The sequence below is a fragment of the uncultured Campylobacter sp. genome (assembly GCF_938017705.1).
Taxonomy (GTDB): domain Bacteria; phylum Campylobacterota; class Campylobacteria; order Campylobacterales; family Campylobacteraceae; genus Campylobacter_B.
This window is the reverse complement of record NZ_CALIIS010000128.1, coordinates 1-57,671: the sequence shown is the minus strand read 5'-3', so window position 1 is coordinate 57,671 and position 57,671 is coordinate 1. Positions and strand designations below refer to the sequence as shown.

The 57,671-nt window shown below is 49.0% G+C and carries 57 protein-coding genes (1 of these 57 running past the window's edge); 36 read left to right on the top strand and 21 right to left on the bottom strand.

Annotation, left to right across the window (positions count from 1 at the left end):
- From Q0605_RS06550 to Q0605_RS06495, 12 genes are all read right to left on the bottom strand, one after another.
- Positions 1-260, bottom strand: partial view of a HAMP domain-containing sensor histidine kinase gene (locus Q0605_RS06550; RefSeq protein WP_298705287.1) — the start only. The gene continues 838 nt to the left of window position 1, outside the view; the window shows 260 of its 1,098 coding nt (coding positions 1-260); it begins with the start codon at positions 258-260; its stop codon lies beyond the left edge, outside the window.
- A gap of 18 nt (positions 261-278) precedes the next feature.
- Entirely contained in the window at positions 279-941 is a 663-nt protein-coding gene (locus Q0605_RS06545) for a response regulator transcription factor (RefSeq protein WP_298705282.1), read from the bottom strand.
- Positions 942-1,347: 406 nt separating this feature from the next.
- Positions 1,348-1,842: a DUF1104 domain-containing protein gene (locus Q0605_RS06540; RefSeq protein ID WP_298705280.1), complete on the bottom strand. Its 495-nt coding sequence runs from the start codon at positions 1,840-1,842 to the stop codon at positions 1,348-1,350.
- A gap of 399 nt (positions 1,843-2,241) precedes the next feature.
- Entirely contained in the window at positions 2,242-2,787 is a 546-nt protein-coding gene (locus Q0605_RS06535; RefSeq protein WP_298705278.1) for a superoxide dismutase family protein, read from the bottom strand.
- Between the two features lie 65 nt (positions 2,788-2,852).
- The gene (locus Q0605_RS06530; RefSeq protein WP_298705276.1) at positions 2,853-3,521 is read right to left on the bottom strand and encodes an ABC transporter permease subunit; all 669 of its coding nucleotides are present in this window, start codon (positions 3,519-3,521) and stop codon (positions 2,853-2,855) included.
- A 159-nt stretch (positions 3,522-3,680) separates the two neighbouring features.
- Positions 3,681-4,025 (bottom strand): substrate-binding domain-containing protein, encoded by a 345-nt coding sequence (locus Q0605_RS06525; protein ID WP_298705274.1) that lies wholly within the window; start codon positions 4,023-4,025, stop codon positions 3,681-3,683.
- A 32-nt stretch (positions 4,026-4,057) separates the two neighbouring features.
- Positions 4,058-4,240 carry a hypothetical protein gene (locus Q0605_RS06520; protein WP_298705271.1) on the bottom strand — a complete coding sequence of 61 codons (183 nt, stop codon included), beginning with the start codon at positions 4,238-4,240 and terminating at the stop codon, positions 4,058-4,060.
- Positions 4,241-4,356: 116 nt separating this feature from the next.
- Positions 4,357-5,208, bottom strand: coding sequence for a ModD protein (modD, locus tag Q0605_RS06515; RefSeq protein ID WP_298705270.1), 852 nt, complete (start codon positions 5,206-5,208; stop codon positions 4,357-4,359).
- A gap of 2 nt (positions 5,209-5,210) precedes the next feature.
- The gene (locus tag Q0605_RS06510; protein WP_298705269.1) at positions 5,211-5,708 is read right to left on the bottom strand and encodes a nitroreductase family protein; all 498 of its coding nucleotides are present in this window, start codon (positions 5,706-5,708) and stop codon (positions 5,211-5,213) included.
- A gap of 672 nt (positions 5,709-6,380) precedes the next feature.
- A complete protein-coding gene (locus Q0605_RS06505) occupies positions 6,381-7,049 on the bottom strand; it encodes a tRNA threonylcarbamoyladenosine dehydratase (RefSeq protein WP_298705267.1) in 669 nt (222 codons plus the stop codon).
- Positions 7,042-7,821: a 5'/3'-nucleotidase SurE gene (gene surE, locus Q0605_RS06500; protein WP_298705265.1), complete on the bottom strand. Its 780-nt coding sequence runs from the start codon at positions 7,819-7,821 to the stop codon at positions 7,042-7,044. Before surE ends, Q0605_RS06505 begins: the two co-directional genes overlap by 8 nt.
- 410 nt (positions 7,822-8,231) lie before the next feature.
- Complete coding sequence (locus Q0605_RS06495; protein WP_298705263.1) at positions 8,232-8,732, bottom strand: hypothetical protein; 501 nt, start codon at positions 8,730-8,732, stop codon at positions 8,232-8,234.
- A gap of 68 nt (positions 8,733-8,800) precedes the next feature.
- Between Q0605_RS06495 and Q0605_RS06490 the strand changes: the two genes are divergently transcribed.
- From Q0605_RS06490 to Q0605_RS06390, 21 genes are all read left to right on the top strand, one after another.
- Positions 8,801-9,988, top strand: a complete 1,188-nt coding sequence (locus Q0605_RS06490; protein ID WP_298705261.1) for a DUF354 domain-containing protein — start codon at positions 8,801-8,803, stop codon at positions 9,986-9,988.
- Positions 9,989-10,036: 48 nt separating this feature from the next.
- The gene (gene greA / locus Q0605_RS06485) at positions 10,037-10,528 is read left to right on the top strand and encodes a transcription elongation factor GreA (RefSeq protein ID WP_177388511.1); all 492 of its coding nucleotides are present in this window, start codon (positions 10,037-10,039) and stop codon (positions 10,526-10,528) included.
- A 1-nt stretch (position 10,529) separates the two neighbouring features.
- Complete coding sequence (gene argC, locus Q0605_RS06480; protein WP_298705259.1) at positions 10,530-11,537, top strand: N-acetyl-gamma-glutamyl-phosphate reductase; 1,008 nt, start codon at positions 10,530-10,532, stop codon at positions 11,535-11,537.
- Between the two features lie 42 nt (positions 11,538-11,579).
- Entirely contained in the window at positions 11,580-12,314 is a 735-nt protein-coding gene (locus Q0605_RS06475) for a UDP-2,3-diacylglucosamine diphosphatase (RefSeq protein WP_298705257.1), read from the top strand.
- 31 nt (positions 12,315-12,345) lie between these two features.
- Positions 12,346-12,969: a phosphoserine phosphatase SerB gene (gene serB, locus Q0605_RS06470; RefSeq protein ID WP_298705255.1), complete on the top strand. Its 624-nt coding sequence runs from the start codon at positions 12,346-12,348 to the stop codon at positions 12,967-12,969.
- Positions 12,962-13,969 (top strand): transaldolase, encoded by a 1,008-nt coding sequence (locus Q0605_RS06465; RefSeq protein WP_298705253.1) that lies wholly within the window; start codon positions 12,962-12,964, stop codon positions 13,967-13,969. The genes serB and Q0605_RS06465 overlap by 8 nt, the downstream gene beginning before the upstream one ends.
- On the top strand, positions 13,969-15,186 hold the full coding sequence (locus tag Q0605_RS06460) for a PilT/PilU family type 4a pilus ATPase (RefSeq protein ID WP_298705252.1): 1,218 nt from the start codon (positions 13,969-13,971) through the stop codon (positions 15,184-15,186). The genes Q0605_RS06465 and Q0605_RS06460 overlap by 1 nt, the downstream gene beginning before the upstream one ends.
- A gap of 247 nt (positions 15,187-15,433) precedes the next feature.
- Positions 15,434-15,970, top strand: coding sequence for a 50S ribosomal protein L25/general stress protein Ctc (locus Q0605_RS06455; protein WP_177388523.1), 537 nt, complete (start codon positions 15,434-15,436; stop codon positions 15,968-15,970).
- Between the two features lie 8 nt (positions 15,971-15,978).
- Positions 15,979-16,536: an aminoacyl-tRNA hydrolase gene (gene pth, locus Q0605_RS06450; RefSeq protein ID WP_298043023.1), complete on the top strand. Its 558-nt coding sequence runs from the start codon at positions 15,979-15,981 to the stop codon at positions 16,534-16,536.
- Positions 16,533-17,579: an LptF/LptG family permease gene (locus Q0605_RS06445; protein ID WP_298705250.1), complete on the top strand. Its 1,047-nt coding sequence runs from the start codon at positions 16,533-16,535 to the stop codon at positions 17,577-17,579. Before pth ends, Q0605_RS06445 begins: the two co-directional genes overlap by 4 nt.
- A 45-nt stretch (positions 17,580-17,624) precedes the next feature.
- On the top strand, positions 17,625-18,938 hold the full coding sequence (gene lysA, locus Q0605_RS06440; RefSeq protein WP_298705248.1) for a diaminopimelate decarboxylase: 1,314 nt from the start codon (positions 17,625-17,627) through the stop codon (positions 18,936-18,938).
- Entirely contained in the window at positions 18,935-19,372 is a 438-nt protein-coding gene (locus Q0605_RS06435) for a hypothetical protein (RefSeq protein ID WP_298705246.1), read from the top strand. Before lysA ends, Q0605_RS06435 begins: the two co-directional genes overlap by 4 nt.
- Positions 19,356-20,432: a prephenate dehydratase gene (gene pheA / locus Q0605_RS06430; protein ID WP_298705244.1), complete on the top strand. Its 1,077-nt coding sequence runs from the start codon at positions 19,356-19,358 to the stop codon at positions 20,430-20,432. Before Q0605_RS06435 ends, pheA begins: the two co-directional genes overlap by 17 nt.
- The gene (gene hisC / locus Q0605_RS06425) at positions 20,432-21,541 is read left to right on the top strand and encodes a histidinol-phosphate transaminase (RefSeq protein ID WP_298705242.1); all 1,110 of its coding nucleotides are present in this window, start codon (positions 20,432-20,434) and stop codon (positions 21,539-21,541) included. The genes pheA and hisC overlap by 1 nt, the downstream gene beginning before the upstream one ends.
- Entirely contained in the window at positions 21,531-23,363 is a 1,833-nt protein-coding gene (gene dxs, locus Q0605_RS06420; protein ID WP_298705240.1) for a 1-deoxy-D-xylulose-5-phosphate synthase, read from the top strand. The genes hisC and dxs overlap by 11 nt, the downstream gene beginning before the upstream one ends.
- A gap of 65 nt (positions 23,364-23,428) precedes the next feature.
- Positions 23,429-23,839, top strand: coding sequence for a Fur family transcriptional regulator (locus tag Q0605_RS06415; protein ID WP_298705238.1), 411 nt, complete (start codon positions 23,429-23,431; stop codon positions 23,837-23,839).
- Between the two features lie 48 nt (positions 23,840-23,887).
- Positions 23,888-25,306, top strand: coding sequence for a CHAD domain-containing protein (locus tag Q0605_RS06410; protein WP_298705237.1), 1,419 nt, complete (start codon positions 23,888-23,890; stop codon positions 25,304-25,306).
- A gap of 9 nt (positions 25,307-25,315) precedes the next feature.
- Complete coding sequence (gene ubiE, locus Q0605_RS06405; RefSeq protein ID WP_298705234.1) at positions 25,316-26,044, top strand: bifunctional demethylmenaquinone methyltransferase/2-methoxy-6-polyprenyl-1,4-benzoquinol methylase UbiE; 729 nt, start codon at positions 25,316-25,318, stop codon at positions 26,042-26,044.
- Positions 26,037-26,375, top strand: a complete 339-nt coding sequence (locus Q0605_RS06400) for an exodeoxyribonuclease VII large subunit (RefSeq protein WP_298705232.1) — start codon at positions 26,037-26,039, stop codon at positions 26,373-26,375. The genes ubiE and Q0605_RS06400 overlap by 8 nt, the downstream gene beginning before the upstream one ends.
- The gene (locus Q0605_RS06395; RefSeq protein WP_363317212.1) at positions 26,305-26,691 is read left to right on the top strand and encodes an exodeoxyribonuclease VII large subunit; all 387 of its coding nucleotides are present in this window, start codon (positions 26,305-26,307) and stop codon (positions 26,689-26,691) included. The genes Q0605_RS06400 and Q0605_RS06395 overlap by 71 nt, the downstream gene beginning before the upstream one ends.
- A gap of 362 nt (positions 26,692-27,053) precedes the next feature.
- Positions 27,054-27,761: a DUF6882 domain-containing protein gene (locus Q0605_RS06390; RefSeq protein WP_298705230.1), complete on the top strand. Its 708-nt coding sequence runs from the start codon at positions 27,054-27,056 to the stop codon at positions 27,759-27,761.
- Positions 27,762-27,975: 214 nt separating this feature from the next.
- Here Q0605_RS06390 and Q0605_RS06385 read toward each other — a convergent pair whose 3' ends face one another.
- The 3 genes from Q0605_RS06385 to Q0605_RS06375 form a co-directional block, all read right to left on the bottom strand.
- Positions 27,976-28,719, bottom strand: a complete 744-nt coding sequence (locus Q0605_RS06385) for a hypothetical protein (protein WP_298705228.1) — start codon at positions 28,717-28,719, stop codon at positions 27,976-27,978.
- 850 nt (positions 28,720-29,569) lie between these two features.
- Entirely contained in the window at positions 29,570-30,499 is a 930-nt protein-coding gene (locus tag Q0605_RS06380) for a ribose-phosphate pyrophosphokinase (protein WP_005873085.1), read from the bottom strand.
- A gap of 794 nt (positions 30,500-31,293) precedes the next feature.
- Positions 31,294-33,375 (bottom strand): DNA polymerase III subunit gamma/tau, encoded by a 2,082-nt coding sequence (locus Q0605_RS06375; protein ID WP_298705225.1) that lies wholly within the window; start codon positions 33,373-33,375, stop codon positions 31,294-31,296.
- 92 nt (positions 33,376-33,467) lie between these two features.
- Between Q0605_RS06375 and Q0605_RS06370 the strand changes: the two genes are divergently transcribed.
- The 9 genes from Q0605_RS06370 to Q0605_RS06330 all read left to right on the top strand — a co-directional run bounded on the left by Q0605_RS06370 (position 33,468) and on the right by Q0605_RS06330 (position 42,842).
- Positions 33,468-34,016, top strand: a complete 549-nt coding sequence (locus tag Q0605_RS06370) for a YajG family lipoprotein (RefSeq protein WP_297949356.1) — start codon at positions 33,468-33,470, stop codon at positions 34,014-34,016.
- Positions 34,017-34,634 (top strand): ComF family protein, encoded by a 618-nt coding sequence (locus Q0605_RS06365; protein ID WP_298705223.1) that lies wholly within the window; start codon positions 34,017-34,019, stop codon positions 34,632-34,634.
- Between the two features lie 38 nt (positions 34,635-34,672).
- The gene (gyrA, locus tag Q0605_RS06360; protein ID WP_298705221.1) at positions 34,673-37,396 is read left to right on the top strand and encodes a DNA gyrase subunit A; all 2,724 of its coding nucleotides are present in this window, start codon (positions 34,673-34,675) and stop codon (positions 37,394-37,396) included.
- Positions 37,389-38,420 (top strand): aspartate-semialdehyde dehydrogenase, encoded by a 1,032-nt coding sequence (locus Q0605_RS06355; protein WP_298027558.1) that lies wholly within the window; start codon positions 37,389-37,391, stop codon positions 38,418-38,420. Before gyrA ends, Q0605_RS06355 begins: the two co-directional genes overlap by 8 nt.
- Positions 38,421-38,725: 305 nt before the next feature.
- Positions 38,726-39,217, top strand: a complete 492-nt coding sequence (locus Q0605_RS06350) for a YqhA family protein (RefSeq protein ID WP_298705218.1) — start codon at positions 38,726-38,728, stop codon at positions 39,215-39,217.
- A gap of 2 nt (positions 39,218-39,219) precedes the next feature.
- The gene (gene hemE, locus Q0605_RS06345; protein ID WP_298705216.1) at positions 39,220-40,266 is read left to right on the top strand and encodes a uroporphyrinogen decarboxylase; all 1,047 of its coding nucleotides are present in this window, start codon (positions 39,220-39,222) and stop codon (positions 40,264-40,266) included.
- 537 nt (positions 40,267-40,803) lie between these two features.
- The gene (locus tag Q0605_RS06340; protein WP_298705214.1) at positions 40,804-41,700 is read left to right on the top strand and encodes a radical SAM protein; all 897 of its coding nucleotides are present in this window, start codon (positions 40,804-40,806) and stop codon (positions 41,698-41,700) included.
- 386 nt (positions 41,701-42,086) lie between these two features.
- Positions 42,087-42,401 (top strand): hypothetical protein, encoded by a 315-nt coding sequence (locus tag Q0605_RS06335; RefSeq protein WP_298705212.1) that lies wholly within the window; start codon positions 42,087-42,089, stop codon positions 42,399-42,401.
- Between the two features lie 243 nt (positions 42,402-42,644).
- Positions 42,645-42,842 (top strand): hypothetical protein, encoded by a 198-nt coding sequence (locus Q0605_RS06330; protein WP_298705210.1) that lies wholly within the window; start codon positions 42,645-42,647, stop codon positions 42,840-42,842.
- Positions 42,843-42,907: 65 nt separating this feature from the next.
- Here Q0605_RS06330 and Q0605_RS06325 read toward each other — a convergent pair whose 3' ends face one another.
- The 6 genes from Q0605_RS06325 to Q0605_RS06300 are packed head-to-tail and all read right to left on the bottom strand — an operon-like array spanning position 42,908 to position 47,639.
- Positions 42,908-43,705, bottom strand: coding sequence for a TPM domain-containing protein (locus tag Q0605_RS06325; RefSeq protein ID WP_298705208.1), 798 nt, complete (start codon positions 43,703-43,705; stop codon positions 42,908-42,910).
- Positions 43,702-44,295 (bottom strand): hypothetical protein, encoded by a 594-nt coding sequence (locus Q0605_RS06320; protein WP_298705206.1) that lies wholly within the window; start codon positions 44,293-44,295, stop codon positions 43,702-43,704. Before Q0605_RS06320 ends, Q0605_RS06325 begins: the two co-directional genes overlap by 4 nt.
- 15 nt (positions 44,296-44,310) lie before the next feature.
- Positions 44,311-45,024, bottom strand: a complete 714-nt coding sequence (locus tag Q0605_RS06315; protein WP_298705204.1) for a LemA family protein — start codon at positions 45,022-45,024, stop codon at positions 44,311-44,313.
- Positions 45,021-46,034 (bottom strand): alanine racemase, encoded by a 1,014-nt coding sequence (locus Q0605_RS06310; RefSeq protein WP_298705202.1) that lies wholly within the window; start codon positions 46,032-46,034, stop codon positions 45,021-45,023. The genes Q0605_RS06315 and Q0605_RS06310 overlap by 4 nt, the downstream gene beginning before the upstream one ends.
- A complete protein-coding gene (gene cmeU, locus Q0605_RS06305) occupies positions 46,027-46,272 on the bottom strand; it encodes a CmeU family protein (RefSeq protein ID WP_297880638.1) in 246 nt (81 codons plus the stop codon). The genes Q0605_RS06310 and cmeU overlap by 8 nt, the downstream gene beginning before the upstream one ends.
- Positions 46,269-47,639: a phosphomannomutase/phosphoglucomutase gene (locus Q0605_RS06300; RefSeq protein ID WP_298705200.1), complete on the bottom strand. Its 1,371-nt coding sequence runs from the start codon at positions 47,637-47,639 to the stop codon at positions 46,269-46,271. Before Q0605_RS06300 ends, cmeU begins: the two co-directional genes overlap by 4 nt.
- Positions 47,640-47,737: 98 nt before the next feature.
- Here Q0605_RS06300 and Q0605_RS06295 point away from each other — a divergent pair, with 98 nt between their 5' ends.
- From Q0605_RS06295 to Q0605_RS06270, 6 genes are all read left to right on the top strand, one after another.
- Positions 47,738-48,229 carry a CreA family protein gene (locus tag Q0605_RS06295; protein ID WP_298705198.1) on the top strand — a complete coding sequence of 164 codons (492 nt, stop codon included), beginning with the start codon at positions 47,738-47,740 and terminating at the stop codon, positions 48,227-48,229.
- A gap of 309 nt (positions 48,230-48,538) precedes the next feature.
- A complete protein-coding gene (ccsA, locus tag Q0605_RS06290) occupies positions 48,539-51,961 on the top strand; it encodes a cytochrome c biogenesis protein CcsA (RefSeq protein WP_298705196.1) in 3,423 nt (1,140 codons plus the stop codon).
- 746 nt (positions 51,962-52,707) lie between these two features.
- Positions 52,708-53,214, top strand: coding sequence for a ubiquinol-cytochrome c reductase iron-sulfur subunit (gene petA, locus Q0605_RS06285; protein ID WP_298024154.1), 507 nt, complete (start codon positions 52,708-52,710; stop codon positions 53,212-53,214).
- A 9-nt stretch (positions 53,215-53,223) separates the two neighbouring features.
- Positions 53,224-54,483 carry a cytochrome bc complex cytochrome b subunit gene (locus Q0605_RS06280; RefSeq protein ID WP_298705194.1) on the top strand — a complete coding sequence of 420 codons (1,260 nt, stop codon included), beginning with the start codon at positions 53,224-53,226 and terminating at the stop codon, positions 54,481-54,483.
- Between the two features lie 2 nt (positions 54,484-54,485).
- Positions 54,486-55,589: a c-type cytochrome gene (locus tag Q0605_RS06275; RefSeq protein ID WP_298705192.1), complete on the top strand. Its 1,104-nt coding sequence runs from the start codon at positions 54,486-54,488 to the stop codon at positions 55,587-55,589.
- A 219-nt stretch (positions 55,590-55,808) separates the two neighbouring features.
- On the top strand, positions 55,809-57,671 hold a 1,863-nt coding region (locus tag Q0605_RS06270), incomplete at its 3' end, for an FTR1 family protein (protein WP_298705190.1).

The following is a 57,671-nucleotide window of genomic DNA, read 5'->3' as shown; positions in this document are numbered from 1 at the left end:
CTCGGCTCAAAATCCCGCGCGATCTCATCGCTGCTATTCAGATCCGCCGCGTATGCCTGCATAGCGTCGAAATCGCCCTCATTTAGGCGCCCGCCGCGCGCAAGCTTAGCCTCTAGGCCATGTTTAAAATCCCTGATCGCAAAGGCATCGCGATCCGCGATAAAAAACTTCTCCCGCTCGTAAAATACGCTGCTTACCAGCGCCAAAAACAAGACGCTAGTAAGCGTGTAAAGCAAAAAAATCGGTAGAATTTGACGCATTTTGGACACGGCGCGCTCCTAAAGATATTTGTAGCCGAGCTTGGAAGCGTTTATGATGCGATCTTTGCCTAAAATTTTTCGCAGCCCGGCGATATAAACGCGCAGGCTAAGCTCGCTCGGACTCTCGTCGTAGTCCCACAGCGCGGCGAAAATTTCATCTTTACTAAGGAATTTATCGCGGTTTTTTAGAAGCAGAGCAAGAAGCCGCGCCTGCTTTTGCGGCATCGGCACGAGCCTATCTGCATGATATAGCGCGCGCTGAGTCATATCGAAGCTAAAACCTCCGCCGATATTTTCGCGCAGGGCGGCGTTATGGACGAAGGTGCGCTTTAGCAGATTATCCGCGCGCAGAGCGAGCTCTTTTAGCTCGAAAGGCTTTTTGAGGTAGTCGTCGCAACCGCTTCCAAAGCCGCTTTCGACGTCTTGCAGAGTATTTAACGACGTCGTGAAAATGCACGGTGCACCGCACCCCGCCTCGCGCAACTCGCGAAGTAGCGCAAAGCCGCTGCCGCCGATGATTTTGACGTCGAAGATCCACAGATCGAAGCTCTTTTCGTACGCTAAAGAGAGCGCCTCGTCGTAGCTTTTACTGCCGCTTACCTCGTGCCCCGCGCTGCGCATGTAGGTGCACATCATGTCTAGCAGCATCCCCTCGTCCTCGACGATCAAAACCCTTGCCATAGCCCGCCTCCTTGCGTAGAATTTTTGAAATTATACCCTGCGAAATTCCACGTAAAATTTAATTACGAAATTTCACGGCAAAATTTTATCATGGCGAAACAGCGCGTCTTGGCTCAAAAGTATGCTTACTAAATTTAGGCTTGTAAGATTGCTCGCCTAGTATTATTCGCGCGGCGCAGCACAAGAAACTAAAATTTTACGATATAAAATTTTCGCGCCGCGGAATTTTAAAATTTACAGGCAAAACACTGGGCTTTAAAATTCCGCCGCTACGAAATTCTAAAATTTTAAAATTCTCGCGCCGTGTTTCGATAAAACAAAATTCCGCGCAAATGCTGCGCGGAACTACGTAGCTTGCTCGTAAGCGGCACTACTGCGCCATAGGGCACGGAGCGGCGCCCGCATTCTAATTGCACGGCATATCGCCCCTTGGCGGCATTGCCGGACCCGCGCCGTCGCCCATTCCTTTATGCGGCATATGACCGCGCTCGCCTGGAGCCGCCTGCGATCTGTGCGGGCCAAACCCGTGAGCAGGCCTTTTAAATTTGCCGAAATTGCCGCGATCTTTAAGCTCGATATCCAGCCTATCTGCTTGCTCAACGCTTAGCTTGCCAGCCTGAGCGTTATAGTTTTGTCTAAACTCGTCTAGGAATTTCTCGCGATCCTCGACGCTCATAGCGTCCAGCTTCTTTTTAAACTCCGTTTTAAATCCGCGCTTGAGATCCCTTGCCTGCGCTCTTAGCTCGCCCGCGCGCTTATCGATCTCAAACGCCGCTTCGCTTAAGCTCTTGGCGTCCGCGCCTGCGACTGCGGCATTGATCTGCTCGGGGGTGCTTGAGCTAAAATCTGCGGCGAACAGCACGCCAGCAACTAAAACGCTTGCTAAAACAATCTTTTTCATTCTCTCTCCTTTGTGAAAGTTGACGTGATTGTAGAAAAAAGTCGTGAAGAAAAAGTTAAGTAAAGCCGCGCCGCCAAAATAGCTAGGCGTCGTAAATTTAAAGCTTTGATTTAAATTTAGAAAATTTTACGCCGCTGCGGCAAAAACAAAGCGGAAGCGCAATGCGCGCAAACAAGGCTAAATTTTAAAATTTTAAGCGGAAAGCAAGAGGTGCGCAGCGCGTAAATTTAGCATAAATTTTGCGCTGCATAGGTTGTATAAAAGCCCGCCATGCGTAAATTTAACGACAAAGCGGGCGTGTCTCGGCGCTGCGGACGGCGAAATTTCGTCGCGTAAATTTAACCGCAGGATGGACATGCTTAGAGATTGCGGATGATTAAATTTCATCCGCAACGAAGCCTATTTTATAACGCCGCAGACCATTCTAGCGCCACCGCCGCCGAGCGGCTTTGGATGGTCGCTGTGGTTATCGCCGCCTACGTGAACCATTAGCGAGTGGCCCTTTAGCTCATCTAGGCTCTTGATCTTCGGAGCTAGCACCGGATAGACCGCATTGCCCTCGGCATCGACAAAAAGCGCAGGCAGATCGCCCTTGTGACCACTATCGTCCCAAGCAAACGAGTGCTTTTTGGTGTCGCTCGGATCCCAGTGGCCGCCCGCTTTCATGCCTAGACCCTTCTCGGTCGCGCCGCAGTCGGCGTTTTGATGCACGTGAAAGCCGTGTACGCCGCTAGCAAGACCCTTTAAATTCGGGAAAAACGCCACGCCGTAGTTCGTCTCGACCGCTACGACCTCGCCGACGGATACGTTGCCCTTCTCGCCTAGCTGCTCCATAGCGATGACGAGGTGCTTGCCCGTCTTAGGGTCGAAATTTTGCATATCGCCGTGCTCGTGAGCGATCAAGGCGCTTGCGACTAAAATTGATGAAATTAGAAATTTCTTCATGAAAAATCCTTTAAAATGAAATGCGTTTGCAATTCTATCAAAAAAATACTTAAAAATAATTTTTTTCAATTAGACAAATTTCGCTTTTTGTCCAAAAGACTTATCGCAAAGAATAAAATCAAGCTGAAAATCACGAGTAAAACACTTAAAATCAGCGCCCGCTCGTTCTCTCCGTCATACACGGCATTGTAGATCGCAAGGCCTAACGTGTCGGTTTTGCCCACGATGTTTCCGCCCAGCATCAGCGTGATACCCACTTCGCCAAGCCCGCGCGAGAGCGCTAAAATAAGCGCGGAGCCGAGCGTTTTAAGCGAGCTTGGAAGGATTACGAAGAGGAAAATTTGAGCTCTGTTTTTGCCCAAAATTTGCGCGGCTTCGATTAGGCTTTTAGGAAAGAGCTCAAAGCTCGCACACACGGGCTTTACGAACAGCGGCAGCCCCACCAAAAATGCGGCGATTACCAATGAAGAAAAGTTAAAAACGATGTCTAAATTTAACGCAGAACCGATAAATCCGCTCTTTCCGAAGATGTAAAGAAGCAGAAATCCCGTCGCGATCGGCGGGAAGATGAGCGGAAAAATCACTAAAATTTCGACAATCCTTTTAAATTTAGCTTTGCTGAAAGCTAAAAAATACGCAATTGCCAGCCCTATTGAAATCAGCAGCAAAAAGCTGCAAAATAGGGCTTTGACGCTTAAAAGCAAAGGATGCGCGATCCAAACGATATCGCTCATTTAAGACCGAATTTTGAAAAAATCTCTTTTGAGCGATCCGATTTAAACTCCTCCATCACCTTTTCGCAAAACGCCTGTTCGCCGCACGCGCTAAGCCTTGCGATGTCGATATATGCGGGGCTGTAGAGGCTCTCGTCGATGTAGATGATCGAGCCGAACTCATCTTTTTTTGGTGACCGCTTCGGTGCTGTTGATAAAGCCCGCCTGCACCTCGCCGTTGATGACGTAAGCGACCACCTGCGGCACGCCCGCGACGGCTAAAATTTTATCTTTTACCGCATCCATCTTGGCGTTTTGCAAAAACTCGTTCGTCCTGATACCGTAAATCGCCTTTTTAGGATCTGGCATCGCGATCTTATCAAACTTTGCGATCTCCGAGACGTCGTTTATTTTAATATTTTTCGGCGTTACTAAAACGAGCGTGCCGCGCCCGATACGTTCAAATTTGGCGATATTTAGATCGCTTTTTTTCAAAAACGCCTCGTCGCCCACGATCGCAGCCATCTTGCCCTCTTTGGCTTGGATGGTGATTTGGCCTAAATTTGCAAACGTGCCCCCGAGGTTGAAAATGATCCCGCCACGTCCATGCCCTCTTTTTTCAAATTTTCGATCACGGCCGAGACGGGCTTTTTGTATCCGCCGCCGGCCGCGATTATCAGCTGATCCGCGCAGAACGAAACGCTTGCCGCAAGCGCTAAAATAAAAGCAATTTTTTTCATGAAAATCCTTTTTTTAAATTTTAAGAATTTTACAAAATATAATCTTATTTATTAATAGATCCCGCTCTTTTGCGGATCCAAGGCGCGCAGCCTACATTATAATTAAAATTTAATATTTAGATAAATTCTATCTTTCCGCCTAGATCGCACACGCCCTGATTCCAAACCGCCGAGCTTACGAGCACGTCCGCACCGGTAGCTGCAAACTCGGCGCAGTTAGCTTTATTTATGCCGCCCGCAGCGCAAATTTTAATCTGCGGCGCCATCTCATCTCGCTTCAAAACGCAAGCTCTAAGCTCGCTAGGGCTCATCTTATCGCACATTATCGCATCAGGTGCGTATTTTAAGAGCTCGCTAAATTCGCGCTCGCTCGCCACTTCGATCATGATCTTTCGCTCGGGCGCGCGCTCTTTAAATTTAGCAATCTGCGCGCAAAACTCGCCAAAGCTCGCAAACGCGCGGATGTGGTTTGAAAAAAACAGGACGCTGTCGTGCAGCCCCAGGCGGTGCATCGTTCCGCCGCCCGCTATCAGCGCATTTACGCAAAGCTCCTTCGCAAAAGGAAAGCTCTTGCGTGTCGCACCCAGCATGCAGCGCGGATTAGCCTCTCGCATCAGCGCAACCATCTCGTGCGCGTAGGTTGAAATTTTGCAGGAGTACTCAAACACGATCTGAACGATCTTCCAGGCTTTATGCAGGCTCTCGAAGCTCCCCTGCGCGCTAAAAATTTCATCCCCCGCGCAAAATGCGCTTCCCTCGCGCGCTAGATGCTGCGTCTCGCAACCAAAGCGCGCCGCTACCTCGCGCGCAATCTGCCCGCCGCTAAAGATCAGATCCTGTCTCGTTACGATCGAAAGCCGCGCGGGCGCATTTAAATCCGTGCAGCCGCGTAAAAGCTCGGTCGTAAGGTCCAAAAACGCGCCGTCGCTAGCGATTAGATCGTCGATTTTACTCTGTGAAATAAACATATCTAGCCTACGAAGTGAATTTTAGCGGGCTCAAAGCGCGAATGTGCCTTTGTGACGCGAGATGGAAAGCCCAAAGGCATAATGCAAAATGCCTCTAAATGCCCAGGCAGATCCAAAATTTCTCTTACGCGCTCCATCGCGTAAATATCGGGCGCTACGCCCAGCCACGTGGTGCCAAGCCCCAAATGGTGCGCCACCAGCCAAAGATTTTCTGCCGCACAAGCGCAGTCGTAGCGAGCGTAGGGCTGGAATTTTAAGCCGCTTTTGCGCGTGCAGACCACGATCGCAAGCGGCGCATCCTTCGTGCAGCCGCCGTAGGTTCCGACACTGCTAAGTAGCGTAAGCGCGGTGCGATCGCGCACTACGTAAAATTCCCATGAGCGCTGGTTGCCCGCGCTAGGGGCTTGCATCGCGGCTTTTAGCACAAGCTCGATCTGATCGTCGCTCGGCATTTTTTCGGTAAAATTCCGCACGCTCGTGCGTGTAAAAATTTCATTCATCGCTGCTCCTTTAAATTAAATTTCTAAATTCCGCTTTTTGCGAGCGGTAAAAAATGGAATTTAGAAGTAAGCTTGCCGCTGCGTTTGCTTGAGCCCTGCTTACACTTTACGCTTAGTCGCTACGCGGCGACCGATGCGCGCTAATTTGGTTTTGCTTGCCTGAGCGCGCCTTTTCTTGCATCAAAAAGCGCAAAGTCGCGATAAAATTTCAAATCGCGCTGCTATGAAAATTCGCCGCAAAGAACATCCGCTCAAACTTAGCTTGCTTAAATTTCGCTCACAAGCAAGCTTGCGATCCGCGTATTTAAATTTTAATCCTAGGCTGCTATCTGCGCTTGTTAAAACTGCGCGCCGTATATACATTGACCTACGTGCGTAGCTTGCGCGGTCCTTAAATTTCATCTCGCGCCGAGTCTGCGCCGATCTTTGCGGATAAAATTTTATCCTTCGCAGCAATGAAATTTCACCTTCGCGCCGAGCAAATTTTATCTTCGTCGCTCGGTAAAATTCCACTTTCGCCGCTTTGTATTTTAACCGCACGCGTCCGCAAAGCACTTGCCGCGCCGTACCGCATGCAAAGCGCGCTCAGATCAAAAGCTCAAAATATCTAAAATTTAACCGCCAAGCACGACTAGGCGGAGCCATGCGCCGAAGCGCTATGAAATTTAAGCGTTAAGCCTGCTCGCCTATCAGCCTGCGCACGACGTAGCTTGCGATGAAAAGCCCGAAACTAGCGGTCACGCCCATGAAGCTACCCATCGATTTGACGCGTGGCGGCTCGCTCGAGCAGACGACGTCAAAATCGCCCGCAAAGCCGCGCTTTCGCAGCTCATATCTGATCTTGCGCGCGAGCGGATCGCCTTGCGTCTGCCAGATTGAGCGGATTTCAATTTTAGCGGAATCAAGCCTCTTTGCGCCGCCCATCGAGCTTATGAAGCCCGCGCCAGACTCGCTACAGCGCAGCGCAAGCGCGATCTTAGCGCTCACATCGTCGATCGCGTCAATTACGAAATCAAATTTTGCTAGATCAAATTCCGATAAAAATTCCTCATCGATCCTAGCGGCGATCGGCGTCACGCCTTTAAATTTGTGCGCGAAAACCTCGCATTTTAGCTCGCCTACGTGCTCGCTTCCAAGCTGGCGATTTTGGTTGGTTATCTCAAAGCGATCGCAATCGATCACGCTTAGATTTACTGCGCCGCTGCGGTACAGCGCCTCTATCGCCACTCCTCCCACGCCGCCGCAGCCGCAGATTAAAATTTTAGCGTTTTGCAGCCTTGCAAAATCCTCGCCGAAAAGCAGGCGCGAGCGCGAAAAGCGGTCTACTACAACTTCACTCATCGTTTCTCATCCACCTTTCTAGCGCGCTCATCTGCTCGTGCGCGGTTAAATTTAGCTTGATCGGACTTAACGTCGCCCGCCCCCCAAAAAGCACCGAAATGTCGCTATTTTCGTTTTTGCTTGCATCAAAACTGAGCGTAGATTTGCCTAGCCAATAATACTCCATCCCGCGCGGATTGCGGTTTAGCTGCGCGTCGGTGTCGTAGAGCTTCTCGCCGCAGGGCGCAACCGAAAGCCCCTTAAAATCTTGCTTTGAGACGGCAGGAACGTTTAAATTTAAAAACTGCTTCGGCGGCAGCGGAAAGCCGTTTTTGAAAATTTTTCTCACTAGATCAACCGTGAGTTCGCACGCGAGGTCAAATCCGTACCGCTGCAGCGAGTCTGCGACGTAAAACTGGCTCACCGCAAGCGCGGGAATGCCTTGCAAGACCCCCTCCATCGCGCCTCCGCACGTGCCCGAATAGGTCACGTCCTCCGCGACGTTGGCGCCGTGATTTATGCCGCTTATCACAAGATCGGGCTTGCGATTATACAGCGCGCGGAGTGCCAAATACACGCAATCTGCGGGCGTAGCGTCGTCGAGTTTGAAAAATCCGTCGTTGAGCTTTACAAATCTAAGCGGGCGCGTGAGCGTGAGCGAGTGCGAGCATGCCGATTTCTCCGAGCTCGGCGCTACGATAGTGACGTTTGCGACCCCTCTTAGCGCGCTTGCGAGCTCCAAAAGTCCGCGCGCTTCGAATCCATCGTCGTTAGTGATTAAAATTTCTTTCATATTCTCTCTTTAGCTAAAATTTCACAACAGACCTATCGGGGCGGAATTTCGTCTGTAAAATTTTAGCGCTTAATTCTTTACTATGCAAAAATTGCTACTTAGCTTGCGTGGCGTAGAATTCCGTCGCGCCAAATTTTTCAATAAAATTCCATGCGAACTTAAATCGCAAAATTCATAGAAAAATTCCGCCTTTTTGCTACGAAATTTTATCTTTTTTTGCTACAAATTTTATAGCCTGCTATGCAATTTCATCGCCTAAATTTCGTTTTCGAAATTCCTTAAATTAAATTTTGCGACCGCACTCCGCAACTCGCCGCAAAATTTGTCTTTTAAATTATCGCAGATTTTGCACCACGAAATTTCGCTTTCGCGCCGATGTAAATCCGCGGCATAAAATTATGCGAGATATTCTACAACCCTGCTTTGCGGCATATCTCCTCGCTTACCTGCGAATCAAGTAGGTGCGAGTTCGGATAATCGTAGAAAAATCGGTGCACTTCACGCACTCCGCTTCGCAATAAAGCTCGCGTACTAGGTGCATTGCAGTCATTTTCGGTAATATCCTTAGTTAGCAATTTGAGATATTTTTGCCGATCGGAGCTTTTCAGGCTCGCCCAGCCGGGGCTTAGCGAGTAGGCATAGATCAGATCGCTTCCTTGTGCGCTAATTTCTTCGAGGAAGGCAAACTGCGCGACCTTAACGTGGGGCTTGGTGCCGCCTACGTCTGCTGCGATCTCGCTAGCTGCGGCTTTAGCGACGAGTGCGGGCGAGCCTAGCTTACTAAGCGCCTCAAAACGCGCCGTTACTGCGGGATCCTCGGTGACTTGACGCTTTTGATATTTAGCCGCGCCGCAACCGCCCAGCAACATCGCGAACGCGCCGCATAGCGCTAAAATTTTAAAATTTCTCATCTTAAATCCTTTGTCGGCTTAATTTTAGCACATTTTGCTATAATTAACAAAAATTTAAAAGGCTAAATTTGAAATATTTAATCTCTTGCCTAGAACCCTCGGCGAACCTGCATTTTAAAGAGGTTCTAGCGCATCTTAAAAAGCTCGATCCCGCTTGCGAGATTTGCGGAATTTTTGACGAAAAGCTGGGCTCGCCGATATACAAAAGCAGCGAGTTTTCGGCGATGGGTTTTATAGAAATTTTGCCGCTAATTTTAAAAGCCAAGCGTGCGATAGCGCAGATGACGCGGCTTGCGGCGGAGTGCGATCGCGTGCTTTTAATCGACTCGCCCGCGTTTAATCTGCCGCTAGCTCGCGCGATCAAAGAAAGCGGCGCGCGCGCGGAAATTTCATATTATATCCTGCCGCAGGTTTGGGCGTGGAAGCCGCACAGAGTGGAGAAGCTGAAGGCGTTTTGCGACAATCTGCTCTCCATCTGGCCTTTTGAGGCAAAATTTTTCGGCGCGGATTGCAAGGGAGATAAAGGCGCCGTGTCGCAAGAAGCGGAGAGCAAAGACGCTGCGCTACAAGAAGCAAAAGATAAAGACGCTGCGCAGAAAGAGAATGCTGCGCACCCGAGCGAGCAAAGCGCCAAAACCGCAAAGTATTCTTTCGTGGGGCATCCGCTGCTTGATGAGATAAAATTCCAAAAAACAAGTTACGAAAAACAGGGCAAGATCGCCTTTATGCCGGGCTCGCGCAGGGCTGAAATTTCAAGACTGATGCCGATTTTTAGAGCACTTGCGCCTAAATTTGAAAATAGCGAGCGAACCTTAATAATCCCGCCGCATCTGATGGATCAAAGAGATGAAATTTACGGGCCTCTGGACGGCTTTAGCATCGCAAACGATACTCCTGCTACGCTTAAGGATTGCGATTTCGCCTTCATCTGCTCGGGTACGGCGACGCTTGAGGCGGCGCTCATCGGCACTCCGTTCGTGCTGTGCTACAAGGCTCGCGCGTTTGACGTTTGGCTCGCGCGAAAACTCGTAAAGCTAAAGCACGTGGGGCTTGCGAATATTATTTTTGATTTTTTGGGCGAGGAGCCTCTGCACGAGGAGCTTTTGCAAGGCGAAGTAAGCGCGCAAAACCTACTTGCCGCATACGAGCGCTGCGACTCCGCTAAATTTAAACTTGCGAGCGAAAAGCTGCGAGATTATCTGAAATTCGGCTCCAGCGAAAACGTGGCAAAAATTTTAACGCAGCCTGCGAGCTAAAATTTTAAGGCTAAAGCTTATATAATTTGATAAAAAGAAAGGAAGATTATGACGACCGAACCAATGACGCTTTACGGATATGAAAAGATCACCTCCGAGCTCAAAGAGCTCCAGAGCGTGAAGCTGCCTCACATCGTGCAGCAGATCGACATCGCGCGCGGACACGGCGATCTGAAAGAAAACGCCGAGTACCACGCAGCGCGCGAAGAGCAGGCGTTTTTGCTCTCGCGCATCGCCGAGCTTAGCGATATCGTCTCTCGAAGTAAAATCATCGATCCCTCCACCTACGAGCACGACCGCGTAAAATTCGGCTCCACCGTTACCTTTATGGACGTGGAGACCGAGCGGGAGGAGGTCTACACGATCGTAGGGCTTAGCGAGGCGGACATCTCGCGCAAGCTCATCAATATCAATACGCCGCTCGCGCGCCAGCTTTTAGGCAAGGCAGAGGGCGATGAGGTGGTGCTTCAGCTCCCATCCGGCACCCGCGATGTGGAAATTTTAAGCGTAGAATACAAGCCGATTAAATTTGAGAATTAGCGTGAAAAAAGTAGGCATCATCGGCGTTAGTGGCTATACGGGGCTTGAGCTGATTAAGGCTCTACTTTCCCACCCGGGCTTTGAAATTTCGTATTTGGGTGCTTCGACGCAGGGCGAGATAAGCGAAATTTTCCCACAGCTTCGCGGAGTTTTGCAGATGCGCGTAGAAGCCGCAGATGCTCGCGTTGCGGCGCAAAGATGCGATCTTATTTTTTTGGCGTTGCCGCATGGAAAAGCGATGGAATTTGCCCGCGAAATTTTAAAATTTAAAAGCGTCAAGGTAGTCGATCTATCGGCTGATTACCGCCTAAGTCGCGAGCTTTACGAGAAAAATTACACCACGCATTTAGACCCCCGTAATTTAGCCCACGCCGTTTACGGACTGCCCGAGCTAAATCGCGAAAAGATCCGCACGGCGCGACTTACCGCAAATCCAGGCTGCTACCCCACCTGCTCTATTTTGGCGCTCGCGCCGTTTATGCGGCTACTCGATCCAGATACCGGCGTATTTATCGACGCAAAAAGCGGAGTAAGCGGCGCGGGCAAGGCTCTTAAGACAAGCAGCCATTTCGTAAGCGTAAACGAAAACGCGGGCGCCTACTCGCCGATCTCGCATCGCCACGCAGACGAGATCAAAGAGCAGCTGCAAATTTTAAAAGGCAGCGAATTTAGCACGATTTTCGTGCCGAATTTGCTGCCGATTACGCGCGGAATGCTGGTTAGCGCGTTCGGCGTGCTGCAAAAGAGCGTGGACGCAGAGGCGGTGCTGCGGGAGTTTTACGAAAACGAGCCTTTCGTGCGCGTCCGAAGCGAACCCGTGAGTATAAAAAACGTCGTAGGGACGCACTTTTGCGATATTTTTGTAAAAACTGCGGGCGATAAAATTTGGATTAACTCGGCGATCGATAATCTTTTGCGCGGAGCTTCGTCACAGGCGATCGCAAACGCAAATTTAATGTGCGGATTCGCCGAAGATACGGCGCTGCCGCGCATCGCGCACGGAATTTAAGCGATGAGCTTTTTGCAAAAGCCGCCACGCGCCGGAGTTTAAATGCAAAATGATCAAATTCAGGCGATAAAACCCGGCGCGATCTTTATTGGCGATGCGCACGCGGGCGCTAGCAGAGCGCAATTTTTGAAATTCTTGCGCGCGCTGAAGGCTGAGCCTACGCCGCCGCCTCAAATTTTTATGATGGGCGACATGTTTGATTTTTTGGCAAACACGACCTACGTGCAGCGCTTCTACAAAGAGGAGATCGCGCTAATAAACGAGCTATCGCAAAAATGCGAAATTTTTTACTTCGAGGGCAACCATGATTTTAATCTGCGCGAAATTTTCCCCCGCGCAAAAGTTTATCCAAACGCCGCGCAGCCTGCTAAATTTATCTGCGAGAGCGGTGAGACGGTACAGATCGCGCACGGCGATCTATTTTTGCCGCGCCTGACGCAGTTTGCGCTGCTTTCGCTACGAAACAGAGCTTTTCTGAAATTTATGGACTTGCTCGATCGCGCTTTAAAATTTAAAATTTCAAAGATGATCTTAAAATCGCAAGAGGGGAAAAACCTATACAAAAAAATGCCAAATTTTAAGGATATAATCGCGCCGAAGATCGATTTTTACGCGGCAAATTTAATCATCGAGGGGCATTATCATCAAGATGAAATTTTATATTTCGGCGAGAAAAAATATATAAATTTATGCTCGTTTGGGGCCGGGAGCAAAATTTACGAGGTCGCAAAAAGCGAAAAATTTATGCTAATTCCAAAAAACTTAAACTTAAATTAGCTATAATTCCTAAATTTTTGCGAGGATATTTATGATAAAGCTTTGTGTTTTTGACTTTGATTCTACGCTGATGGACGGCGAGACGATAGGTTTTTTCGCCGCTAAAATGGGCACGCAGCGACAAGTTAGCGAAATTACGAAGCGCGCGATGGCGGGCGAGCTTGATTTTTTCGAGAGTCTTAGTGAGCGCGTGGCGCTGATAAAGGGGATGAAGCTTAGCGATGCTAAAGCTATCGCAGAAAGCCTGCCTTTTGTTTGCGGCGCTAGCGAGATCATCGCGTATCTGAAAAATAAAGGCATAAAGGTGATCGTCTTTAGCGGCGGATTTCATCTCGCTACCGACGCCGCGCAGAAAAAACTGGGTTTTGACGCGAGCTTTGCGAACTATCTGCATGAAAAAAACGGAATTTTAACTGGGCTTTTCGGCGGCGAGATGATGTTTGGCTACTCAAAAGGCGCGCTGCTTGCGCAGCTTAAATCGCTGATGGGTCTAAAGACGAGCGAGGTAATGTGCGTGGGAGACGGCGCGAACGACGTTTCGATGTTTCGCGAGGCGGGACTTAAAATCGCCTTTTGCGCGAATGAAATTTTAAAAAGCGAGGCGAGCGTTTGCATTGAAAAAAAGGATTTGAAGGAGATTATGAAATATGTATGATAAAGCCCTAAATTTCAGCCTTTGGTGCGACTTTTTGGAGCGCGATTTTATCGATAAAGATTTCGACGAGCTGATCAAAAAAGGGATAATTAACGGCGCTACTTCCAATCCCGCGATCTTTAAAAACGCAATCCTAAGCTCTCCCGCATACGATGCGGCCAAAGAGGAATTTAGAAAAAAAGAGCCTAAAAAGCTGTATGAAATTTTAGCCACCGCGGATATCAGAAGCGCGGCGGAGAGCCTGCTTAAGAATTTCATTAACGGCGATGACGGCTTTGTGAGTATCGAGGTCGATCCATATTTCGCAGACGACGCTGAGGCGATGTATCGCGAGGGCAAACACCTATACGGCACGATCGGCATGCCAAATGTCATGATCAAAATCCCTGCAACCAAGGCGGGCTACGAAGCGATGCGCGATCTGCTAAAAAAGGGGATCAGCGTAAACGCGACCTTGGTTTTTTCGCCTGAGCAGACCATAAAATGCATCGAGGCGATAAAAGAGGGAATTGCAGGCTTTCGTCGCTACTTCCCGAAGGCAAATTTACCAAAAACCGTAATTAGCATCTTCGTTAGCCGCTTCGATAGGTTACTAGATGAAAAAATGGCCGCAGCGGACCTTCCTACCGGTAAAATCGGTATAATGAACGCGGCAAAGTGCTACAATATCATCGCTAAAGAAAATTTAAACTATGTAAAGCCGCTGTTTGCGAGCACGGGTGTAAAAGGAGACGATCTGCCGAAGGACTACTACGTAAGCGAGCTGATGTATCCTGGCTGTGTAAACACAGCGCCGCTTGAGACCATAGAGGCTTTTGTAAGCGGCGATCAAAAACCCAAAACGCCGCCGAGCGATGCGCAGATAGAGGAATTTTTCGCTCGCGTAGCGGAGGCGAAGATCGATATGAAAAAGGCGTATAAAAAGCTACTCGATGACGGACTAGTGGCCTTTGAAGAGGCATTTAAAGAGATAATAAAAACACTTAAAAAGGAGAAATGATGGCGGGTTCTATAGATTATTCGCAGTATCAAGTTGACGCTTCTACGCTGGATTTTAAGCAGCGAGACAGGCTAAATAAATATCTGGAATTTCTAATCCAAAACGGCGGTAGCGACCTTCACATAAAATCAGGCGCGGTTATCAGAGGTCGTATCCACGGCGAGCTAGTAAAATTTAGCAAAACGCCATTTTTGAAAGAAGACGCGATGACGCTAGCTAAGGAGCTTCTCATCACGCGCTTTCCGGAGCTTATCGAGAAAAAGAGCGTGGATTTTACCTATAAGCTAAACGAAGATTATCGCTTCCGCGTTAATATTTTCTTTCAGATCGACGGTATCAGCGCGGTTTTCCGAACGATTCCGGTTAAAATTCCAGAGATCGATGATCTAGGTCTGCCGCCTTCGATCAAAGATATTTGTGACACAGCTATGCGCGGCGTCGTGCTACTTACGGGGCCTACGGGAAGCGGAAAGACGACAACGATCGCAAGTATGATAAATCGTATAAATAGGCAAAGAACCAGCCACGTCGTTACGATCGAAGACCCCGTAGAGTTCGTATTTAAAGACGATAAATGCATCATCAATCAGCGCGCTATCGGTGAGGACTGCAACAACTTCGCCGATTCGCTTCGCGCCGCGCTGAGAGAGGATCCCGACGTTATATTCGTGGGCGAGATGCGCGATTTGGAGACGATCGAGACGGCGCTTCACGCCGCAGAGACGGGTCACCTCGTGTTTTCGACGGTGCACACCATCGATGCAAAAGAGACGGTCAACCGAATTATCGCGATGTTTGAGCAGGCTGAGCAGGAGCGTATCCGAATGACGCTAGCATCCGTCCTAGAGGCGGTCATCTCTCAGCGCCTTGCCCGTACTATCGAAGGCAAGCGTGTGGCCGTCGTAGAGATTTTGCGCAAAAACACTCGTATTAAGGATATGATACTTGATGCGCGCGACGATGAAATTCTGGACGCGATCGCCGACGGTCGCAATACCTACGGCATGCAGACCTTCGATCAGCACCTGCTTGATCTTTACAGAGACGGCATTATTACCCGCGAAGAAGCGCTGGATAAGGCCTCTAAGCGAAACGATCTCGATCTGCAGATCAAAAACGTCGATCTTGCCAAAAAAAGGGATTTGGCAGCAGAATCCGGAGAGAGCGCCGAAGAGATGCTCGCCGGCGAAGTCGTACAGCTAAAAGAGATTCGCTGAGCCATCAAATTTTAAAATTCTAAATTTTACAACTTAAAATTTTAAAGAATTCTGCCTGCCGTTAGGCGGGCGGAATTTAATTCGTCCATCCTCTTGTGTGGAAGTATGTCGTGCCTGAAATATTTAGCGTAAATTTAATCAGCTAAATTCCGTGCGATTTTACTTCTAAATTTCATCGTGGCGCTTAAATAGATTTAAAGCAACATTTAGCTATTATCACGCTTTATTTTTTCACAAAGGAAACCTAATGTTAGAAGGTATCGTTAGAGATAGTATCGGTAAAAGGGCTTCAAAATCCCTAAAACGAGATGGTTATCTAATCGCTAATATTTATGCGAAAGGATTTGAAAATATTAACGCAGCGTTTAAAGTAAATGACTTTATCAAAGCTATGCGCGCAAAAGAAGATCTTCCTTTCGAGGTTAGCGTAGGTGGTAAGACATATCGCGTCATTGTGCAAGAATACCAAAAGCACCCCGTCACAAATACCCTAACTCACGTAGATTTGCGCGTAGTTCAGGATGACGTCGTAAGCAAATATTTAGTGCCGGTTAAGGTAACTGGCGTCGCTAAAGGCTTAAAAAACAAAGGTATTTTGGTGCAATCCAAGCGCCGCATCGCAGTAAAATGCGCCGGCAAAGACCTACCGAACGATTTTACGCTCGATGTGAGCGATCTTGACGTAGGCGATTCACTTTTGATCCGAGACATTCCGGTAAAAGAGGGCGTCAGCATCATCCTAGACGGTTCGGTAGCGGTAGTCGGAGTTACTTCGGCTAAATAGGGGCGCCTATGATACTGATCGCAGGACTTGGGAATCCTGCTCAGAAATACGCAGATACCAGACACAATGTCGGTTTTATGCTAATCGACGAAATTTTAAAGACGGGCGGCTTTAGCGAGCTTGGCGCGTCTAAATTCCAAGGCGAGCTCTTTAAAAAGGGCTCGCTTCTTCTTTTAAAACCCCAAACTTTTATGAACTTAAGCGGCAACTCCGTAAAGGCGGTGAATGATTTTTACAAGCCCGAGCGCATCATCATAGTGCACGACGATATAGATTTGGATCTGGGCGCCGTTAAATTTAAAAAAGGCGGCAGTAGCGGTGGGCACAACGGCATCAAATCGATCGACGCGCTAATCGGTGCAGATTACGAGCGCGTGCGTATCGGCGTGGGCAAAAAACGGCAGGACCAGGATGCGGCAAATTTCGTGCTCGGAAATTTTAACGAAAGCGAGCGCGAGAAGCTGAGCGAAATTTTACCCTACGTCGCGCGCGCGGTAGAGGAGCTCATTTGCTCGGATATAGAGCAGGTCGCGCAAAAATTTACGATTAAAAAGGCTAGGGTGTGAAGTTATACGTAAAATACGCGGCTCTTTCTTATCTGAAGTATTTTTTTATCCTGCTAATAGCCCTTGAGTGCTTTTATGTAGGCATCGATGTGCTTACTAATCTCAAAGATTTTCCTTCAAGCGCGAATACCGCTCTTTTGTATATCGCCCTAACGGCTGCAGTCGCGCTTAGCTACACGCTGCCGCTAAGCCTCATTTTCGCGCTGATTTTAATGATGTTTAATATGATTAGAAGCAACGAGCTGGTGAGCTTTTATGCGCTTGGGGTTAGCAAAAACGCTCTGATAATCCCTCCATTTTTGATCGCACTTGCGATTACTGCAGGCTTTATAGCTTTAAATTCTACTCCGTTTGCATACGCGCTAAAATTTCAAAAGAATTTAACCGATTTATCGCCTACGGGGGGAGATATGTTTTTGAAATTTGAGGGTAAATATATCTACATCAAAGCTCTAAACGGCAAAAACGCAAATGATATAACGATCTTTGATGTGGGTGATAACTCCGTTGCTTCACGCTCGCATGCAAGCTCTGGCGAATACGCAGGTAAAATTTGGCATCTGCACGACGTAAATACTACTACTTTACCAGCACAGCTTAAACTTGGAGGAAGTGGATTAAAAAGTAAGCTTAGCGTGCAGAGCGAGGCGCTTAAGGGCTTTGATCCAAGCTCAATTGCAAGCGTTTATGATACGAGTAATGTATATTCGATCAGGGATGCTCTGCGTTCGATCCGCACCTTTTCGCATCAAGGCGTGAATATCTCCACCATAAAAGCAAGCCTTTATAATATGATATTTTTTCCATTGTTCGCGCCTTTGGCGGTATTGGTTCTGTATTATTACCTGCCCGTTACGGGGCGATTTTTTAATCTCGCGCTACTAAGCTTTGGATTTTTTATCGCTACGCTATGCGCTTGGGGCGTGCTTTTCGTGTTAATTAGGTTTTCTCTCAACGGCGTCATCATCCCAGAACTTGGCATTATCGTGCCCATAACAGCGCTATTAGGCTTTGCAGCATTTTTAGTTTTTAAGCATCGTTAAGCCTTGATTTGTTAGAATGGCGCAAAATTTATCGGTGGAAATTCTATGGATTATTCAAGCTTAGCCCGCAAATACGGCACCCCTTTATACGTTTACGATTTTAACGAGATACAAAAGAATTTTATAGCGCTCAAAGAGGCCTTCGCAGCGCGCAAGTCGCTCGTCTGCTTCGCGATTAAGGCAAGCTCGAATTTAAGCATTTTAAAATTTCTATCGGATCTGGGCAGCGGCTTTGACTGCGTCAGCATCGGCGAGCTGCGCCGCGCTCTGTATATCGGCGCAAAGAGCTATAAGATCATATTCTCTGGCGTCGGCAAGCAAGACGGCGAGCTAGAATTTGCGCTAAGGTCGGACATCTTGCTGATAAATTTAGAAAGCGAAGCCGAGATGCTGCGCCTGGAGCGGATCGCGCAAAAGCTAAATAAGCCCGCTCGCATTAGCATCCGCGTAAATCCGAACGTTGATGCCAAGACCCACCCCTACATCTCCACGGGGCTAAATGAGAACAAATTCGGCGTCAGTATCGAGACCGCGCGCAAGATGTATATCTACGCCAAAAAGAGCAAATTTTTAAATCCCGTCGGTATCCACTTTCACATCGGCAGCCAGCTTACAGACATTTCTCCGATCTGCGACGCCGCAAAGATCGTAAGCGATCTGCTGCGCGAACTGCGAGCCCTTGAGATCGATATAAAATTTTTCGACGTGGGCGGCGGCATCGGCATCCGCTACGAGGATGAAAAACAGATCGTGCTCTACGACTACGCGCAAGGGATTTTAAAGAGCCTAAGCGGTCTAGATGTCACGATCGTGTGCGAGCCGGGGCGCTTCATCACGGGAGCTTCGGGCGTTCTCCTTACCCGCGTGCTTTACGAAAAACAAAACTGCGGCAAGCGCTTCGTCATCGTTGACGGCGCGATGAACGATCTCATACGCCCGAGCCTCTACGGCGCGCACCACGCCATCGAAATCGTTAGCGCTTCGGGGGATGTAAATTTAGATAAACCCGATGCGAGCGAAGTAAATTTAGGCGGCAGAGGCGCGGATCAAACAAGCGGCTCGTGTACGGATCAAAAAAATTTGGACGGCGTAAATTTAGCCGAAACTAGCCTCTGCGATGTCGTGGGGCCGATATGCGAAAGCGGCGATTTTTTGGCCAAAGGCGTTAGCCTGCCTAGCCTACAAAGCGGCGATCTGCTCGCGATCAAAAGCGCCGGCGCCTACGGCTTTTCGATGTCGAGCAACTACAACACCCGCTGCCGCGCCGCCGAGGTCGCGGTTTACGACGGGCAGGACCGCCTGATTAGAAAGCGCGAGAGCTTTGATGATCTAATCGCGCTCGAAAAGGATCTCGTATGATCCGCGCGGCGAGCCGTCCAAAACGGGGCGCGATCTTAAATTTCAAATCCGAACGCGCAGCGGCTTTAAATTTTAACGCAGTAGCAAGCACGGTCTTAAATTTTAAACGCGCCGCCGATTTAAATTCTAAGCCTGAACGCGCCGCCGCTTTAAATTTCAAATCCAAACAAAATGCGCCTCTAAATTTTACGGCAAAACGAAGCTCTGTTTTAAATTTTAACCGCGCCCCTTTAAATTTCAGATCCCGCTGCGACGAATTTTATCGCGCCTTCTTAGCGCGCGGAAGCTACGGCGCAGTAATTGCAAGCGATGAAATTTTAAGTTCGCGCGGTAAGAATTTCAAAGCGCAAAGCGGCAAGAGCGGCAGCGCGAAATTTCTAAAACCGAAATTTAGGGGCGAGCAAAAGGAGGGTTGTGATGCAAAACATCGATGATCTGCGCGTTTGTATTGACAGGCTGGATGATGAAATTTTGCGCCTTATAGACGAGCGCATGGGGTTTGTCAAAAAGATCGGCGAGCTGAAGCAGACCGCGGGCAGCGCGATCTACCGCCCGGAGCGCGAGCGCTCGATCATCAGCAGGCTGGACGGCGGAAAGGCGCGAAATTTAAGCAAAGAGGCGATCGAGGCGATATTTTTTGAAATTTTCTCGGTTTCGCGAAATTTAGAAAAACCGCAGATCGTCGCGTTTTTAGGGCCTTTCGGCACCTATTCGCACCAAGCCGCCAAAAGCCGCTTCGGCGCGGTAAGCTCCTATCTACCGCTCTCAAACATCGAGGCGGTCTTTAAGGAGCTTGATAGCGGCGAGGCCAAATACGGCGTCGTGCCGATCGAAAATAACACCGAAGGCGCGGTGGGAGCGACGCTTGATTGCTTGCGAAAATACGAGGGCGTTAAGATCGTCGCCGAAATTTATATGGATATCCACCACTGCTTTGCGAGCCACTGCGACGACGTAAGCACGGTGGATCAGATATTCTCGCATCCGCAGGGATACAATCAGTGCCTTAAATTTTTAGACGATCACGGCCTTAGCGGCGTTAAATTTACCGCGACCAAATCGACCGCGCTTGCGGCGCAGATGGCAGCCGCCACGCCGCACTCCGCCGCGATCTGTTCCAAGATCGCCGCCGATCTTTACGGCGTGCCGATGATGTTTCAAAAGATCGAGGACAATTCTGCCAACCGCACGCGCTTTTTCGTGCTGAGCGACTTTAAAAACCAAAAGAGCGACCGCAACAAAACGAGCATCCTAGCCAAAACCGACGACCGCCCGGGTGGGCTCGTGGACTTTTTGCAGATGTTTCGCAACGAGGGGATAAATTTAACCAAGCTCGAAAGTCGCCCGGTCAAGCTTAGGGATTTTAAAAGCGTCTTTTACATCGATTTTGAAGGACACATCGACGACGAGCGCGTGGCGCGCGTGCTGCAAAACGCGCAGAAAAACGGCCACGAAATCACCTGGCTAGGAAGCTACGTAAACGGGGAGGAGTGATGAAATTTAACGAATTTGTAGAAAATCTAAGCAATTATGAAGCGGGTAAGCCGATCGAGCTTGCGGTGCGCGAGTTTGGTATCCGCAAGCAGGACGTGCTAAAGCTTGCCAGCAACGAAAATCCCTTCGGCACGAGCGAGGCGGTGCAGGATGCAATCGTACAAAACGCCGCCTGCGCGCATCTATACCCGGACGATTCGATGTATGAGCTAAAAGGTACGCTCGCCTCTAAATTCGCCGTAGAGCCGCAAAATATCATCATCGGCGCAGGCAGCGATCAGATCATCGAGTTTGCGCTGCATGCCAAGCTCAATTCGCGCCGCGCGATACTGCAAGCGGGCGTCACTTTCGCGATGTACGGCATCTACGCAAGCCACTGCGAGGCTAAAGTTTACAAAACTAGCGCGCAGGAGCACGATCTAGCCGAGCTTTTAAAAATTTATAATGCGCACAGAGATGAAATTTCGGTCATCTTTTTGTGCGTGCCGAATAACCCGCTTGGCGAGTGCTTGGATGCGGAGGCTGTGTATAGGTTCGCTCGAAGCGTGGATGAGGATACGCTTTTGGTGATAGATGCCGCGTACAACGAATTTGCGGCGTTTAAAGATGAACACAAAAAGCTCGATCCGAAATTTTTAATTGGGAATTTTAAAAACGTGCTCTATCTAGGCACCTTCTCGAAGGTTTACGGCCTGGGCGGCATGCGCGTAGGCTACGGCATCGCGCCGCGGCAAATCATAAGCGCGCTTTATAAGCTGCGACCGCCTTTTAATATCACGACGCTTAGCCTCGCAGCGGCGATTGCGGCGCTAAAAGACGAAGCTTTCGTGCAAAAGAGCCTGCAAAACAACGCCGCGCAGATGAGCCGCTTCGAGGATTTTGCGCGTGAGCGAAATTTAGAATTTATCCCTAGCTACGCAAATTTCATCACGTTTAAACTTAGAGCGCCGATAGATAGCAGCGAGCTTTGCGAGCAGCTTCTGCGCCGCGGCATCATAATTCGAAATTTAAAAAGCTACGGGCTAAACGCCGTGCGCATCACAATCGGCACGCAGGGGCAAAACGATCGCGTCTTGGGCGCTCTGGGAGAAATTTTGAGTGGATATTAAAAACAAAAGCCTGGAGGAGCTGCGGGAGCTCTGCGCGCAGATCAGAGCGCGCATCATCGAAGTCGTGAGCAAAAACGGCGGCCATCTAAGCTCAAATATGGGCGCGGTAGAGCTCATCGTGGCGATGCACTACGTATTCGACGCCGCGAACGATCCGTTTATCTTCGACGTAAGCCACCAAAGCTACGCGCACAAGCTCCTAACGGATCGCTGGGAGGAGTTCGGCTCGCTTAGGCAGTTTGGCGGTATCAGCGGCTACACGAAGCCTAGCGAGAGCAAATTTGATTACTTCGTCGCAGGACACGCCTCGACATCGATCTCTTTAGCCGTGGGTGCGGCAAAAGCGATAAGCCTAAAGCGCGAAAATCGCGTGCCGGTGGTACTCATCGGCGACGGCTCGATGAGCGGCGGCATGACTTATGAGGCGATGAACGAGCTCGGCGATCTGCGGCTGCCCTGCATCATCATCCTAAACGACAACAAAATGAGTATCAGCAAGCCGATCGGCGCCTTTAGCAAATACCTAAGCCAAGCGATGGCGGGCGAGACATATCAAAAATTTAAATCCCACGTAAGAGAGCTACTCTCTCACGCTCCGCAAAGCGCGACATATATGGCAAAGCGCTTTGAAAATTCCCTAAAACTCATCATTCCAGGGATGTATTTTGAAGAGCTCGGGCTCGAATACATCGGCCCTGTCGACGGTCACGACCTAGCCGATCTCATATCGGCGCTAAAGACGGCAAAAAGCGCGCGCAAGCCCGTAGTCGTGCACGCTCAAACGATCAAAGGCAAGGGCTACGACAAGGCCGAGGGCTATTTGGAGAGTTGGCACGGAGTAGGGCCTTTCGACATTCAAAGCGGAGAATTTAAGAAAAAATCCGCCGCCAAAAGCGCCACGCAAATTTACGCCGAAGCGCTTTTAAATTTAGCCGCTAAGCATGAAAACGTCGTGGGCGTGACCGCTGCGATGCCAAGCGGCACCGGCATGGATAAGCTGATCGAGAAATTTCCCCACCGCTTCTGGGACGTCGCGATCGCCGAACCTCACGCGCTAAGCTCGATGGCTGCGATGGCGCGCGAGGGTTTTAAGCCGTACGTTACGATATATTCGACCTTCATGCAGCGCGCGTTCGATCAGATCGTTCACGATGCGGCGATTATGAATTTAAATTTAGTCCTTGCGATGGATCGCGCCGGCATCGTGGGCGAGGACGGCGAGACGCATGAGGGGGTCTTTGACGTGAGCTTCTTAAATGCGATTCCGAACGTCAGCATGTGCGCGCCGCGGGACGAGGCGAGCTTTAAACGAATCATCGAGTACTCCTACGCGCATGAGGGGGTTTTGGCGATACGCTATCCGCGCGGAAGCTTTATTTTGGACTGCGACGAGACCGGCGCGTCTGCGGTAGGGCTTGCAAAATCGGTATTTCTAAAGCGCAGCGATAGCGCGCGCGTAGCTCTCATCGGCTACGGAAACGGCGCGGGTAGAGCGTATAAAACGGCTGCGGCGCTGGAGGGGCAGATCGAGGCGGACGTCGTAGATCTAGTCTTTGCAAAGCCTTTAGACGCCAAGTTTTTGCGAAGCCTAGCTCGCAAAGATAAAAATTGGTACGTCTTTAGCGACAACGCCAAAAAGGGCGGCGTCGGTGAAATTTTAAGCGCATTTTTGCAAGAAAATGAAATTTCGGACGTAAAGATCGTGAGCTTCGAGTTTGCCGATATCTTTTTGCCGCACGGAAAGACCGCCGACGTAGAACGCAGCTTGGGCTTAGACGTGCAAACTCTGGTCGAGCGAATATTAAGTGATAAAAAGTATTAGTTAATATCAACTTTGTTTAAAGTAAAATTTGATAATATCTTTTTAAAATTTTTTGAAGGATTAAAATGAATCATGTAGAACTACTCAAAACCTGCGGTTTGAAAGCGACTCCGCAAAGATTATGTATCCTAAAGGTACTTGATCGCCACGAGCATCCAAGTATAGATGACCTATACGAGGGGATCAAGGAGGACTATCCATCTATTTCGCTAGCGACGGTTTATAAAAATTTAAACACCCTACTCGACGAGGGCGTCGTAGTCGAGGTCAATGCGCCGAATAAAAAGAGCCGCTACGACATTTATCAGATGCCGCATATCCACGTCGTCTGCGAAAAATGCGGCAACATCACGGATCTTTTCATGGATGATGCCTTTAATAAGGATGTTTTGAAAAACATCGAGCGCAAAGCGGGCAATTTCATCCGCAAGCTAAATATCACGGCTACGGTCGAAGACTGCGAAAAGTGTAGATAGTTTAAAGAATTTTCTGCTATCATTACCCACTTTATTTTTGGAGCGGGTATGCAAACTAAGCGTAAATTTTTATTGAGCGACGATTCGATTCTGCGGACGCTAGAGCGTGCGGGGCTGAAATGTCGCAAGGTAAAGATCGCTTGGTTTTATACTTCGTTCTACCCCGAAATTTACTACATCCGCCAAAACGACGAGTGCTCTTTGCACCACAAAAAAGAGGATCTCGACAGGCAAACTTTAAATTTTAAAATTTCAAAAGATGATTTCAAAGAGGCTTTAAAAAGCAGGATCGCCCGCATCGTGCAAAAAAACCGCTATGGCTTTGCTAGCGACGAAGCGGAGTTTTGGCTAGAGCTTTACGGCGGTGAGCTAAGCACGCTCGTGATTTTACGAGCGAAATTTCAAAGCGAGGCGGCAAGCGCAAATTTTGATTTTGTAAAAACCTTCGGCAGCACCGATTTTTGCGAGATCACCGACGATTACCGCTACAAAAGCCGCTATCTGGCGCGCTACGGCATACCGCCGCGCTCGCTTGATTTCGCGCACGCCCGCAACGTTTTTAAAAAATTTAGCCGAGTTAAATTTTTCGCTCCGCCCTATGCGGACAGCGTTAAGCTCGCACGCTTGGCGCTTGAGTTAGCGTGGACGAGGGCGTGTGCCGCAAAAAGCGAGTATCAAAAAAACCTCGCCCCCGAAGCGCTTCACGAGCTGCGCGTGCAGATCCGTAAATTTAGAGCCGTTTTGAAGCTATCCTCGCCGCTTTTTGAAGCTGAAAAAAGGGGCGAAATTTTAAAACTGCTCGCGGGATTTATGAGCCGCACCAATCAGCTGCGAGACCTTCACGTTTTTGCGGAGTTTTTAAAGGCCGACGACGCGCCTGCGAGCTTTTTGCAGCAGCTAAATCTTATCGCAAAGCGCTCGGAGGATAAAATTTTAGAATTTCTTTCTAGCGCGGAATTTGCAGATTTAAACGGCGCTATTAGCGGCTTTTTAAGCGGCGCGGACGGCATCTACGCGCGCAGCGAATATGAAAAAATTTCAAAAAAGTTCGCCTCCGCCCGCCTTTGCAAGCTGATTAAAAGCTTGCGCGCGGAGCTAAAAAATTTGCAGCAAGGCTCATCTCTGCAGGCATTTCACGACGTGCGCATAGGGCTAAAGAGGCTGCGATACGCGCTTGAAATTTTTGCAAGAAGCTTTGATGAAGGCTGCGTCAGGGAGCTGTTTAAACGTACCAAGGCCGCCTGCGAGGATTTCGGCGCACTGCAAGATATCAGCGTGTGGCAAAATTTCATCGCGATCTATCAAAAAGCAAGTGATAAAAGCGGCGTCGCGTTTGCATATCTACTGGCTCTGGACGCCCACCTAAACGACCGCCGCGCCGAGCTGGAGGAAAAAATTTTAAGCGAAAAAGAGGCTCTTTTGCGCGCTCTGAAAAAATCGCTGCGCAAAATCAAAGCATACGAATAAGGAAAACCCGTGCAAAAACAGGAAAAAATCATAAAGATGTTCGATCAGATCGCGCCTACCTACGATCTGGCAAACCGCGCCATTAGCTTCGGCGTGGACGTTTCGTGGCGCAAAAAAGCGGTCGGGCTGACGCTTGAAAAGCTTAAAGGAAAGCTCGTGAGTATCGCCGACGTCGCGTGCGGCACGGGCGATATGATAAGCTCATGGCGCGACGGCGCGACGCAACACGGCGTGCAGATCGAGCGGATCGTGGGGATCGATCCTAGCGAAGGGATGCTTGAGGTAGCTAGACAAAAATTTCCCGGCTGCGAGTTTATCAAAGCGACCGCAGGCGCCACGACGCTGGATGACGCGAGCGTGGATATTTTAAGCATCAGCTACGGCATAAGAAACGTCGTGGAGCTGGACGCGGCGCTTGCGGAGTTTAATCGCATCATCAAACCGGGCGGCTCGCTCGTGGTTTTGGAATTTACCAAAGCCGCAAGCGGCGGGCTCGCGTTTAAAATCAGAGATTTTTACGTAAGTAAAATTTTACCCAAAATCGGCGCCTTTATCTCGAAAAACAAAGAAGCTTACGAGTATCTGCCAAGCTCCATCGGCAGCTTCCTAGACGCCGCGAGCTTTAGCGAAAAGCTCAAAAACGCGGGCTTTGAGCTGCGCGTGCAAAAGGGCTTCAGCTTCGACGTCAGCACGCTTTTCATCGCGGAGAAAATCGCGCGGAAGAGCGACGATGCTTAGCGTAAGCGAGCTAAACGCCCAAGCCAAGGCGCTTTTAGAGACGAGCTTTAGCTTCGTCGAGGTCGAGGGCGAAATATCTAAGCTTAGAATTCAAAGCACGAGCGGGCACTGGTATTTCACGATCAAAGACGCGAGCGCGGCGATCGATTGCGCGATGTTTAAATTTAACGCCGCGCGGATAAATTTTATCCCCGCCGTCGGCGATAAGCTCATCGTAAGCGGAAAAAGTCTCGCTATACGCCCCCACGGGCGCGTATCAGATCCAGGTCTCAAATATCCGCAAAAGCGGCGAGGGCGAGCTGGAAGCGGCGTTTGCCGCGCTAAAAGATAAACTTAGCAAAGAGGGACTTTTTGATGCCGCGCACAAAAAGCAGCTTCCGAAATTTGCCCAAAGCATCGCGATCATCACGAGCGCGGGTTCCGCGGCGCAGGCGGATATGCTTCGCACCGCGCAGGACCGCTTCGCGCTTTGCAAGATCGATCTGTATAACGCGCTAGTGCAAGGCGAGAGTGCGCCTGCTTCGATCATAAGCGCTCTACGTGTAGCCGATGAGAAGGGCTACGATGCGATCGTCATCGCTCGCGGCGGCGGCTCACGCGAGGATCTGTGGTGCTTCAACGACGAGGCCTTGGCGCGCGCGATCTAAATTTTTATCTTTTGACGCGGGCTATAAAATTTCGCCTTTCAAATTTAACGATCCCGTGGGCGGTTTAAATTTTATCGTCCGACATTGAGCTCTATCGCCAGCCATCGATACACTCGCTGCTACGCGCAGTTTAAGCTATCGCTCGCCGTCTGAGCTGATACATTCGCTGCTGCGCGCCGCTTTTTAAGCTTTAGAACTCACTGCTCGGTCACAGAATTTCGCCGCTCGGCGTTAGGCTAGAATTTTACCTTTAAATTTAACGATCCTGCAGGTGGTTTAAATTTCGCCGCCCGTCGAGCATTGCGGCCGTGTCCGCCGCATTAGTCGCTCAGCCGTAAATTTTATCCTGACGGCATTCGGCTATGAAATTTTACCCGCCGCGGCTTTACGTAATCGGGTTAAATTTTACCGATCTGTTTTCGGCATGTTTGGGTTGCGGCGCAAGGGTGCAAGAGGCGGGCTCGAAGCTGATCGTAAAGGGCAGGTGCTGGTCTGTGGATTTTCAGCGCGGCGAGATCAGTTTCGGCGATGATGCGCCGCGCGCTATCTGGTATATCGGCAGCGAAGCAAACGCCAGCCGCACGTGGCTGTGGGGATACGAAAATATAAACCGCCTAGGTGAGCGGCTACTTACCCTTGCGCGAGATGTGCGCGACTTCGGCTTGCGGCACGGGCTAGAGGAGCTTAGCACGCCTAAGCTCGCACTAAGCGCGGAGATAAACGGCCACGCTCTAAGCGCGATCGCGTGCGGATTATCGCAGGAACCGGTATGTTACTACCGCTGTCCGCACGCAGGCGGAGCGGTGTTTGTGGCGTTTGCGGCGGGCGAGTGCGTGAGCTCCGATGGCACGATCAAGCTCAGCATGGATGCAAGGGGGCTCATCTCTTTGGCGCGCGATTATATAGGCGCGTTTCAGCTAAATCACGCCGTTTTATCGGGGGCGCTTTTGATGAGAAACGGCACGAAATTTAGCGAAGCGGCGGGCAAGATCGTAGCAAATTTTAAAAATGATGCGCTCTTTTCGTTTGATAATTTGGGGCGGCTAAGCGAGGTGGAGTTTGCCGTATAGAGCCGCAAATCTCGCGCCGTGCATTCCAGGGCTTTGAAATTTACGCCGTAAAATTTTGCCCTGTAAATTTATATCATAGAATTTTGCGCCTCGGAATTTTGCTTGGTAGAATTTGTATCGCGGAATTCTGCCGCGTGGAATTCTGTCTTAAAATTTTGCGCCGTAAAATTCCGCTACTCTATCCGCGCCCAAGCCTTTAAATTTTAAACCAAAATCAGCCGCCGTCGATGTCAAAATCAAGATGCTCTTTGAAATAGGCGCGCAGCCTGCGGCGGTCGTTGCGGCCGGGCGTGATCGCAAACCACAGCACGCGGTCGTTTAGATCCTTGCCGCGGATCAGCACGGTGTCGCGCAGCAAGATGTCGTGAAAGTCGCCGTTTAGCCGCCACGACGAGAGCGCCTTGGCGAAGATAAAGATCACGATGCCCACGACCATTATCACGAATGCCATCCCCACGCGCTCGCTCATGGCGATGCCGACTAGCCACAGCACGATCATCGATCCGATTCCAAATTTAAAGAGTTGTTCGTGCTTTACGTAGCGGGAGTGACTAAGCGCCGTATAGTTCGTGCAGGTGCGCAAAAAGCCCGGAGTGAGCCTAACGTAGTCGATATTAAAGAGCAAAATTTCGCTCTTGTCCGCGCCCGAGACGAAGGTGATCGCGTGGTCGCTAAATTTATACAGCCCGCCGCCGTCGCGCCCATGATACCAAGCTACGCCCGCGATCAAAAGCCCCAAAATCCCGCCTCCGCCGCGACCGCGACCGTTTCCTAAAAAAATTTTATCTAAATCGAGCCCTGCCGACACGCCGTAAAAAAATATAAAGACCATCATCGCAATGACGAAGATCACGATGAAGGAGTTGTCGTTTTTGACGCTAAATCCGCCTGCACTCGCGGTTCGTGCACCGCGGTTGCGAAGGGCGGCTTTGTAGTCTTTGGTAGTAAAAGTAGGCATAAAGCTCCCTTCCTTTCGGGCTTACGAAACTCTTTTGCGCTTTTAAAGCCCGTTTAAAACAGCGGAATTTTATAAAATCTCAGATCAAATTCGGATTAAATTTTAAATTTGAAGAGGCTTTGAAATTTAAGCGGGTTTCAAATTTAAAGGATTTGAAATTTAGCCGCCGAACTTAATATCACAATAAAGCACTACAGAGGCTTTGCGGGCGAAGCTACTCCGTTAAGAGCGGCAAGCGCTCGATAAGCGCGGCATTTTGAGTCTTACAATGCTCTAAAATATAAAAAATTTTGGCGCTAAATTTTAAATGCTCCGGCTGGTCTTTTTTGCCGGCGCGTTCTGCGGATTTTGTGGCGAAATTTAAAACGTAGTTTTGCACGATTTAGAGGATGCGAGTTTTGCAGAAGCTCGGCCACACAAGACAGATGGCGAATGTGCGGCAAATTATCATAAATTTAAAGCGTAGCGGCGTTGCGCGATCTCATCAAATACAGAAAATTTTACGGCAAATTTAAAACGCAGTCTCGCGGAATCTAGTGCGGCGGATTAAAATGTGGCTTGCAGCGGTTGGTGCGGTAAATTTACTCTGTGGTTGCAGTTAAAATTTCCGCCGCGCGGAGTAAATGTCGCGTAGAGTTAAATTTGCCACCTAGAAGCTAAATTTCGCGTCGCAGTTAAATATCTCTGTTCGCAATAGTTAAATCGCAGCTAGCTCAACGCTGCAAATTCAGAGCCTACAAGCGTAACCACTTGGCTTGCGGCTATGCTGCGACCTCTTACTACAAAGCGCCTAGTTCGCATTTCCGCGGCTGTCTAAAACAAACCGCGCCGCGCTTTAAATTTTAAAATTTTATTTGAATAAGCTGTTTACGCTCTCGTCGTGATATACGCGCCTGATGACCTCTCCGAAAAGCGGAGCGACGCTGATTACCTTGATGCGGTCGCTTTCCTGCTTTAACGGGATCGTGTCGGTCACGACGAGGCCGTCCAGCGCGCCGCTTTCGATGCGCTCGTATGCCGGGCCGCTTAGTACGGCATGCGTGCAAAACGCGCTGACGCTCTTCGCGCCCTGTTCCTTAAACGCGCCCGCGGCCTTGACGATGGTGCCCGCGGTGTCGATCATATCGTCGATTAGGATCACGTCCTTGCCCGCGACGTCGCCGATGATGTTCATCACCTCGCTTTTGTTCGCCTCCTCGCGGCGCTTATCGACGATCACCAGATCGAGCGAGAGCTTTTTAGCGAAGCTTCTGGCGCGCGCGACGCCGCCAACGTCGGGGCTGGCGATGATCGGATTTTTTAAATTTTTCTCTTTCAGATAATCCAAAAATATCAGCGAGCCGTAGAGGTTATCGACAGGCACGTCGAAAAAGCCCTGTATCTGCCCCGCGTGCAGATCCATCGTGACGACGCGGTCGATGCCTGCCGTCTGCATCATATTTGCCACGAGCTTCGCGCTGATCGGCACGCGCGGGGCCGCCTTGCGGTCTTGGCGAGCGTAGCCGAAGTAGGGCACGACCGCCGTGATCGAGTTCGCGCTGGAGCGCTTCAGCGCGTCTGTTAGGATCAAAAGCTCCATCAGATTGGAGTTTGCGGGCGCGCATGTGGGCTGGATGACGAAGACGTCCTTACCGCGCACGCTCTCGCCGATCTGGACGCTGATTTCGCCGTCGCTGAAGGTTTTGATCGCGCATTCGCTAAGCGGTAGCGAGAGATATTTGGAGATTTTTTTGGCAAATTCGGGATTTGCGGTGCCGGAGAAAATTTTATATCCGCGCATTTTGATGACCTTTGGATTGAAATTTGCTTGAATTCTACACCAAAAGCGCTAAATTTTAGCTAATTCGCCCGCCGCGCTCGCGTAAAATTCATAAGCGTGCATCGCGAACCGCAGCCAGTTTGCGAGATAAATTTTTAAAATTTCAGGGCGCCTCGGTTCGCCGCGGTTTTACCTGGCGAAATTCGGCTTTGACTTACGGCGCCCGCGAGCGATCAGCACTCGCGTTTTTGCACGAGCAGCCGCGCAGATTGCCGGCAAAACCGTATCGCAAAGTTTGATGAAAGTTTGAGAGAGCGCATCAGGCGGGAGCACGGTACGGCTAAAGTCGTATCGCGGAGGGCATGGTGCGGATGAGCGCGGGATTTTATCTTTGCGATACAGACGCGCAAAATTTTATCTTTGAACTGCGGAGAGTGCGTTTAAATTTGGATTTTGAGCTCGCACGGGACATACTGCGCGGATACTTGTAGCGCGCTAAATTTAGACTGCCGCGGCGTATAAATTTTTTAGATCGCTCAGCGCGGTTAAATTTAAAGCCTGCTTTGTTTTGGTGAAAGTTTAAAGCTCGTTTTGACGATCAAATTTAAAGCTCGGCTTTTAAAACCTGTCCGCGCGCCGCAAAATTTTAAAATTTATCACGCGACTTTGGTCTATCGCGTAAATTTAGACACCGTCTTTGCGCGCTTAAATTTTAAAATTGCACAGGCCCTCTCGCCGCGTAAATTTCTATATCGTTTTTACACGCTTAAATTTTAAAATCGCGCGGCGCAGTGTAAATTTATCCGCAGCGAGCGCTATTCGGTGATTTTTGTGGGTTCGCCGAAAAGCCTATTCATCTCGGAGATTAAAATTTCCTTGCCGTCCTGCGCGCCGTTTGCGAGCTCGGCGAGACCTGCCTTGGCGGCGCGCACGCTCTTGCTCGTATCGCGAGGCTTTGCGGCGTAGTTTTGCGGATCGGTGGATCTTAGCAGATCGTCCTTGGGCGGCTGTTTTTCGCCCTCGCTGCTAGCGCCATTTTTTTTCGGTTTTGCCGCTTTTGGTGCGGAATTTTCTTCGGAATTTTCGCTAATGTTTGAAATTTTATCCCGCGCGGAGTTTGCGGAGTGAGTCGTGCTTGAGTCGGAATTTTGCGCGCCGCTTGTCGTAACGCTAGAATTTTCAAGCGGTTTTGTCGCACTGCCCGCCCCGTCTTTTGCTTTGCCATTCGCTGTGCTATCTACGTTACTAGAGGCGGAATTTTCTGCACCGTTTTGCGTAAAATTTTGCTTCTGCGGCGCGCCTTGCTCGATCTTAATGGCCGCGCTCTCGCCGAAGAGCGATTTTAGCACGCTATTTATCGCTCGCGAGCCCTTGCGCAGGTACTCTCTATCCTGTCCCTGCGCGCGCGAGAGCAGATACAGCGTGCCGCGCTCGAACTTTAAAAATTCCACGCACTTGCTAAATTTCTCGCCCAGATCATAATCGCGGTCGTAAATTTTGGCTAAAAAATTCTCGTAAATTTCATTTTGAGCGCCCATTTTGATGGAAGAGTTAGAATTTTGCGCCTGTGCCGCCGCGCCCGGTTTGATCTCGCCGCCTGCGTCAGGGCTTTGTTTTGCCGCACCGGAGTTTTGTGCCGAGCTTGCGGGGTGTTTTGCGCCTGCCGTAAAGCTAGGCACGTCGCTTGTCGCGCTACCCTGGTCGCTTAGTGCAAAAGCCGCGCCGCCCGGTTCGTTATTTGGCGCAAATGACGCGCTTTGATTGGAATTCGATCTAAAATTCGGCGCGAAGCCTTGCGCGCTTAAATTTGGCGCCGAAGCAGAAGCATAGCCCTCGCTTTGATCCAGGGATCTTCCGACCTCTATGAGCTCGTCGATCTCGCGCAGATTTACTGCTTCCATCATCATAAAAATCATCATAGAAATCGCATAGGTATTGTCCGGGCTGATGGCGAGCATGCTCTTAGCGCCCGCTAAAATGCGGAAAAACCGCTCGTACATCAGCAGGCTAAATTTCGCGTCGCGGCGCAGAAATTTATCCTTTAAATTTGCGATCATCTCGTCGATTATCGTCTCGGCGTTGTAGTTTTCGACCTCTTTGATGATCTCGATCGCGCCCGCGCGGTCCTGGCGCAGCACGATGTCTAAAATTTCTCCGATTTTAGCGGGATCGAGCAGGCCTAGCATATCGGCGATCGCGCGCTGCGTGATGCCTTCGCAGCTAAAGATGATCGCCTGATCGAGGAGCGTGAGCGTATCTCGTAGCGAGCCCGAGCCGCTGCGCGCCAAAATTTCAAGCGCGCCCTCTTCGTAAGCGATGTTTTCGGTTTTTAAAATCTGCTCTAGGTGCGCTACGACGGCGCTTTTAGCGATCGGTTTAAAGCGAAAGTGCTGCGTGCGCGATAGCACGGTGACTGGAAGCTTGAGCGGATCGGTAGTCGCAAGGATAAATTTTACGTAAGCAGGCGGCTCTTCAAGCGTCTTTAAAAGCGCGTTGGAGGCCTCTTTGGTGAGCATATGCACCTCGTCGATGATGAAAATTTTAAAGCGCGCGCTTGCGGGATGATACTTCGTCTGCTCGATAAGCTCGCGGATATCGTCGATCTTGCGATGGCTGGCGGCGTCCATCTCGATGATGTCGATGTGGCGTCCCTCGTTTGCCATTACGCAGTTATCGCAGATCTCGCACGGCTTGCCGGTAGGGCCTTTATCACATAAAAGCGCTTTGGCAAAAATCCTAGCCGTCGAGGTTTTGCCGCTGCCGCGAAGTCCGCTGAAAAGATATGCGTGGCTCAGCCTGCCGGAATCCAGCGCGTGCGCGAGGCTTTTGGCGACGGCGTCTTGACCGATGAGCTGCTCGAAGCTTTTGGGTCTGTATTTTAAAGCGAGTGCTTGCAAAATTTCTCCTTTGATCTTACAATGATACAAAAAAATCTATAAATTTTAAATTTAGTGCTACAATGCGCCCGAATTTCAGAAAAAGGATCGAAATGAAAAAATTTTTAATCGGCGTATTTGCGCTATTTTTCGTCGCCTGCTCGCAAACCAGCAGCGTCATCAGCCTAAATCCGTATCTTTCTAAGGCCGATCAGACCGTAAGCGGCAAGTCGGTAAATATCAACGCGATCAACGATCAGCGTGAAAATCAGATGGTAATCGCCGTTATAAACGACAACGACGGCAAACTCGTCGATGAAGTGCTTTTAAAAAACAATCTCTCGGCCTGGTTCGATAAGGCTTTGCGCGCGGAGCTTGAGGCTCGCGGCGTAAGGATCGATCCTGCAAGCCCGAATATCGTAACCGTAAATATTAGAAGCATCTCGGCAGCGATCAACGGCTACTCGAAAGAAAATATGAGCGCAAGAGGCGAGATCGCGATCTCTATCGTGCAGGGCAACAAAACTACGACCAAGCGCGTTTCGCAGGATCAGAGCCAATTTACCGCGCTTCGCACGGCTAGATCGCTTAATCCTTTTGTGCAAAGCTTGCTTGGCGACATCGTCAAAAAATCCGCCGATCAAATCATCTTGACGCTTTAGATGCGCTGCGTAAATTGCGGCGCGTTTAGCCTGCGCACGATCTGCGCCGCCTGCGCCGCAAATTTAGCCGAATGCCGCCTAAGTATGCGGCAGGTGGAGGGCTTTAGCGTGTTTTACTACTACGGCTACTCCGAAATTCGAGAGCTTATACTTTCTAAACATCACGAATACGGCGCTGCAGTGCTTGCGCGCATAGCCTCTTTAAGCCTAGCAAAATTCCCGCTTCATCTGCGGCGCGAAATTTCAGTAAATCCGCAAAATTACGAAACGTTTAAAACGGACGGAATTTTTAAATTTAACGCCGTGCCGCTGGATGATGACGTACGCAGTGGCTATTCGCACACGGCGATCCTAGCTCGCGCGCTAAAAAGCAAGCTAATTGAGCCAAAATTTCACTGCCTGCGTGCGCAAAACCGCGTCAAATACACGAGGCAGAGTTTGGAATTTCGCCTAAAACACAAGCGAAATTTTAAAATTTTAACCCCGCCGCAATTTCCCGTGATCCTAGTAGACGACATCATCACCTCGGGCCTTAGCATGCTGCAAGCGCGCGAGAGCTTGATCGATGGTGGCTTTATGCCCGTGTGCGGCTTGGTTTTAGCTAATGCAAAAGAATAATTCGCTATAATCGCGCTTTAAAATTTAAAAGGATATTTATGCAATCAAATATGTTTGAAAATCAGGAGATTATCGATATAGACGTCGAGGAATCGATCAAGACGAGTTATCTTGATTACTCGATGAGCGTTATCATCGGTCGTGCGCTACCGGACGCTAGAGACGGCCTAAAGCCGGTGCATAGGCGAATTTTATATGCTATGAACGATCTTGGCGTGAGCTCTCGCCAGCCATATAAAAAATCTGCTCGTATCGTAGGCGACGTCATCGGTAAATACCATCCGCACGGCGATACCGCCGTTTACGATGCGCTCGTGCGAATGGCGCAGAGCTTTTCGATGAGAATCCCTTCCGTCGACGGTCAAGGTAACTTCGGATCGATCGACGGCGACGGAGCGGCGGCGATGAGGTACACCGAAGCGCGTATGACGCCGCTAGCCGAGGAGCTTTTAAAAGACCTGGATAAAGAGACAGTCGATTTCGTGCCGAACTATGACGAGAGCCTGAACGAACCCGACGTCCTGCCTGCGCGCGTGCCGAATTTGCTGCTTAACGGTTCAAGCGGAATCGCCGTAGGAATGGCGACGAATATCCCGCCGCACAGCTTAGATGAGCTCGTGGGCGGTCTTTTGATACTGCTTGAGAATAAAAACGCAAGCCTAGAAGAGATCATGGGCGAGATCAAGGGTCCCGATTTTCCGACCGGCGGCATCATCTATGGCAAAAAGGGGATCATCGAGGCGTATAAAACGGGCAGAGGGCGCGTTAAAATTCGCGCTAAAACTCATATCGAAAAAAAGGCTAGTAAAGATGTCATCGTAATCGACGAGCTGCCGTATCAAACCAATAAGGCGCGCCTGATCGAGCAGATCGCAGATCTCGTAAAAGAAAAGCAGATCGAAGGCATCTCCGAGGTGCGCGACGAGAGCGATCGCGACGGAATTCGCGTAGTAATCGAGCTTAAACGCGACGCGATGAGCGAGATCGTGCTAAATAATCTATTTAAGCAAACCACGATGGAGGCGACCTTCGGCGTGATAATGCTCGCAATCGACGGCAAAGAGCCGAAGATTTTCACACTGATAGAGCTTTTGAAACTGTTTTTGAACCACAGAAAAACCGTCATTATCCGCCGCACGATTTTTGAGCTTCAAAAAGCGCGCGCCAGAGCGCACATCTTGGAGGGCTTAAAGATCGCGCTAGATAATATCGACGAAGTGATCGATGTGATTAGAAACTCCGCCGATACCAACGTCGCGCGCGAAAATTTAATGAGCAGATTTGGTCTCAGCGAGGCGCAATCGGGCGCGATTTTAGATATGAGGCTAAGCCGCCTCACTGGACTTGAGCGTGAAAAGATCGAGGAAGAGCTAAAAGAAATTTTAGCCGAGATAAAGCGGCTTGACGCGATCCTAAAGAGCGAGGAGCTAATCGAAGGCATCATCAAAGATGAGCTTTTGGAGATCAAAGATAAATTTAAATGCCCGCGCATCACCGAAATCGTCGATGACTACGAGGATATCGACATCGAAGATCTCATCGCGAATGAAAATATGGTCGTTACGATCACTCACCGCGGCTACATCAAGCGCGTGCCTAGTAAGACTTACGAGAAGCAAAAGCGCGGCGGCAAGGGGCGCGTGGCTGTTACGACGTACGACGATGACTTCATCGAGAGCTTTTTTACGTCCAACACCCACGACACGCTTATGTTTATCACCGACCGCGGGCAGCTTTACTGGCTTAAAGTCTATAAAATCCCGGAGGGCTCGCGCACCGCAAAGGGCAAGGCGGTAGTAAATTTAATCCAGCTCGGCGCGGACGAAAAGATCATGGCGATCATCCCTACGACCGATTTTGATCCGAGCAAGTCGCTCGTATTTTTCACTCGCAACGGCATCGTAAAACGCACAAATTTAAGCGAGTTTAAAAACATCCGCTCGCTCGGCATCCGCGCTATCAGCCTAGATGAGGACGATACGCTGGTGACTGCGCTCATCGCTCCAAACAGCGCCGAGGAGATGCAAAATTACAAAGGAGGCGCTCTAAGCGGCGACGATCTGGACGACGGCGAGGCCGAGGAAATTCTAGAGCAGACCGAGCAGGATATTTTGGAGGGAAGCGAGAATGAAATTTCGGACGCACAAGAGGGCGAGCCGCAAAGTGCCAACGAAAATATGCTATTCATCGCTACTAAAAAGGGAATGTGCCTTAAATTTAATCTAAATAAAATTCGCCAGATGGGGCGTATCGCTCGCGGCGTAAAGGGGATTAAATTTAAAGAAAAAGGCGACGAGGTCATCGGCGCCGCGTTTATTTTAAGCGATATGCAAGAAATTTTAAGCGTGAGCCAAAAGGGTATCGGCAAGCGCACGACCGCGAGCGAGTATCGCCTCACAAACCGCGGCGGCAAGGGCGTCATCTGCATGAAGCTCACCAACCGTACGGGCGAGCTCATCGGCGTCGTGATGGTCGATGAGGAGATGGATCTTATGGCGCTAACCACCAGCGGCAAGATGATCCGCGTAGATATGCAAAGCATCCGCAAAGCGGGTCGCAACACCAGCGGCGTCATCGTCGTAAATGTCGAGGGCGACGACGTAGTGAGTATCGCGACCTGCCCGAAAGCCGAGGAGGGCCACGAGGGCGAAGCGGACGAGCTTGCGCAGGATGAAAATTTATTAAATTCAAATTTAGATAGCAAAGATTCGCAGAGCGACGGCCCTAGCGATGAAATTTTAAAAGGAGGAGAGGATGAGTAGTTACAATATCGCCATCGTAGGCGCTACCGGCGCCGTAGGCGAGGAGATTTTGCGCGTCTTAGACGAGATGAACTTCCCCGTAAAGGACATACTGCCGCTTGCGAGCGCAAAGAGCGCGGGCGAGAAGGTGGAATTTCGCGGCAAAGAATACGTCGTGAGGGAGCTCACGGACAGCACTTTCGACGAAAATGAGATCGACATCGCGTTTTTTAGCGCGGGCGGCTCCATTTCGGCGCACTATGTGCCATTTGCTGCGGCAAGCGGCGCGGTGGTGATAGACAACACTAGCCACTTTCGTATGCAAGAAAATGTCCCGCTCGTAGTGCCCGAGTGTAATCCTCAGGATATAAAGCTATGGGAAGAGACAGGCATCATCGCTAATCCGAACTGCTCTACCATCCAGATGGTTCAAATTCTTAAGCCGCTTGATGACGCGTTTGATATCGAGCGCGTGGACGTAAGCACCTACCAGGCGACGAGCGGTGCAGGTAAAGAGGGTATGAGCGAGCTTGTAGAGCAGCTGCAGCAGTTTTTCGCTTTTAAGCTTGATGAGTGCGAGCCGAAGGTTTTCCCGCATCAGATCGCGATGAATGTCATCCCGCACATCGACGTCTTTTTGGACAACGACTACACCAAAGAAGAGATGAAGATGGTGAACGAAACGCAGAAAATTTTGCATAAAAACTTCGCCGTTTCGGCTACCTGCGTGCGCGTGCCGGTGCTGCGCAGCCACAGCGAGGCGATCACGATAAAATTTAAAAAGGATTTCGAGATTAGCCGCGTGCGCGAAATTTTAAGAAATGCGCCTAGCATCGTGCTTGCAGACGATCCGAGCAAAAACGAGTACCCGATGCCGCTGCTTTCGAGCGACACAAATGAGACCTACGTCGGCAGGCTCCGCAGGGACAATTTCGACGATAAAATTCTGCATCTTTGGTGCAGCGCCGATCAGATCCGTGTCGGAGCGGCGACAAACGCCGTGCGCATCGCGCTTCGTTGGATCGATATGCAGCAAGACAAGTAGGATAAATTTAGCAAGGCTGTCGAGTCTTTGCGCGCGAATACGGTCGCGTGCGTGATTTCGGCGCCGAGGTCTGGCGAATAAAATTTGCAAATCAGCCTAATTAAAATTTAACGCCGCAAGCTGAAATTTTGCGCCTTTAACCTGGCGCAAAATTTTAAAGACTCAAACGGATGCGACTAAATGGGGTAAATTTACGCGATTGCAAACGAGCGTAAATTTAAACGGACACTTTGGCATGGAGCGGCTTTTAAATTTATACGTTCGTTTGCGGAGCGGCTAATCCCGAATTAAAATTTAAGGAAGAAATGAAAGCTATATTTGAAAAATTTTTACTTTGCAGCAAATTTTTAACCCTCCTGCCAGTGCTTTTTTGCATCGCGGCAGGCGCGGCGATATTTGTGATGGCAAGCTACGAAATCGGCTCGGCGCTTTATAAAATCGTGGATTGTTTTCTAGCGCCGCAGAGCGAGCGAGCGCTTTATATTGGCATTTTAAGCGAAATAATAACGGCGATCGATCTGTATCTGGTCGCCATCGTGCTGCTAATCTTCGTATTTGGAATTTATGAGCTGTTTATTGACGAGTTTGTGGATCTAAATTTACAAGTTTTAAAGATCGCCTCGCTGGATGAGCTGAAGCACAAACTCGGCAGCGTCATCATAATGGTGCTGGTAGTGGATTTTTTCAAGCGAATTTTGCACACCGATTTTACTATCCCTTTGGATATGCTTTTGCTTGCAGGGGCTATCTTTGCGGTTTGTTTGGCTTTGTATATTTGGAGTAAATTTAAAGGATAAAAATGGTTTTCATCGACGCATGCTTCGGCAAAGAGACCCCATACACGCCCATTTGGATGATGCGCCAGGCGGGGCGCTACCTGCCGCAATATATGGCGGTGCGCGAGAGGGCGGGCGATTTTTTGAGCCTGTGCCGCGACTACCGCGCTGCTAGCGAGGTAACGATCCAGCCCGTGGAGATTTTGGGCGTCGATGCGGCGATACTTTTTAGCGATATCTTGGTCGTGCCGATGCAGATGGGGATGGATCTGCGCTTCGAAGCGGGCGAGGGGCCGAAATTTAGTGATCCGATCCGTTCTCAGGGCGATTTGGCGCGCCTAGATCCGCAAAAGGCCGCGGCGGAGCTCGGATATGTTTATGATACGATCTCGCTTACTCGCTCTCGCCTTGCCGCGGATAAAGCGCTCATCGGCTTTTGCGGCGCGCCGTGGACGATCGCTACCTATATGATCGAGGGCGGCGGCAGCAAAAATTACGCCGTTTGCAAAAGGATGCTCTACGAAAATCCGCAGCTTTTGCATGAAATTTTGCGCCTCGTTACGGAGGCGACGAAGCTTTATCTAGCGCGCCAGATCGGCTCGGGCGTCGATGCGGTGCAGATCTTCGATAGCTGGGCGGGCGCGCTGGAGCCGAGCGCATACGAGGAGTTTGGCTGGCGATACATCCTAGAAATCACGGAATTTTTAAAGGCGAAATTCCCGCATATCCCGCTCATCGTCTTTGCCAAGGGCACGGGCGCGCAGATGTCGCGACTGAGCCGTATCGTAGCGCAGCGCGGCGAGGCGAGCTTTGACGTATGGGGCGTGGATTGGAGCACTCCGATTGAGCTTGCGCGCGAGCAGCTCGGGGGCAAATTTGCGCTTCAGGGCAACCTGGAGCCGATGCGGCTATACGATCGCAGCGCGATAGAATCGGGCGTGCGCGAGATTTTAACGGCGATGAAGGGTGCGGCGCATATCTTTAATCTAGGGCATGGAATTTTGCCCGACGTAAGCGTGCAAAACGCCAAATATCTAGTGGATCTGGTGCACGAGCTAAGCGCGCGCTAAAGCCTTATTTTGCGAAAGTCTGCTTGCCGCACGCCACTGTGAAATTTTATAGAGCCGTAATTTAAAATTTCGCTCGCTCGGGTCGCTTGCTTTGCTTTCGCGCGATCCTGCCGCTACAATAAAATTTCAATTTTACGCCGCTTTCATGCCGCCAAAACAGCGCGCAGAACGTAAAACTCTAAATTTTAAAATTCTGCGTCGTTTTAGCGCGGTTGTATCTCAAATTTTAAAATTTAGCCGCAGTTTGAAATTTTATGCCGAGCGAGGATCTGAAATTCTATGCGCTGTGTCCACGGCGCCGTAAAATACCGAGAGTTCGCGAGTTTAAATTTAGCTCGCGTCTTAAATTTATAGCTCGCACGCGCCAAATTTAAGGATAAATTCAAAGCTCTAAGTTTAAAATTTCGCCGTAGCGGAGCGGCGCGCGGAAGCAAAATTTTGCGTAAAAGTGGCGCAGAATTTCAGTGCGCCGGAGTAAAATTTAAAGCAAAATTTTTGCGCGCAAGCAAACCCCGCAAATCAAACCATGGAGCAAAAATGAGATATATTTTCGGGCCCGTCACCTCGCGCAGGTTCGGGCGTAGCCTTGGCATCGATCTAAGCCCGCAGCGCAAGCAGTGCAACTTCAACTGCGTCTATTGCGAGCTGGGCGCGGGCAAGCCGGTAAGTGCGATGAGCGAGCCCTGTGAGATCGGTCCGATCATCGCCGAGCTGAAAACCACGCTGCAAAGCCACGCGGGCATTGACGTCATCACGATCACGGCAAACGGCGAGCCTACGCTGCATCCGCGCTTTGCAGAGCTAGTGGATGCGCTAAAAGCGCTGAACCTGCCGCAGAAGCTGCTCGTTTTGTCAAACGGCTCGCTCGTGCGCGAAAATAGCGCGGCGCTGATGAAGCTTGATATCTGCAAATTTTCGCTAGATAGCGTGCTTGCAAAAAGCTTTCGCAAGGTGGACGGCCCGCACGCGGGTATTAGCGCCGAGGATATCGTAAGCGCGATCGCGGATTTTGCGCGTGAGTTTCGCGGCGAGCTTGATATCGAAATCCTAGTCGTGCGCGGGATAAACGATACGCAAGAAGACTTTGAGGCGCTAAATGCGGCTTTAGCTCGCATCAACCCGCACCGCGTCGATCTCGGCACGATCGATCGCCCGCCCGCATACCGCGTGCAGGGGGTGAGCGAGGCGCAGCTGCGCTATCTGGCCACTTTCATCGAAAATCAAAACGTAAATATCATCGCCGCGCCCAAATACGCAAGCGAACGGCTGAGCTTTAGCGAGGATGAAATTTTGCGCACTCTCTCGCGCCGTCCGCAGCGCACGAGCGACGTGGAGGCGATGTTTGACGAAGCGAGCGCACAGCTTTTAAAGCGTTTGGCGGGTGCTGGCAAGGTCGTTTTTGAGGATGGCTACTATAAAATAGCCAAGAAATAGTGGTAGAATTGCGAGGTAGAATTTTATTTCGTAATTTAATGGCAAAATTTTATCGAGATTTCGCAGGTGGAATTTTGCGTCCAAATTTTTAATAGGTGAAATTTTACGTAAATAACCCGCGATGATGTGATGAAATAATAGGGCGCGTAATCCAGATTTAAAATTCTGCAAAGAATAAATTAATCGACGAAAATTCTAATGGCAAAAATGCGAGCGCAAATGCTTCGGCTACAGAAAATTCCGATATCAAAAAATATAATTCTAAAAATCCCGCCTCGCAAAGCTCTGGCAGCGAAGATTAGAATGCCGAAAATTCTAACGGCAAAAATTCCGATACCAAAAATTCGGGCGCGCAGAATTCCGGTGCGTGAAATTTAACCAGTATGATGAGAAATAAAGCTGCGTTAAAATTTAAAAATTTCACCGCCTACGCGCGCTCTTTTTGGGTTCGCACAAAGCTCACGCGAGCAGGCGCGGCTCTTTGCTGCGCACGTTCCGCCGAAGCTGCTTGCCTCGAAAGATCAAGCGCCGATGCGACGCCGAGCGAAGTGGGTAAAAATTTTAAAAACCTAAATTTTAAAAACCAAAACGCTATGAGTACGAATTGTGAGGCAGGTCGCTATATAGACTTTAGCGCGGATTACGACACGGATCGCAACATACGCCTTAAGCATATTGCTGCAGCACATGCCAAAGTATAAACTTTAACGCAGATCGAGACTTAAATTTAAATATATGCCACGATATAAATTCTAGTGCGGATTACGACATAAATCTCGTCAAGGGTCACGGCATGAACCCAAGCATGGATTATTACGACATACGCCTCGGAGCGTATCGAGACATAAATTCTGACAGGCATTGCACCGCAAATTTTAAAATTTCAAACGCAAACTTAAAACGAATTTAGCAGATTTAAAAGCAGATTTAAGGACGGATTTTAAATGATTAAATTTTCAAATTTAAAAGTTGCTGCCGCCGTGTTCGCGCTACTGCTCGCAGGCTGCGACGGATGGAAGCACCATCTAAGCAGCGACGGCGCCTCGCTCGCCTCCAAGTTCGACCCCTCCGAGCGCACACTAAAGATTGAGGGCAACGACAAGCCGCTCGTGCTGTTTTTCTACGCAAGTAGCCGAATTTAGAAATTCTAAAATTTTAAAATTTAGATAAAATTCTACGATTTGGAATTTTGATAAAATTTCTGTGGCTACCAGCTTCCGCTAGCACCGCCTCCGCCGAAGCTTCCGCCGCCCCCACTGAAACCGCCTCCGCTAAAACCGCCACTTCCTTTAAATCCACCAAAATCCCCAGATGGGCTGCTTCTCATGCGCGATGAGCGCGCGATTTCGTTTATGATGTCTGCACTTGAGATTATATCCTCATCGCTTCTACTGTGGCGCGTCACGCGGCGGCTTAGTAACGCAAAAAGCAAAACCGCAAAAAACACCATAAAGATCGCAAAGTCCTTGTTGCTCGGATCCTGCTGCGCGTTGGCGTTAAGCGGATCAAATTTTATATCGCCGCCTTCGATCGTGCCGATGATCGCCGAAATCCCACTAATGACGCCACTTTCATAATCCCCCTGCCTAAAATAGGGCAGAATTTTATTGCTGATGATGCGCTTGGCGCGCATATCGGTTAGCACGCCCTCTAGCCCGTATCCGACCTCGATACGCACTTTATGCTCGTGCGGAGCAACAAGCAGCAGTATGCCGTTGTCGCGCCCTTTTTGCCCGATACCAAGAGCGCGCGCCTGCTCTACGCCGATTTCCTCGATAGAGTAGCCACCGAGCGATTTTAGGCTTACGAGCATGATCTGGTTTGTGGAATTTTTATCGAAAGTCGTTAAAATTTCATTCAGACTCTCTCTCGCGGCTGGGCGTAAAATGCCAGCCTCATCAATTACGGCGGTACCGTTTGGATGGGCTAGATACTCGCTAGGTGCGGCGACGCTTATTACAAATAGTGCCATTAGGGCAAAAGCAAATCTCCAAGCCACTCTCATCGCAGTTCCACCAAGGTCTCTTCTATCTCGTTATTTTCGCTATCTTTAGGCACTCGCATGGCTAGCTCGCACAGTGCGTCCATCGCCTTTAAAACAGCAGGCTCAAGACCTTGCGTGCTGGGGTTAAATTCTGTCGTGATACGTTCAAACTCACCCTTAGAGATAAACTCCGCCGCTTGCGCGCCGCAGATGATATGAGCGCAGCGCTCGCGGACGCAGACACAAAACATTATCGCTTCTTTTACGCTGCCGTAGCGCTCGTAAAATTTTTGCATCGCAAACTCGCCCGAGAGCCGAAGTCTGCGAGATTTAAGCGTGATTAGAGTTAAAAGCGTGGGACATTTAGCTAGCAGAGCTTTAATCGCTATGAAGCTGAGCGCTACGATTTGCAGTAGCTCAGCTTTGCTTATTTGTGGCACGAAGCACAGAACGATGCCGATCGCAAACGCCGTCACTGCCGCCGCGCTATAGCTAGCTTCGCAGTCCTCGCTTGCTTCGCGCGCGACCACGCAGACGATCTGCGCACCGCTTGCGGCTTCGGCTTTCGTGATTAGCTCATGGATTCTTTGCTTACACTGCTCGTTTAGCATTTGCCGCCTTTAGCGTTATTTAAACGAGACGCTAGGGGCTTTTTGGCTTGAGCTATCAGCGCTAAAGCTAGGTTTGGCGCCGCCTAGTCCTACTATGCGCGCGATGATGTTTGTAGGAAAGGTCCTAATTAGCTTGTTGTATTCCTGCACCGAGGCGATGTAGTCCTTGCGCGCTACGGCGATGCGATTTTCCGTGCCTTCGAGCTGATTTTGCAGCTCGGCGAAATTCTGATTTGCCTTAAGATCCGGATAGCGCTCGACTACCAGCATCAAGCGCGATAGGGCTGAGCTAAGCTCGCCTTGAGCGCCGTTAAATTTCGCAAACGCTTCCGGATCTTGCGCTAAACTTTCTGCATTAATATTGACAGCGGTTGCCTTAGCGCGGGCATTTATAACGCCTTCTAAGGTATCTTTTTCATGGCTAGCGTAGCCCTTGACGGTTTCTACGAAATTTGGAATCAAATCGGCGCGGCGCTGATATTGGTTTTGTACCTGGCTCCACGCAGCCTTAACTTCTTCATCTTTGCTTACGAGCTTGTTGTAAACCGGCACTGCAAATATCGCAAACGCAATCGCCGCAATCACTAAGACGATTAGGGCTTTGATTAAGATATGAAGCCCTCCTTTTTGGCGCGGATACTCTCCTTCGCCAAAGCTCTCGCCTCGCGCGGATAAGCTTTTATCGTCGTAACCTATACGCTCGTTATTTTTTCCTTGCAGCTCTTTCATTGAAATCTCCTTGGGATGTTGGAATTTAATTTGACTAAAATTTCATATTCGATCGTGCCGAAGTGCTTTGCCCAAACCCGCGCGTCGTCCAGCACGCAGATGCGCTCGCCACCGAATTCCGCACAGAAGCTATCCATCGACATTTTTCCGAGCATTTTCTGCCCGCTTGCAAGCGCTAGCTCGCCCTCGCCGTCGTAGCGAAATAGCCCGTCTGCGTAGCCCAGATCATAGGTGCCGATCCTCATATCGTGCGGCGCTTCAAATTTTGCGCCGTAGCCCACGCGCTCGCCTTTTTTTAGCACGCGCGAGCTGATCAGATCGGCATAGAGCTTTAACACAGGGCGTAAATTTAGGCTCTCGTCAAATTGCGGATAGCCGAACTGCGCCATGCCTACGCGCACGTATTCGTCCTCAAAGCCCGCACTTCGCTCGATAGCTGCGGAGTTGCTCGAATGAAATTTTAAATTTTCAAAGCCCGCGGCGGCGGCTTTGTGCCCCGCGAAACGCTTAAATTCTATAAAATTTTGCCTTTGTGCGAAAAAATCTCCACTTAGCTCGTCGCTTGCGCGAAAGTGTGTGAAAAAGCCACGAAGCTTAAATCTGCCCTCCTTACACAGCCTAAGCGCCTCATCTAACTCGCTCGCACCGATACCGTTGCGGTGCATAGCAGTATCTGCAGCGATATAAATTTTAAGCCCTCGTTTAAGACGCGCAAAGTAGCTCAGATCATTTACTGCGTAGCAAAACCGCTCATCCTCGTCCCCGCGCGGAATGTGCGAGAGCACTAAAATTTCATCAAATAAATCCGCGATCTGCGTAGCTTCCGCAGCACTTCGCGTTACGGCGCGTACGAAGCCTAACTTTGCCGCTTCCTCGCAGCAAAGCCTGCAGCCATGGCCGTATGAATTATCCTTGGCTACTAAAAATACTCGTTCCGCTCCACCTACTTTGGCGGCGATTTGCGCTAGATTGTGCGCATAAGCGGCGCGATCTAAAATGATCTCAGACATCGAAATTTAGCCCATAAGTGCGGTATAAATATGGCAGCAGCTTGCGCGCAGCGTAGTCGTATCCGTAGAATTTCGCATAAACTTCCTTCAGGCTAGCCGCGCCTGCGCGCTCGAAATCAAACACGTCGGTACCCGCGATCTTGGGCACGCGCTCGTCTAAAAATTTAAAAAATTCCGCTCTCGCAGCCAAAAGCTCTTTTATATTTTTTTCAACCTCTTGCTTTTCAGATTCGTTCATCTCTGATCCTTTAAATTTTCTAGTTTACCTAAAAATACGCGCTGCATCTCGTCGCGAAACTCAGGGCTAGAGGCCTCGAAGCGAGTTACGATCACGGGCGTGGTGTTGCTTGCCCGTACGAGCGCCCAGCCGTCATCAAATCGCACTCTGATGCCGTCGATCTCGATAATATCGCGGATGGGCGGTAGCTCCGCAATACCTGCGTGGATTTGAGCTTTAAGAGCCTCGATGATCTTAAATTTTGCCTCCTCGCTCGTATTAAATTTAATCTCGTCGGTGCTAAAAACTCGCGGCAGCTTGTCTAGCTCGGCGTCTAAATCATATCCTTTAGCTACGAGCTCAAGCACGCGCATCATCGCATATACGCCGTCATCAAAGCCGAAATATCGCTCTTTAAAATAGATATGCCCGCTAACCTCGGCGGCAAGGTCGATACCAAGCTCCTTCATCGCCTTTTTGATATTGCTGTGGCCGGTCTTGCCCATAAAGCTTTTGCCGATCTTATCGATGGTATCGTACATCGCCTGCGAGCATTTGACCTCGCCTAGGATGCGCGGATGGGTCATATTTAGGGCAAGCAGGCAGGCTAGCTCGTCGCCTTTGATATTGCGGCGCGGCGTAAGCACGGCGATCCTATCGGCATCTCCGTCAAAGCCGAAGCCCAAAGCCACGCCGTCTTGCTTCATCGCAGCTTTAAGATCCGCTAAATTTTTCTCCTCGCTGGGGTCTGGGTGGTGGTTTGGGAAATTGCCGTCTGGCTGCAGAAATAAAACTTTAGCGTTTAGCTCTAGCCTTTCGACGATTTTAGTAGTCGTAACGCCTGCAGCTCCGTTTGCGCAGTCAATGATAAAAGGCGCGGCAAAGCCCTTAAGAGCCGCAAATTCTTTCTCAAAATATGCTAGATACTCGCTTAAGATGTCGTACTTCTGAGTGCTTATATCGGTTGGAATTTTAAAATTTGAACCGATCAGCTCTCGCACCTGCGCGCCCAGACGTTTCAAATCCTTGCCGAAGAAGCTATCCGTGCCGATCGTGATCTTAAAACCGTTGTAATTTTTGGGATTGTGCGAGCCGGTGATCATTACGTTTGCGTCAAATTTATGCGTAAATACGCTAAAATAGCCCACCGGTGTCGGTAGCAAGCCGATATTATAAACCCGCAACCCGGCGAAATTTAGCCCGCTTACGAAATAGCCGAAAAGCTCATCCGCGCTAAGGCGAGCGTCGTATCCCACGCTAACGCGCTCAAGCCCTAGATTTGCGATATGTTTGCCAAGCGCGAAGCCGATCGCTTTTACGCTGCGCTCGTTTAGCTCCTCACCCACGATGCCGCGAATATCGTATTCTCTAAAGATATCTTCGATCATAAAATTCCTTTAAATTTAAATCGCGGTATTTTATAAAAACTTGCTTAATATTTATATTATAAATGATAAAATCGCCGCTAAAATTCCAAAGGATGGTTATGAAAAAATTTATTCTAGTAGCGATTTTAGCGGCTTTTGCTTGCGCGGGCGATTACGAGCTCGTAGGTAGCGTAAATACTTCGTTTAGAATTTTTGGCAAAGACGATCGCATCGAAGTTATCGCGGTTAAAGATCCTAAGATCGACGGCGTGACCTGCTACGTCTCTTACGCCAAAAAAGGCGGTGCCAAAGAGATCATCGGCGTGGAGGAGGACCGCTCCGAAGCCTCTGTGTCGTGCGTGCAGACAGCGCCTAAAATCATCATTAAAGAGGAGCTGAAAAAAGAGGATATTTTTGAAAAACGCAGCTCGTTGATCTTCAAAAAGACCCATGTAGTCAGGCTTTACGATGCGCTGCAGGGCTCGCTAATCTATTTGGTTTATTCAGACAAAGTGATTGACGGCTCGCCCAATAACTCGATCTCGGCGATCCCGTGCCACCAAGCCGTGGGCGACGTGTGCGAGCTCGCATATGCCCAAGGCAAAAAATAATAATAAGGAATTCCGCAAAGATAGAATTTTATCGCAGCGGAATTCTAAATTAGAAATTATACGATGAGATGGCGCACGAAATTTAACAGAATTCCGCTAAATTCCGCAGCATTTTACAAAATTTATCCGCGCCGTTAAATTCCTAAGCGAATGCCTAAGAAGAGAATTTTACCGCTTTATAAAAGCATCTTAACGCATATTTGAGCTACGCTAGTAGACGACGCGCTTGCAAGTCGTAAAATGAAAAATTAAGCAATTTTTGCTAAAATCTCGCGATTTTGAAAACCCTCGTAAATCTAAAGGAAATCAATGAAGACATTTTTTAGTATGGAGTGCGCGTCAGTGATGCTACTGATTTTGGCGCTAGCCTGTGCAATCGCTACTTTTGTAGAGACCGCTTATGGCACGGAAGTAGCTTGGGCGATGGTTTATTCTACTGCGTGGTTTGGCGCGCTGATGGTGCTTTTGGGAATAAATTTAACCTACAATATCTATCGCTACCGCATGATTAAGCTTCGCACTCTGCCTGCGCTAATCTTTCACGCGAGCTTTTTGTTTATGCTTGCTGGAGCGATTTTGACGAGATATTTTGGCTTTGAGGGCAATATCCATATAAGAGAGGGCAGCGAGAGCTCGATCGTAACGACTAAAGACGAGGTCGTTCAGCTCCTTACTTTAGGCAGTGACGGCGAGTTTATCTCCGCCGATGAGAGCAAATTTTTAAACGGCGCAGGACGGATGAACTTCGATCTCAATCTAGACGTAGAGGGTAGGATCGCAAATTTAAAATTTAAAGAGCTAATAGAACACGGCGAGCTAAAATGGGTGCAAGATCCGACCGGACAGGCTCCTGCGCGCGTGGAACTATTATTTTCAAACAATGTTGGCAGCCAAAATGTCTCCTTGCAATCAGGCGAAAGCATGGAGATAGGCGAGCTTAGTATCACTTTTAATGCAGAGCCTAAAAGTAAGAATTTCATCTACATAAAATCCAAAGACGGCAAATTCTATTTAAACTCAAGTCTTGATATAAACGCCACTAAAATGGCTGATATGAGCACTGCACCGCTTAAGAGAAACGAGGATAATCCGCTAGGCAATCTCTTGCTTTACAGCTTTGACGAAATAAATTTCGCCCCTGTTAGCCTGCTTAGCTCAGCGGTCGAGAAATTCGTCCCGGTCGCTGCAAATTTACCGGGTGAGCCTGGCGTAGTAGCTACGCTAAGCTTCGCGGGGCAGAGTCGCGAAATCTACGTGCCTAGGGATTCGCACGGTGCTAGCTACAAGGTGGGTGATAAGAATTTCATCGTAGCCTTGGCGCCAAAGATGCTTCATCTGCCTTTTAAAATCGCGCTTCGCGACTTTGTGATGGATCGCTATCCAGGCACCAATTCGCCCTCCGGATATAAAAGCGAAATCACGCTAAAAGACGGCAATACGAGCTTTGATTATGATATTTTTATGAATCACGTGCTCGATTACGGCGGATACCGATTTTTCCAAAGCTCATACGACACGGATGAGCGTGGTACCGTGCTTTCGGTCAATAAAGACCCCGGTAAAGTTCCAACTTACATCGGTTATTTTTTGCTTTGCGTAGGGATGTTTTTTAACTTTTTCAACCGGGGCTCGCGCTTTTTCAAGCTCTCGCGCTTAATCAGCGAAAATACGCATCTTGCTCGAGAAAAAGATGTAAATTCTAAAAATTCGGCGTCTAGTTCGGTGCCCGTAAGCTCCACAGAAAGCTCTGTATCAAAACGCACCAAAAAATCGCGACGCGGCACTAAAGGTGCGGCATTAGCATTAGTAGGCGCATTGGCTTTGAGCTTGGCTGCATTGTATCCTAGCACAGCAAATGCCGAACAAAACTTCACGACTCAAAATTCTATTTCGCAAAATTCTGCCTCAAATGCAGCCGCAGAAAATTCTGCGCCGCAAAGCCCGGCTAGCGTGCAAGATCCCGCTTCGCAAAATTCCGCGCAGAATTCCGCCGCTGAAAATTCCAAGCAGAGCTCCGCTTCGCAAGAATCTGCAGCGGAGCAAGACTCCATCCCACCGCATAATTTTTCTACTATGGGAGGCGAGCTAGCCGTGCCGAAATTTGATCCTAAATTTAGTGAGGATTTAGCAAGCCTCGTAATTCAGGGATTTGATGGGCGAATGGAGCCTTTTGATACAGTTTCTAGGGAGCTTTTAAATAAAATTTACCGAGCCGACGACTATAAGGCACCAAATGGCGAAATTTTAAACCACAACGCCGCTGCGCTTTCTTTTATGCTAAATCAAAGCTACTGGAGGCGCGCGCCGATTATCAAGGTTAGCGAGCCAGAGCTTAAAAAAATTCTAGGTATGGATGAGAAGCAAAGCCACGCCAGTATGATGGATTTTTTTGAATTTAAAGGCGGCGAGAGCTACTACAAGCTCGATAAAATGGTCGAGGAGATCAACCGCAAGCCTTTGGGCAATCGCGGTGTGCTAGATAAAGAGATCATCAAGGTAAATGAGCGCGTAAACGTCTTTTACTCGGCATTTATGGGGGATTATTTTAGAATTATTCCGGTTAAGAACGCTAAAAATAACGAGTGGCTTTCGCCGCTATATCTAGGCGATGCGCTGGATCAAAACGAATCTGCTGAAGTTAAAAAGATGATGGGAATATTTGTTTCGTCCGTAGTTTATGCCCAAGGAAGCGGGGATTGGAGCGGCGCAGAAAAGATGCTAAGCTACGTCAAAAAATACCAAGCGCAAAACGGCGCGAGCCTGATGCCTAGCGAGAGCGCGATAAAATATGAAATTTTATTTAATAAGGCTAAAATTTTTTCTCGCCTCTTTCCGATCTACACTATCTCAGGATTTTTGCTTCTGATCTTTATCTTTTTGCGGATGATGAAGCCCGCTCTTCGCCTAGGCAGCGCGTTTAAGCTAGTTTACGTCGTAAATATCGTCGCTTTCATCGCACATACTGCAGGGCTTGCGCTACGCGGCTATGTTTCGGGGCACGCGCCGTGGAGCAACTCCTACGAATCGCTCATCTACATCGCGTGGGCGCTGTCGCTAAGCGGAATATTTTTCTCGCGCAAATCTGCCATATCGCTGGCGCTTACCTCGATAATGGCGGGCATAACGCTGATGGTAGCGCATCTTAGCGACATCGATCCGCAGATTACCAATCTCCAGCCGGTTCTAAAATCGCACTGGCTTACGATCCACGTCTCGGTAATTACCGCAAGCTACGGATTTTTGGGGCTTTGCATGCTGCTTGGAATTTTTACCCTCGTGATGTTTTTATTCGATAAGAAAAACCCCGAGATTGCGCGCAATATCACGGAGGCTACGCATATCAACGAAATGTCGATGATCCTAGGGCTTTGCTTGCTGACGGTCGGCAACTTCCTAGGCGGCGTATGGGCGAATGAAAGCTGGGGGCGCTACTGGGGCTGGGATCCGAAGGAGACCTGGGCGCTCATTACGATTTTCATCTACGCGGTAGTCGTACATTTTAGGTTTATGCCTAAGCTCAATAATCAGTTCGCCTTTGCCGTAGCCTCGATGTTTGCGTATTTTAGCGTCATAATGACCTATTTTGGTGTAAATTTCTACCTAAGCGGCATGCACTCCTACGCTAGCGGCGAGCGTATTCCGGTGCCGGGCTGGGCGTACGCGATGGTCGCTTCGATGGTGGCTCTTGCGATCGCGGCGTATTTCCGCTCGGGCAAATCGGCTAGACTTTAGATAGGTGGGGCTCAAATTTTAGAATAATAATTTTGAAATTTCGCCCGGATTTCGCAGCTTGCCGAGGCTTTATGGATTTATGAAATTTATCTTTAAATTTTGGCTAGGCTTTGAAATCCCGCAGAATTTTATAGAATTTTACGATTCGCGATTACGCTAAATTTTAAAATTTTGCATCGCGACAGAATTTTTGATGCTTGAAATTTTAAGACGTCGTAAAATTCTAATGATTTAGAATTTGCACCGCTATGGGATTTTAATGTTTTAAATTTTACTTCTAGTGGAATTTTTTCATGCGACGGAAGCTCGATGAATTCTAGAATTTTAAAATTTCAGCTAGCGCGCTAGCGTAAAATTCTGCCCTACTGCCGCCATGACCGAGCAGTGAAATTTTAAAATTTGATTTTATAAATTCTATGCTCATTTTTAAATTTAAAATTTAAAATCTCGCGCTTTATGAAATTTTATTTATGGCGTCGAATTTTAAAATTTCGCACGCCTTTGTTGCAGCAACTCTTGCGCGACAAGATTTTAAAATTTTAAATTCCGCGCCATGATAGAATATGATAGAATTTGAAAATTTATAAAATTTTAAACTGCGAAAACGCCTCGCTAGGCATTAAAATTATCTTAAAATATAATTTAGCTTGCAAGGTTAAGCTAAATTTCTGCTTATAATCATATTGATTTAATCTTTATTTGGCTAAAATTGATGCTTGTCAATTTCTTAATTTGAAAGGATAAAGATGTCTGATCTAAAACAGGATAGACGAGGCTTTATCGGGCTTACTTTCGGCGCAGTTGCCGCTGTGGGTGGCGTTTTCGCACTCGTGGGGATGAAGAAATCGTGGGATCCGCTTCCTAGCGTGCGCGCCGCTGGCGTCACTACGGTAGATTTAAGTCCGATCAAAGAGGGCGAGCTTTATCAAACGCAGTGGCGCAAAAAGCCGATTTTCGTGCTTAAAAAGACCGCCGATATGCCTAAAAACGATGCCCGCGATGTCGTCGTAGGGGATGCTAGATATACGCTTTGCATCGGGCTTTGTACGCATTTGGGCTGTATTCCCAGCTATAAGCCATCGACGCAACAATTCATCTGTGCATGTCACGGCGGAATTTTCGATGCTAACGGCGTAAACGTGTTCGGTCCGCCGCCGCGCCCTATGGATATACCGCCCTTTAAAATCGACGGAACGAAACTCGTTTTAGGCGAAGAGGGTCCCGAATACCAGGCCCTAAAGCAGAAAGTATAGGAGGCGCAGATGGCACATATCAGAAAAGCTACGGGAGTTTGGGATTGGTTCGACCAAAGGCTCGCCGTAACGAAATTTTTCAAGGTGATGGTAAGCGAGTATTGGATTCCTAAAAATATCAGCTTCCTTTGGGCGATGGGCGTTATTTTAATGACGCTATTTATAGTTTTGTTCGTAAGTGGATTAATGCTTGTGATGTATTACAAACCGGATGTAAATCTCGCGTTCGATAGCGTAAATTTCACGATTATGAAAGAGGTCGAATACGGCTGGCTATGGCGTCATATCCACGCAGTATCGGCATCAGTTGTATTTTTGATCCTATACATTCATACTTTAGTAGCTATTTATTACCGCTCGTATAAGCAAGGGCGAGAGATGATTTGGGTAAGCGGAATGCTGCTTTTCATCATCTTTTCGGCGGAGGCTTTTAGCGGCTATATGCTTCCATGGGGACAGATGAGCTACTGGGCAGCGATGGTTATTACGAATTTATTCGGTGGAATTCCCGTAGTTGGCGATGCAATAGTCGAATGGATTCGCGGCGATTATGCTGTTAGTGATCCAACACTAACGCGATTTTTTATGCTTCATGTCTGTTTGCTGCCTCTCGTGGTGGTTGCGGTGCTGGCAGTGCATTTTTATTCGCTTAGATTTCCGCATGTAAATAACCTAGACGGCGAGGAAATTGACTTTGAGCTCGAGGGCGAGAAGTATCTGCAAGGAAAAACTAGCGAAAGCAAGGTAATTCCGTTTTGGCCGGGCTTTTTGGCGAAAGATTTTTTCTACGTCAGTATCTTTATGATATTTTTCTTTTATCTGGTGGGCTTTCATTTCGATTTTGCGATGGATCCGATAAATTTCGAGCCAGCAAACAGCCTCAAAACCCCGACGCATATCTATCCGGAATGGTACTTCCTCTGGGAATATGAAATTCTGCGCGGATTTTACTTCGACGTAGGACCGCTTAAGGCCGCCGACATCGGGCTTATCGCCTTTGCATTTGCCGGAGTTTCGCTATTTTTTATCCCGCTATTTGATCGCAGCGGCGTAGTAGCTCCCGCACATAAAAACAAGGCGTTTTTCATTTGGTTTTGGGTTTTGGTAATCGACATGATTCTGCTTAGCCTATTCGGAAAGCTCCCCGCAGACGGTATGGAGCTCGGTATCGAAAATAAATACTGGGGCTTTGCCCTATCGATCATCTATATCGGATTGCTTGTCGTAGTGCTTCCGTTAATTACAATCGCAGAAAGAAAGAGGGTCTAGCCATGAAAGAGATAAGAACCCTAATCTTAGTGCTTTTTTGTGTGGGAATTTTATACTGGTTTATCGAGCCTTATGCTCATACTAAGCTCAGTCCGCACACAGATCCGGTAAATTACGATTTTGCAGCAGGCGATACGGCTTTAGCTGCGCATAACGTAGCCGCAGCAGAAAGCGCTTTGGCCGCAGCAGAAAAGGGCGGAGATGAGACGATGATAAAAAATTCTAAAAAAGCCCTTGCTAGTGCGAAAGAGCAACAAGATAAAACGGTGCTTTTTTGGGACGAGATAAATAAAATCGATCTTAGCAAAGGCGATGCCGTGCGAGGCGCTGAAACCTTTACAAATGCAGGCTGCACCGCATGTCATGGAGTAAAAAGTGCAAATATCCCCGCTCCTATGGACGCGGCAAGCGCCAGTGCCGCATACGGCGTCAATCCTCCGGATCTTAGCAGCGCAGGCTATCTATACACCGATAAATTCTTAGCTGCACTCATCAAAGATCCGATCATGGCTCTTAAGCTAGATCAGAAATTTGGCGACGAAAAACCTTTTCCGATGCCCGGGTTTTTCGGTGCGGGCGGTGATCTAAATCAAGAGATCGCCGATATCGTAGCCTATCTAAAGTCGCTCGCTCCTAGCGAGGATAAACTAATCGCCTCTGAGGCTGCTGCTAGCGGTATCAAGCAAGGCACCGAACTAAACGAAGCGCAGAAAAAATTCCTTTTAAGTAAGGCGGTTTTTGAGGATGCTTGTCTAAGATGTCACGACGTCAAATATGATAAGCTCTTTGCATCCGGCGACAAGGCTAGCTTGGCTGCGTATATGGGCTCGACGCCTCCTGATCTTTCGATGATGATCCGTTCTAAGGGCGCCAACTATCTGCACGAGTTTATCAATGATACGCAAAAGAAGCTTCCAGGCACTTCGATGCCGCGCATAGGCTTGAACGAAAACGCTGAAGCCAAGGTCGTGGAGTATCTGGCTGACGTAGGCGATAGCAAAAAAGCCGAGCGTGAAGCTACAACCATAAATATTATGATTTATTTCTTGATCCTTTCTGTTTTTGCAGGTCTTTGGAAAAGCAAAATTTGGTCGAAACTTCACTAAAATTTTAGCAGTCGGAGCAAAATCCGACTGCCTTTTAAAATTCCGCCATATCCTAAATTCTATTAAATTCTATCTATCAAAAAGCTCTTGCAATTGAGAATTTAGCCGCTTTCGTGCTTTATGATAACCGCTTTTTTTATTACTTTTTAAGATTTTTCTACATATAATTGCCACTCAATTTTGAAATTTAATGTATGAATTCAACTCAAGAAGGTTCAGATGAAATTTTTTAAATTTGCGATTTTGGCTCTTATTTTTCCATTTTGCATGTTGCTGGCGCAGACCGATTATCGCGCCGAAGCGGCGGCGATTAAAGAAAAATTTGCCCAGGCGGTTAAATTTTATGTAGACGGCAATAACTCGGAGGCCAGAAAGATAACCCAAGAGGCGTATTTCGGGCATTTTGAAAATTTAGAAGCCGGCATTCGCATAAATTTAAGTCAGAAAAAATCCTACGATATGGAGAAGCAATTCGGCGATATCCGTAAAGCGATCAAAGCCGAAAAGCCTCTAAATGAGATCCAAGCTATGATCGATAATCTAAATCGCGAGATTGACGAGGTTCTGCCTGCGATCGAATCTGGTCATCGTCTCGTAGCCGAGTATCAAGACGGAGGCGATGGCAGCACTTCTGCGCCAGCCTCAGGTGGGAATTCCGCAGCATCCGGTACAACTTCGCCGTGGATGAGCGTCTATACGGAATTTAAAGCTGAGCTGGATAACGCTAAAGCTGCGTTTGATAAGAAAGACACTGCTGCGCTAAAAGCTGCGCTAAATCGCGCTAAATTTGATATCTACCGCAACGAACGTCTAGAAGAGGCGGTACGAAAATATGTCTCGTCTCAGACCGATCAATCAATCCAGCAAATTATAGGAAATCTCTTGCGCGAGGATGCGGATACAGACAAATCAAAATTTGACGAAGCGATAAACGCTCTAGATAATCTAGCATTAAAAGCCGTAAATGATTTGCCGCAAGAAAGCTATTCCATAGCGCCACAGACTGCGTTAGCTCAAAGCGATACTAGCGAGGATGAGAGCAAGGATTTTACGCCGATTGTGCAAAATATCAAAGACAAAATGGCTAAGGTTTTGCAGCTTTACGAGAGCGGCAAGGTTGATGATGCGATCGACGAGAGCGGCAATATCTACTTTGATGAATACGAAGAGAGCGGCATGGAAAATATCGTCGGTGCTAAAAATACTCAACTCAAGCTAGACACCGAAGCAAGTTTTAATAAAATTTCGGCTCTTATGCGCGCGGGTGCTTCCAAAGAGCAGATTGTAGCGGCGCAAAACAAGCTATTTGATCAGCTCACCCAAAGCCTAGAGCTAACGAAGAAATCAAGCAATTGGGATCTATTCTTATACGCGTTTATCATCATCTTGCGTGAAGGATTTGAAGCGCTCATTATCGTAGCCGCAGTTATCGCTCTACTTATAAAATCCGGCAACTCAAAGCACCTAAATATCGTTTACAGCGCTCTAGGCGTCGCGGTTGTGCTAAGTATCGCTACGGCTTACGGGCTGAATTATATCTTCGGTAGCGAAAATGCAGGGCAAACGCGCGAAGTGATGGAGGGCGCGGTGATGTTAATCGCCGTGGTGCTGTTATTTTACGTGGGCTTTTGGCTTCTTTCAAATGCAAGCTCCAAAAAGTGGAGCGCCTATATCCAAGGTCAAATTTCAAACAGCCTAAGCTCTGGCGATAGCAAGATGCTTTGGTGGACGGTGTTTTTAGCGGTTTATCGCGAGGGCGCAGAGGTCATTCTCTTCTATCAGGCACTCTTCAACAATGCCATCGGCGATGTCGATATGATCTGGGGCGGCTTTGTCGCTGCGTGTGCGGCGCTTGCTCTGCTCTTCTTCCTCATGCAGCGCGGTGCACTGCGCATCCCGATCGGTCCGTTCTTCAAGGTGACGAGCGCGTTCATGTTTGTCCTTGCGGTCACCTTCCTCGGCGGCGGACTCAAGGAACTGCAGGAGGCAGATGTGATCTCCACATCGGTCATTGAGGCGATCCCCGTACCGAGCATTGATCTGCTCGGACTTTATCCCACCTATGAAACCATTGTGCCGCAG

Coding starts and splice junctions, on each gene's coding strand:
- Q0605_RS06545 (WP_298705282.1), bottom strand. CDS start 941: ATGGCAAGGGTTTTGATCGTCGAGGACGAGGGGATGCTGCTAGACATG.
- Q0605_RS06540 (WP_298705280.1), bottom strand. CDS start 1,842: ATGAAAAAGATTGTTTTAGCAAGCGTTTTAGTTGCTGGCGTGCTGTTC.
- Q0605_RS06535 (WP_298705278.1), bottom strand. CDS start 2,787: ATGAAGAAATTTCTAATTTCATCAATTTTAGTCGCAAGCGCCTTGATC.
- Q0605_RS06530 (WP_298705276.1), bottom strand. CDS start 3,521: ATGAGCGATATCGTTTGGATCGCGCATCCTTTGCTTTTAAGCGTCAAA.
- Q0605_RS06525 (WP_298705274.1), bottom strand. CDS start 4,025: ATGGCTGCGATCGTGGGCGACGAGGCGTTTTTGAAAAAAAGCGATCTA.
- Q0605_RS06520 (WP_298705271.1), bottom strand. CDS start 4,240: ATGAAAAAAATTGCTTTTATTTTAGCGCTTGCGGCAAGCGTTTCGTTC.
- modD (WP_298705270.1), bottom strand. CDS start 5,208: ATGTTTATTTCACAGAGTAAAATCGACGATCTAATCGCTAGCGACGGC.
- Q0605_RS06510 (WP_298705269.1), bottom strand. CDS start 5,708: ATGAATGAAATTTTTACACGCACGAGCGTGCGGAATTTTACCGAAAAA.
- Q0605_RS06505 (WP_298705267.1), bottom strand. CDS start 7,049: ATGAGTGAAGTTGTAGTAGACCGCTTTTCGCGCTCGCGCCTGCTTTTC.
- surE (WP_298705265.1), bottom strand. CDS start 7,821: ATGAAAGAAATTTTAATCACTAACGACGATGGATTCGAAGCGCGCGGA.
- Q0605_RS06495 (WP_298705263.1), bottom strand. CDS start 8,732: ATGAGAAATTTTAAAATTTTAGCGCTATGCGGCGCGTTCGCGATGTTG.
- greA (WP_177388511.1), top strand. CDS start 10,037: ATGACGACCGAACCAATGACGCTTTACGGATATGAAAAGATCACCTCC.
- Q0605_RS06475 (WP_298705257.1), top strand. CDS start 11,580: ATGCAAAATGATCAAATTCAGGCGATAAAACCCGGCGCGATCTTTATT.
- serB (WP_298705255.1), top strand. CDS start 12,346: ATGATAAAGCTTTGTGTTTTTGACTTTGATTCTACGCTGATGGACGGC.
- Q0605_RS06465 (WP_298705253.1), top strand. CDS start 12,962: ATGTATGATAAAGCCCTAAATTTCAGCCTTTGGTGCGACTTTTTGGAG.
- Q0605_RS06460 (WP_298705252.1), top strand. CDS start 13,969: ATGGCGGGTTCTATAGATTATTCGCAGTATCAAGTTGACGCTTCTACG.
- Q0605_RS06455 (WP_177388523.1), top strand. CDS start 15,434: ATGTTAGAAGGTATCGTTAGAGATAGTATCGGTAAAAGGGCTTCAAAA.
- pth (WP_298043023.1), top strand. CDS start 15,979: ATGATACTGATCGCAGGACTTGGGAATCCTGCTCAGAAATACGCAGAT.
- lysA (WP_298705248.1), top strand. CDS start 17,625: ATGGATTATTCAAGCTTAGCCCGCAAATACGGCACCCCTTTATACGTT.
- Q0605_RS06435 (WP_298705246.1), top strand. CDS start 18,935: ATGATCCGCGCGGCGAGCCGTCCAAAACGGGGCGCGATCTTAAATTTC.
- pheA (WP_298705244.1), top strand. CDS start 19,356: ATGCAAAACATCGATGATCTGCGCGTTTGTATTGACAGGCTGGATGAT.
- hisC (WP_298705242.1), top strand. CDS start 20,432: ATGAAATTTAACGAATTTGTAGAAAATCTAAGCAATTATGAAGCGGGT.
- Q0605_RS06415 (WP_298705238.1), top strand. CDS start 23,429: ATGAATCATGTAGAACTACTCAAAACCTGCGGTTTGAAAGCGACTCCG.
- Q0605_RS06410 (WP_298705237.1), top strand. CDS start 23,888: ATGCAAACTAAGCGTAAATTTTTATTGAGCGACGATTCGATTCTGCGG.
- Q0605_RS06400 (WP_298705232.1), top strand. CDS start 26,037: ATGCTTAGCGTAAGCGAGCTAAACGCCCAAGCCAAGGCGCTTTTAGAG.
- Q0605_RS06390 (WP_298705230.1), top strand. CDS start 27,054: ATGAAATTTTACCCGCCGCGGCTTTACGTAATCGGGTTAAATTTTACC.
- Q0605_RS06385 (WP_298705228.1), bottom strand. CDS start 28,719: ATGCCTACTTTTACTACCAAAGACTACAAAGCCGCCCTTCGCAACCGC.
- Q0605_RS06380 (WP_005873085.1), bottom strand. CDS start 30,499: ATGCGCGGATATAAAATTTTCTCCGGCACCGCAAATCCCGAATTTGCC.
- Q0605_RS06370 (WP_297949356.1), top strand. CDS start 33,468: ATGAAAAAATTTTTAATCGGCGTATTTGCGCTATTTTTCGTCGCCTGC.
- Q0605_RS06365 (WP_298705223.1), top strand. CDS start 34,017: ATGCGCTGCGTAAATTGCGGCGCGTTTAGCCTGCGCACGATCTGCGCC.
- gyrA (WP_298705221.1), top strand. CDS start 34,673: ATGCAATCAAATATGTTTGAAAATCAGGAGATTATCGATATAGACGTC.
- Q0605_RS06355 (WP_298027558.1), top strand. CDS start 37,389: ATGAGTAGTTACAATATCGCCATCGTAGGCGCTACCGGCGCCGTAGGC.
- Q0605_RS06350 (WP_298705218.1), top strand. CDS start 38,726: ATGAAAGCTATATTTGAAAAATTTTTACTTTGCAGCAAATTTTTAACC.
- hemE (WP_298705216.1), top strand. CDS start 39,220: ATGGTTTTCATCGACGCATGCTTCGGCAAAGAGACCCCATACACGCCC.
- Q0605_RS06340 (WP_298705214.1), top strand. CDS start 40,804: ATGAGATATATTTTCGGGCCCGTCACCTCGCGCAGGTTCGGGCGTAGC.
- Q0605_RS06335 (WP_298705212.1), top strand. CDS start 42,087: ATGAGAAATAAAGCTGCGTTAAAATTTAAAAATTTCACCGCCTACGCG.
- Q0605_RS06330 (WP_298705210.1), top strand. CDS start 42,645: ATGATTAAATTTTCAAATTTAAAAGTTGCTGCCGCCGTGTTCGCGCTA.
- Q0605_RS06325 (WP_298705208.1), bottom strand. CDS start 43,705: ATGAGAGTGGCTTGGAGATTTGCTTTTGCCCTAATGGCACTATTTGTA.
- Q0605_RS06320 (WP_298705206.1), bottom strand. CDS start 44,295: ATGCTAAACGAGCAGTGTAAGCAAAGAATCCATGAGCTAATCACGAAA.
- Q0605_RS06315 (WP_298705204.1), bottom strand. CDS start 45,024: ATGAAAGAGCTGCAAGGAAAAAATAACGAGCGTATAGGTTACGACGAT.
- Q0605_RS06310 (WP_298705202.1), bottom strand. CDS start 46,034: ATGTCTGAGATCATTTTAGATCGCGCCGCTTATGCGCACAATCTAGCG.
- cmeU (WP_297880638.1), bottom strand. CDS start 46,272: ATGAACGAATCTGAAAAGCAAGAGGTTGAAAAAAATATAAAAGAGCTT.
- Q0605_RS06300 (WP_298705200.1), bottom strand. CDS start 47,639: ATGATCGAAGATATCTTTAGAGAATACGATATTCGCGGCATCGTGGGT.
- Q0605_RS06295 (WP_298705198.1), top strand. CDS start 47,738: ATGAAAAAATTTATTCTAGTAGCGATTTTAGCGGCTTTTGCTTGCGCG.
- ccsA (WP_298705196.1), top strand. CDS start 48,539: ATGAAGACATTTTTTAGTATGGAGTGCGCGTCAGTGATGCTACTGATT.
- petA (WP_298024154.1), top strand. CDS start 52,708: ATGTCTGATCTAAAACAGGATAGACGAGGCTTTATCGGGCTTACTTTC.
- Q0605_RS06280 (WP_298705194.1), top strand. CDS start 53,224: ATGGCACATATCAGAAAAGCTACGGGAGTTTGGGATTGGTTCGACCAA.
- Q0605_RS06275 (WP_298705192.1), top strand. CDS start 54,486: ATGAAAGAGATAAGAACCCTAATCTTAGTGCTTTTTTGTGTGGGAATT.